This window comes from Glaciimonas sp. PCH181, assembly GCF_003056055.1.
Taxonomy (GTDB): domain Bacteria; phylum Pseudomonadota; class Gammaproteobacteria; order Burkholderiales; family Burkholderiaceae_D; genus Glaciimonas.
Genome location: NZ_PYFP01000002.1, coordinates 230,687 through 288,357, shown reverse-complemented (window position 1 = coordinate 288,357; position 57,671 = coordinate 230,687). Strand labels below are relative to the sequence as shown.

The following is a 57,671-nucleotide window of genomic DNA, read 5'->3' as shown; positions in this document are numbered from 1 at the left end:
GTCCCGACCATCGTCAAAATACTCACCGAAGATCCCTCAGTAGACCGCTACGATCACAGCTCGCTACAACACGTCATCTATGCAGGTGCGCCGATGTATCGCGCCGATCAACGTTACGCGCTGCAAAAGCTCGGCAAAGTATTAGTCCAATATTACGGCCTGGGCGAAGTCACCGGCAACATCACCTTCTTGCCAACCTACATGCACACCGACGACGACAGCGACCCACATGCCCGCGTCGGTTCCTGCGGCATCCCGCGCACCGGCATGGAAATCGCCATCCTGGACGAGTCCGGCAAAAAATTAGCCGCCTTTGAAACCGGCGAAATATGCGTGCGCGGCCTCGCCGTATTCATGGGCTATCACAACAATCCCGAAGCCAATGCCAAAGCATTCAAAGATGACTGGTTCCACACCGGCGACATCGGTCACGTCGATCGCGAAGGATTTTTGTACATCACCGGACGTTCTTCCGACATGTATATTTCCGGCGGTTCTAACGTCTATCCGCGTGAAATTGAAGAAGCATTGCTGACCCATCCGGCAGTGTCCGAAGTCGCAGTATTAGGCCTGCCAGACCCCAAATGGGGCGAAAGCGGCATCGCCGTCATCGTCACCAAGGGCGGTGCAACAGTCGATTGCGAACAACTGCACGCGCATCTGGAAGAACGCCTCGCCAAATACAAATGGCCGCGACGTTTTGTATTCTGGGAAACAATGCCCAAATCCGGCTACGGCAAGATCGTCAAAAAACAGATCAAATCGTTGCTTGAAGCAGAGGGGGAATGTCATCTATGACCACCGCAAGCAACATTGCAACCACCTCATCCAGCGCCCATCGTTCGCGCATGATGCTGCATCCCGGACCGTTTAATCCGGTCAGGATTCAGAGTCGGCATGCGGCAAGTTGTCGGCACGTGCGCCTGACGCTGGTTGCCGGCCTCAGTCTGTTTGATGCGATTGTTAAACCGCTGATTGAGATCGGTATCAAGAGCGCCTCATTCACCATACTCGGCGGTTATTTCGATCAAATTGAATATTGCGTGGCCGCGCCCGATCCATCGCATCAAGCCATGATCGCGTATTCCAAACCGATTCAAGCCGGTCCTGCGTACATGATTTTTGGCAATGCGACGATGGGCAAAAATCAGCATGGCAAACCAATCGTGCATTGCCACGCCGCGATTCGCACCCAAGACGGCATCGTCAAAGGCGGTCACATTATTACCGACACCTGCATCGTCGGCAGTACCCCGATTTCAGTCCTGGTCACCTCGCTCGATGGCTTCGAGTTGCGCGTGACTTACGATCCGGAAACCAACATCCCCCTACTACAACCGCAAGCGGAGAGCCCAAATGAGTGAAGCAACCATCGTCGAAACCGGCAGCATGGGCCGCGTCGCCTATGCTCGTATTGCACCGAATGAAGATTTGGTGCTGGGCGTCGAAAAATTATGCATGGCAGAAGGCTTCAAGAACGCTTTCGTGCGCGGCGCTTTAGGCAGTCTGGTCGATGCCTGTCTGGGTACGCGGGATGGCAAATACGTGCAAATCAAAGGACCAGCCGTAGAAATCGTCAGCCTTGCCGGTGAAGTGCGCTCACAGGAAGACGGATCGTTGAGCGCATCGCTGACCGGCGTAGTCGCGGATACTGAGGGAAATGTCTACGGCGGTCCATTCGTGGCCGGGGCTAACCCAATCTGTATGACGTTTGAAGTGACGTTGGAAGAATGGTTACCTTTGGCTGTCGCGTTATAAGTTGCGATGTTTTGTAAATTGCATGCACATTGTTGTAGGCTCTTGCCTTATTCACGGAATGTCTGCTAGCCTCATCCGCATTCACTCACGGTTGTCGGCCTACAACGATTGCGTAAAACATGCGAAGATTTATCCCCTCTACCTCCTGCCTGATCGCCTTTGATACTGCAGCGCGTCATTTGTCATTTACCAAGGCTGCGCATGAATTGCACATGACGCAGGGGGCGGTCAGCCGTCAACTGGCAGTGCTGGAAACGTATCTTGGCGTCAAGCTGTTCGAGCGGGTGAATCATCGTTTGATCCTGACCGAAGCCGGGCGCGAATATGCGATGCAGATATCGGCAACTTTGACGCAGGTCGAAATAGCCACCTTTCAAGTCATGACTTACAAGAATTCGGCTGGCATGTTCAATTTGGCAACGCTGCCGACGTTCGGCATCAAATGGCTGATTCCTCGGTTACCAAAATTTACTAAAGCGTATCCAGAAGTTATCCCCAATCTCAGCACGGAAGTGTTGCCGTTTGATTTCAACAGCCGCCAGGTCGATGCCGCGATTCACTTCGGTGAGCCGGATTGGCCCGGCGCGGTGATGGTGCGCCTGATCGGTGAAGAAGTAGTGCCGGTATGCAGTCCGTCGCTGAGCACTGAGGTGCGCAGCGTTGATGATCTGACGCGAATGACGCTGTTGCAGCACACGACCCGACCACTCGCCTGGCAGGATTGGTTCCGTCAAGCGGGGGTGGATTGTCCGAATGCGTTGTCTGGTCCGCGCTTTGAGCAATTGTTAATGGTCATCCAGGCCGCCGTCGCCGGATTGGGCATCGCCCTGATGCCGAAATTTCTGGTCGAAGTGGAAATTGCTTCCGGGCAGCTATATATACCGTTTCCGCTTGCCTTCAAAAGTCCGCAATCCTACTACCTTACTTACCCCGAAAAAAACGCCAGCAAGCCTGCTGTGATCAAATTCCGTGACTGGATTTTAAGCGAGTTGCAGGACAGCTAAGACATGCGATGCACCGTTGAGCGTCGGCCGTGGTTTACATTTCTGTCTGGAAATAAAACGCGATGGTGTTCGCCATTCGGTTGCATCACTGCGGCAATTTATCTATCGCTGCAAGGCTTTTCTTCGGCCTAATTGTCTCAACGAATACTAAATTGACGATGACTGGCAGAAACAATCATCGTCATGATGGCAAAAATAACGACTATTTTTTAAAAAATTTCCCCTATTGCGTTACTTTGCGCAATCGCTTTATTGGGACTGATCCTCACTTTGGTGCGGCTTATTGGTCGTATCGAAAAGAGCCTAAATCATTGAGATTTTGGAATGCATCCTGCCGAATGAGAGGGAGTTTCGACTGGGGTGTTCCCTGCTAGCCTTCAGCTTGGCGATGAATGCACCTTTCCGATGCGCTTATGCTGCACTGCACCCTTTTTTGCCATGACCAAAAGTAATGATGTCCTGAAATTTTTTACCTTTCAAAGTCACCAGTTTATTACTTATACTCAGCCTCGAATTCTCTGAAACACACGCCGCAACCGGACTGGCCGACATGTTGATTGCCAGTCGGACGCGTGATCGCCAAGGACACCACCATGCAAGCATCAACCTTATTTAACGAACTGGGCTTTGACTGTTCTTCCCAGGCCGGTACTGATCTCATCGCACGTTCACCACGCGATGGCGCCACCATCGCATCGCTGCGCACCCACACTGTGGAAGAGGCCGAGCAGGCCATCTTGAACGCACAGCAAGCCTTTGAAAAATGGCGCGTAGTACCAGCGCCGGTACGCGGCGAACTAGTGCGTCTGCTGGGCGAAGTCCTGCGTGAAAATCGCACGCAACTAGGCCAGCTGGTCACGCTGGAATCCGGCAAAATCCTCTCCGAAGGTATCGGCGAAGTGCAAGAGATGATCGATATCTGTGACTTTGCAGTCGGTCTGTCGCGCCAATTGTATGGCCTGACTATCGCCTCCGAGCGTCCAGGTCATCGGATGATGGAAACCTGGCATCCGCTTGGCGTTTGCGGCGTTATTACTGCATTCAATTTCCCGGTAGCAGTCTGGGCCTGGAATACCGCGTTGGCGTTGGTTTGCGGCAATGCAATCATCTGGAAACCATCAGAAAAAACACCCGTTACCGCGCTTGCGGTGCAATCGCTTTTCGCCAAAACCGTGGCACGTTTTGCACAGGAGCGTTCTGATCTCGTACCGGCGAATTTATGCCAGGTGCTGATCGGGCGTGGTGACATCGGTCAAGTCATTTCTCGTTCGCCGCTGGTGCCGCTGGTCAGTGCGACCGGCAGTGTAGCGATGGGACGCAAGGTTGCAACTGCTGTGGCAGAGCGTCTTGGTCGCAGTTTGCTGGAACTGGGGGGCAATAACGGCATGATCGTTGCGCCAAGTGCTGACTTGAATCTCGCATTGTTGGGCCTGACCTTTTCTGCAGTCGGTACAGCCGGGCAGCGTTGTACCAGTTTGCGCCGCTTGTTTGTGCATAGCAGCATTCACGATGAGCTGGTGAGCCGTATCGAGCGTATTTATGCCAGCGTAAAAGTCGGTGATCCGCTGGATGCAGAAACGCTGGTCGGTCCGTTAGTCGATCAGCAAGCGTTCGATGCGATGCAAAAAGCGCTGGCGCAAGCTCGTGCCGAAGGTGGCGTGGTCACTGGCGGTGAAAGAGTCGATTTGAACGGCGACGCAGATGCGTTTTATGTGCGTCCGGCGCTGGTACGCATGCCGCAACAGAGCGCGATCATGCACCACGAAACCTTTGCACCGATTTTGTATGTGACGCGCTATGAAAGCTTTGATGAGGCGATTCGTCTCAACAATGCGGTGCCGCAGGGCTTGTCGTCGGCGGTGTTCACCAACGACATGCGCGAAGCGGAAGCCTTCATGTCAGCCACCGGCAGCGATTGCGGACTGGCAAATGTCAACATCGGGACCAGCGGCGCTGAAATCGGCGGCGCTTTCGGTGGCGAAAAAGAAACAGGCGGCGGCCGTGAATCAGGCTCCGATGCCTGGAAAACCTATATGCGTCGCGCCACCAACACGATCAATTACAGTCGCACGCTGCCACTGGCGCAGGGTGTGAAGTTTGATATCGCGTAGTCAAAAGTAGTCATTTCGACCGGGCGCATGCGCCCGCGGATGCATTCAGTCATGCATAGTCCGGTCAATAATGATTGCTCGAAAGACGCAGGGACGTTTCCATCAAAAAAATAACAAGCGATGCCAATGATTAGCATTTTGGCGGCGCGGATTTTATATCAACAGGTTGCAAATACTGGCTCATCGCAATTATAAAAAAGGCCGGTACAGGAGATCCGCATGACTTTTTTGAAATTAGAAAATCTGTCGAAACATTATGGCGATTTCACTGCAGTTGAGAATCTGAATCTGACGGTCGAGAAAGGCGAGTTTGTATCGCTGCTAGGCCCGTCCGGTTGCGGCAAGACCACCACGTTGCAGATGATCGCGGGATTTGTCGATGCGACGCAAGGGAGCGTCGTTCTGGATGGACGCGATATTACGCACGAGAAACCGAATCGGCGCGGCCTCGGCATCGTGTTTCAAAGTTATGCGTTGTTTCCGCACATGACAGTTAGCGATAACGTGCGGTTTGGCCTGGAGATGCGGAAGGTTCCTAACAGCGAAAGTGCCGAGCGCGTAAGTAAGGCGCTGGCGCTGGTGCATCTGGATAAATTCAGCCATCGTTATCCACGCGAGTTGTCGGGCGGTCAGCGGCAGCGTGTTGCGCTGGCGCGGGCCTTGGTGATTGAACCGCCGGTATTGCTGCTGGACGAGCCGATGTCGAATCTGGATGCCAAGCTGCGTGAAGATATGCAGATCGAATTGCGCGAGATTCAGCGCAAGGTCGGCACCACCACCATCATGGTCACGCACGACCAATCGGAAGCGCTCTCAATGAGCGACCGCGTAGTGGTGATGGAAGCCGGGCGGGCAGTGCAGATCGGTAAGCCGTTCGATACCTATGAAAACCCCGCCAATCAATTTGTGTCGCAGTTTGTGGGTAAGGCGAATCTGTTTATCGGCAAGGTTGAATCGCAAAGTTCGCAAGGCGCGACGTTACGCGTCGGCGCGCAGTTGCTGCACGTTACCGATACCAATCTGCAAGTCGGGGATGAGGCGACGTTATGTCTGCGTCCAGAAAAACTGGAGCGTTGTAATCAACACGATGAAATGATCCGTGGCGAGGTGCAGGCCAGTTTTTTCCTTGGCAATCAATGGCTATATCGGATCGGCACTGAATTGGGCGATGTGCTGGCAATCTGGCAGAACTGCGGTCAGGCAGAGTGCGCGGCTGGTCATCAGGTTTCATTGCGCTGGTCGCCGCAAGCGATGCACGTAGTTCGTCGTCAGGCAGGCGGAGTAGTGCATGGATAAACCGCGCGTATCGCCGCTGCCGTATCTGTTGACAGCGCCTGGCATTATTGTATTTTTTACGATGGTGCTGGTGCCGTTGCTGCTGACGTTTATCTTGTCTTTCAATGGCTTCGATGCGATTACCGGCATCAAGGCAACCTATAGTTTCAACAATTATTGGCAAGTCGTCAGCGATGAATATTATCAAGGTATTTTCCTGCGCACCTTCTGGGTGGCAGCACTTACAACGCTGATCTGTATCCTGATCGGCGCGCCGGAAGCGTATGTATTAAGCCGCATGCGCAAGCCGTGGCGATCGATTTTTCTGATCGTAATTCTGGCACCGTTGCTGGTTTCAGTCGTGGTCCGCGCATTTGGCTGGAGCATGTTGCTGAGCGCCGACGGTCTGGTCAATACGATGCTGGGCTGGTTCGGCATACCGCCAGCAAAACTGTTGTACACCACCGGCGCAATGGTCGTCGCACTGGTGCATGTAATGTTGCCGTTCATGGTGATTCCGGTCTGGACTTCGGTGCAGCGACTAGACCCGGCGGTGGAACACGCAGCGCTATCCCTGAATGCGTCACAACCGACTATCTTGCGTCGCATCGTTTTGCCGCAGATTTTGCCCGGTATTCTGTCCGGCAGTCTGATCGTTTTCGGGCTCAGCGCCAGCGCCTTTGCGATTCCGGGATTGCTGGGCGGACGTCGATTGAAAGTCGTGGCAACGTCCGTCTATGATGAATTTCTGGGTTCGTTGAATTGGCCGATGGGGGCATCGATTGCCATCATTCTGCTGGTCGCGAATTTACTGATCATGTTGAGTTACAACCGGATTTTGGAACGCAAGTATTCCAAAGTTTTGGGTTAAGGGAGAGACCAGATGCGTAAAAATGGTCCGATTTCATTACTTTTTCATGCGTTGGTGGTGGCCTTCGTACTGGCACCATTGCTGATTGTTTGCCTGGTAGCGTTCACGCCGGGCGATACATTGTCGTTGCCGACGCACGGTATTTCGTTGCGCTGGTTCAGGGCAATATTCGATCATCCTAATTTTGTCGATTCGTTCTATATCAGTTTGCAGCTGGCGTTCATCTCCGCGACTGTGTCGGTGTGTATAGCATTGCCTGCCGGACTGGCGATTGGACGTTTTCAATTTCCTGGACGCGATTTTCTGAATGCATTATTTCTATCGCCGTTGATCATTCCTACGCTGGTGCTGGGCGTCGCTTTGATGCGACTTTTTGCGGCTTTAGGGGTGGCGGGATCGTTTGGCTGGCTGGTGGTATCGCACGTCGTGGTGATTACGCCGTATGTGTTGCGGCTGGTGCTGGCGGCGGTGGTCGGTATGGATAAAAGCGCAGAGCATGCCGCGCAGTCGTTAGGGGCCGGACCATGGACCGTTTTTCGGCGGATCACGCTGCCGATGATTCTGCCGGGATTGACCGGCGGCTGGCTGCTGGCTTTCATTAACAGTTTCGATGAATTGACGATGTCGATTTTTGTCACCACGCCAGCAACGATGACGCTGCCGGTACGCATGTATATGTACGCCACCGAATCGATTGATCCGATGATGGCATCGGTATCGGCGCTGATGATTTTGATTACTGGTGTCGCAATGCTGATTCTGGATCGCGTCTATGGATTGGATAAGGTATTGATTGGGCAGCAAGCATGACGATTCTTATCAGAGTAGCTGAAACAGAGCGCTCGCCGGTCGCGTTCTGGCTAGACGGTGAGGCTGTGACAGGTCTCAGCGGCGACAGCGTTTTGACCGCCGTGCTGACCAGCGGCGACCGGGTCCGTGTGTCCGAATTCAGCGGTATGCCGCGTGCCGGATTTTGCCTGATTGGCGCTTGTCAGGATTGCTGGATGCGCACTGAAGATGGCGCGCCGTTGCGGGCTTGTACGACCCTGATTCAGCCGGGCATGCGTTTGTTAACCAGCGGTATCCGAGGTGACGCATGAGCAGCAGCAAGCCGCCTTCGATTGTGATTGTCGGTGCAGGTCCAGCCGGTGTGCGGGCCGCTGAAACGCTGGTGGCGGCAGGGCTGCACCCGATAGTGGTGGATGAAAATGTACGTTCTGGCGGGCAAATATACCGCCAGCCGCCGGAAGGATTTCAGCGCTCTAAAAAGACTTTGTATGGTTTCGAGTCGGCCAAGGCGGACGCGATTCATCAATCTTTTAACGCGTTGCGTGCGCAGGTCGACTATCGACCGGAAACGCTGGTGTGGAACTGTGATGCCGGGCAACTCGACTTGCTGCATCAGGGCCGTCATCAGATACTCGACTTCTCCCACATGATCCTGTGTACCGGCGCGATGGACCGCATCATGCCGTTTCCGGGCTGGTTGTTGCCGGGCGTCTACACGCTGGGCGCGGCGCAAGTCGCATTGAAAGCGCAGGGCTGTGTGATCGGTGGTCGGATCGTGCTGGTCGGTTCCGGGCCGTTGCTGTATCTGGTTGCCTATCAGTATGCGAAGGCCGGTGCCGACGTTGTAGCAGTGCTCGATACTGCATCATTTTCTGGCAAGTTGCGCGCAACCGGGGCCTTGCTGCGGCAACCGCTGACGTTCGCCAAGGGTTTGTATTTTATTGGCTGGTTGCGCAGTCGCGGTATTCGCATCGTTGAAGGCGTGGACAACATCGCGGTTAGCGGCGATCTGAAAGTGCGGCAGATTACCTGGCAGCGCAATGGTAAATCGGAACAGCTCGAATGCGCGGCTGTGGCTGCCGGTTTCGGCTTGCGTTCAGAAACCCAACTCGCTGATCTGGCTGGTTGTGCCTTTGAATTCGATAGTCTCAATCAACAATGGTTGCCGGTGCGTGATGCGGCAGGCCGCAGCAGTGTGCCTGGCATTTATCTGGCCGGTGATGGCAGTGGTATCGCCGGTGCGGATGCTGCGGAATTGGCCGGGCAACGTGCTGCGCTGGCGTTGTTACAGGATATGGGCAAGCCGGTGGTGCTGGCGCAGGCCGCCCGTATCGATCACGCATTGCAAGGGATTCAAGCGTTTCGGCGCGGGTTGGAAAGTGCGTTCCCGGTGCCGGTACATTGGGCCAGAGAAGCTGCGGACGATCTGGTGATCTGTCGTTGCGAGGAGATTACTGCTGGCGAGTTGCGCCGCAGCGTACAACATGCCGACACAATCGAAATGAATCGGCTCAAAGCCTTGACACGAGTTGGCATGGGACGTTGTCAGGGGCGGGTTTGCGGGGCGGCAGCAGCGGAGATTCTGGCCTGCGCCTCGGGCAAAACGGTGGCCGAAGTCGGTCGTTTGCGCGGACAACCGCCGGTCAAGCCGTTTCCGGTGGCGTCCGTCATGCTGGCGCAACAGCTTGCAACATCTTCACAGGAGTTGCCATGACCGAGCGTCTGATAGCTGATGTTGCGATTATCGGCGGCGGCATAATGGGCAGTTCTGCGGCGCTGGCGCTGCGCGGTCAGCAGCGTTCAGTCGTCCTGTTAGAGCAGGGTTGGTGCGGCGCGCAGGCTAGCGGTGTCAACTATGGCGGCGTGCGCCGTCAGGGCCGCGCACCGATTCAAATGCCGTTGGCGGATCGGGCCCATGCGCTCTGGCAACGCCTGCCGGAAATCATCGGCAGCGATGGCGAATACATCATGTCCGGCCATCTGAGGTTGGCGCGCAGTGCGGACGACATGGCAATCCTCGAAGCTTACCGCGAGCTGACTCAGCCGCTGGGTCTGTCGCTAGAATTAATGGGGCGAGAAGCGGTGCATAGCCGCTATCCATGGCTGGGCAAAGAAGTAGTGGGCGCATCGCTGTGCGCCACCGACGGCCACGCTAATCCACGCTTGGTCGCCGCGGGGTTTGCGCTCGCAGCAAAACGTCAGGGCGCGCAGATACACGAAGGTAGTCGGGTCGACAGCATGACCTTTGACGGTAAACATTTCACTTTGCGTACCCATAATGGTCTGGAAGTACAGAGCCGTTTTCTGCTCAATTGTGCCGGTGCCTGGGGTGCTAACGTGGCGGCTCAGTTCGGTGAGCCGGTGCCGGAACAACCTATTTATCCGAGCATGTTCGTCACCGAGCCATTGCCGAAACTGGTAGATGTCAATCTTGGCCTGGTCGGTGGTGGTTTTTATGCGCGTCAGGTGGAACGCGGTAACTTCGTCATCGGCGGAGCACGCGGGCGGGCACAGGGTAGCGATCAATTGGCGCTGGAGGCAACGCGACCGACCTCTGCAGCCACGTTTCAGACGATGGGCATGATCTACGACATTATTCCGGCGCTGCGGCATGCGCTGGTAATCCGTAGCTGGACCGGGATTGAGGGCGAGATGCCGGATGATCAGCCGGTGCTCGGCCCTAGTTGTACTACGCCCGGTTTATTGCATGCGTTCGGTTTTTCCGGCGCTGGTTTTCAGCTAGGTCCTGCCGTCGGCGAGGTATTGGCCGAACTGGTGCAGGGCGGTATAAGTACAACGCCGATTGGGCCGTTCGGGATTCAGAGATTTAGTTTGGCAGGGTGACGTCAGTCATTGTCGGGAGTGGGAATGCAAGTGTGCTGCATGGGGTTGTTTAATCTTCGAGGAGTGGGAATCATGAAATTCAAGCATCTGTTTTTGGTGGCAAGCCTTCTGTCAGCGTTGGGGGTCGCGACGACGGCAAGTGCGCAAACGCGCACCCTGTATGTCGGTATGAACGGTGGCAGTTTAGAAAAAAATTACACCAGTTATATTTTCCCGGAATTTGAAAAAGCCAATAACGTGAAAATCGTTGTGGTCGCGGGGACGTCGTCCGACATCATCGCCAAAATGCAGGCGCAAAAGGACAAGCCGCAGATGCATGTCGTGTTTCTCGACGATGGCGTGATGTATCGGGCGATCGGCATGGGCTTATGCCAGAAGTTAAACGAAACGCCGGTGTTCAAAGAAATTTATCCTTATGCGCGCATGGCGAACGATCAGGCGGTAGGGATCGAACTTGGAATTGTCGGCATCGGCTATAACAAGAAATTGTTTGACCAAAAAGGCTGGGCGGCGCCGACATCATGGATGGATTTTGCCGATCCAAAATACAAAGGCAAGGTCGTATTCCAGTCTATTTCGACCAGTACTTTCGGGTTGCATAGTTTCTTGATGCTGAATCGCCAATTCGGCGGCACCGACAAGAACGTGGATCCTGGCTTCCAGAAGTGGGCGACGACGGTCGGTCCAAACGTGCTGGAATATGTCTCCAGTTCGGCCAAGATTTCAGAGATGGTGCAGACCGGCGAAGCGGCAATTTTCCCGCTGACATCGACGGCGATTGCGAATTTGAAAGTTAAAGGTATTCCAGCTGAATTTGCCACGCCTAAAGAAGGTGGGGTATTGCTGATGACCGGTGCTTGTGCATTGAAGAATAATTCGGAGCAGGATCTGTCGCAAAAACTGATTGAATATCTATTGGGCGTGTCGTCGCAAACCAAGGCGATGGAATACGTGAATACGATTCCAATCAACAAAAACGTCAAAGTGCCGGATGCGGTGCAGGCCAAGTTGGGCAAGGTCGATCAGTTGATGAAACATATCAATACGGTAGATTGGGATGTCATCAATGAGAAGCGCAATGACTGGAACAATCGCTGGAATCGCTCGGTCGAGCGCTGATTGTTTGCATGAAATCTGATGCGAATCTCACTGGCTAAAAAAGTACGTTGATGCAGGGTCGTCTTTTTGGGGCGACCTTCATTCGTTAATTTTTAGCTGGTTTAGCTGGCTCAGTCGTGCTTCTTCCAGCAACCAGCTGACGACTTTTCCGGTGATCGATTCGCCGGGGTAGGGCAGTGCGGTGAGGATATAAAATCCGACGTCTGTATCCAACTGATATTGCCCGCCTATCGCTTGCACCAACGCGCCGGTTTTCAAGGCGGTTTCCACCAAAACCTCGGGTACCAGCGCAATTCCCATTCCTTGCTCGGCCGCTTCCAGCGCTAAACTGGTTTGAGAGAACGTCAAGCCTGTTGGTCTGGTGCCGGTGATTCTATACGCGTCAAACCAGCGCTTCCAGTTGTTATGACTGTCTGAGATAAGCGGCATGTCAGCCAGACTTTCCGGGCTGCTGAGTTGTTTCTGCGCGATCAGGATAGGCGCACATACCGGAATGGCCTTTCCCGGTAGCAAAAATTGCGCATTACCTTCCGCAAATGGGGGCACGCCCCATCGGATCGCCATATCCACCCGTCCTTTGCCATACAAAGGTCGTACCACGTCCGAAGCATCGATCATGATGGAAATGTCAGGATAAGCCTCGGCCAATCGGGGTAAGCGTGGAATCAGCCAGCGGCTGGCGAAAGCGGACGTGGTACTCAGCGTTAGTCGTCCTGGGGCACTTTGCTGATTTTGATCTAGAAATTCCTTGGTGGCATCGCCAATGATCCCTAAGGCTAGCCTGACACGATCGACGTAATCCGCTCCTTGAGTGGTGGTGCTCAGCCCGCGTGGCTGACGGACGAAGAGGGGATAGCCAAGTTCACTTTCCAAAGCGCGAATCTGCTGTGCCACAGCGCCTTGGGTCAGATGCATTTCTTCTGCCGCAGCCCTGAAGCTGCCCAGACGCGCGGTCGCTTCAAGCGCCACAAGGTGGTTGAGTGTTGGCAATGTACTGCGGCGCGATCCCCAATATTTCATGCTGTAGATTTCCTACTGTCTTAGATGCTTATTTTTGATTGGTTCGTGAAAAAAATCTATGGCTAAATAAGCCTTTCTAACAAACAGAGGAAGCAATCATGTCAAATGAAAAAGTAGCTATTGTAACGGCTGGCGGAAGCGGGATGGGTGCTGATGCGGCCCGTAAACTGGCGCAGGATGGCTTTCGTGTGGCGATTCTTTCATCGTCTGGAAAAGGCGAGGCTTTGGCGAAGGAATTGGGCGGTATTGGCATTACCGGCTCGAACCAGTCCAACGACGATTTGAAGCGGCTGGTGGATCAGGTTGTTGAGAAATGGGGCCGGATTGATGTTTTGGTCAACAGCGCCGGTCATGGTCCGCGCGCCCCTGTTCTGGAACTGACGGATGAAGATTGGCACAAGGGGATGGATGTTTATTTCCTCAATGCTGTGCGCCCGACGCGGCTGGTCACACCGATCATGCTGCAACAGAAATCTGGCGTAATTATCAATATTTCTACATTTGCCGCTTTCGAGCCTGATCCTGTATTCCCGACATCGGGGATATTCCGCGCTGGCTTAGCTGCTTTCACAAAGTTGTACGCAGATAAATATGCTTCGCAAAATATTCGCATGAATAACGTGCTGCCGGGCTTTATCGACAGCCTGCCAGAAAAGGAAGAATTCCGCAGCCGCATTCCGATGGAACGCTACGGTAAGAGCAGCGAAATTGCGGGTGTGATCGCTTTCCTTGCCTCTGAAGCTGCTGGCTATATTACTGGCCAAAATATCCGCGTAGATGGTGGCATCACGCGCTCAGTGTAAGCAGGCACAACAAGCACAGCAAACACATTAAGGTCATCGGGCATCATCGCGGCATTGCGCTGGATTGATGCCTGGCGACTATTTTTTGGAGAAACATAGTATGGTCAAGACCGCCGTCCACAGTGACCAAGCGCCTGCCGCCATTGGCGCTTATTCGCAGGCTATCAAGATCGATAACACTGTTTATCTGACGGCACAAATTCCGCTAGACCCGCGCACCATGGAATTGGTGGAAGGGGATGAGGCGCAGTTTGTGCAAGTGTTCGAGAATATCAAGGCAGTGGCTGAAGCGGCCGGTGGTTCTCTCGCCGATATCGTCAAGCTGAATATTTACCTCATTGATCTCAGCAAGTCGGCCATTCTCAATGCCGTGACGGCGCGTTATTTTCAGCAGCCGTATCCCGCGCGCGCTTCGCTGGGTGTTGCTTCGCTGCCGAAGAATGCTCAGGTTTCAATCGATGCAATCATGATGCTGGGCTGATACTGACGGCGCAAAAAAAGGTTACGCGCCGAAGCGGGTAACCCTCATTAGTTCGCAAAAAATAGTCGACGTTGAAGTATCAGTGCACGACCATCAGCGTGAACGGAAATACATACGCCTGTAGCGTCACGAAAATTCCCACCAAACAGGCCAATGCAATCGAGTGGAAAAACACATACCGCAGGATGTCGCCCTCATGATTGAACCAGCGCGTTGCGGTGGAGGCTACGACGATCGATTGCGCATCGATCATCTTGCCCATGACACCACCCGCACTATTCGCTGCACCCATTAAGTTTGGGCTGAGTCCCAACTGATCTGCGGCAACCTTTTGCATGCCACCGAATAACACGTTGGAGGCAGTGTCAGAGCCTGTCAGCGCCACGCCCATCCATCCCATCAGCGTGCCAAAGAAGGGATACATAACGCCGGTAGTGGCGAAAGCAAGACCCAGCGTGGTATCCAGGCCAGAGAAGCGGGTTAACGTGCCCAGCGCGAGCATCAGCGTAATGGTCAGCAGCGAATAGCGGATCAGCCAGACTGTCCGGAAGTAGCTTGCTACGAGTTGCATAATCGAATATCGCATGATCAGACCGCCAAGCAACGCTGCCAGCAGAATCCCGGTGCCGGTTGCCGAGAATAGACTAAAGACGTATACGGCCCCTTCCAGATGCGGTATGGCTACTGCGGGCGCGACTTTCTGAACCAGATTGTGCAGGCCGGGAATCTGAAACGCCGGTGCGAACAAGTTATTCCAGAACGTTTTCACCGGCGGCAAGCCCCAGACGAACACGAAGACGGTCAGGATCGCCCACGGCATCCAGGCGCGCATGACAGCGCTGCAGGAATGGGTTTCACGCTTGGCAAGAGTGTGGCCTTCTACGCGGCTGTCGTCGTGCTGGCGTAGCGATGCGGAGGTCCAGATGCGCTTGGGTTGCCACACCCGCAGGAACAACACCAAAGCCACCAGTGAGCTGATCGCGGCGATCACGTCTACCAGTTCCGGACCGATGAAATTAGAAACCAGATATTGCGGAATCGCGAAACTTAACCCGCTGACCAGGATCGCTGGCCAGATTTCGACGACTGCCTTGCGACCGCCAAATGCCCAGATCATCCAGAAAGGTACAAGTAACGAGAATAACGGTAATTGGCGACCGACCATGGACGAAATCGCCATCACGTCATAGCCGTGGACCTTGGCTAAAGTGATAAGAGGCGTTCCGAGCGCGCCGAATGCCACTGGTGCAGTGTTGGCGATCAGGCTCAATCCCGATGCCGCTAGCGGTGAGAATCCGAGGCCGATCAGGATCGACGCCGTTACCGCAACCGGCGTACCGAAACCGGCCGCACCTTCGAAAAAAGCGCCGAAAGAAAAGGCGATCAGCAGCAGTTGCAATCGTCGATCTTCGGTGATGCCTGCGATGGAATCCTGTAAGACTTTGAATGAGCCATTCTGCTCGGTCAGTTGATGCAAAAAGATGATATTGAGCACGATCCAGCCGATCGGCATCAGCCCGGTAAGACCGCCCATTCCGGCTGCCCGAATCGCCAGATCGGCCGGCATGCCAAATGCAAACACAGCGACGAAGAATGCGCTGAGCAGCCCTGCAAATGCCGCGATGTGCGCCTTCAGGTGTAAAAATCCGAGGCCTATCAGCATGACGGCTACTGGCACAATCGCCAGTAGCGTCGAGATGAGCATATTTCCGAAGGGGTTGTAGTTTTGCTGCCAGATCATGGTTGTCTCCATTTTTATGTTTGCAATTGTGGGTTGGCCGGGCGCCTGTAGGCGGCGCTCGTCTCTGGCCATGCGGATCGTGGTCGGTTGGTTTTTGTCGTGGTGCTGACTGCACCACGGTTACTTAGGTGGGACGGTTTAGGATTGGCGATAGCTCAGCAAATAAAGCGGTTAATGGCTTTCTCTTGCCACGTCATTCCGTTGCCTTCGGCATCAGGCGCATAGGCTTTGCCATCGACGATGCGTAATGGATCGACCAGGATTGGATCGGCCATGGCGAAATATTCGAGGAAATGTGCGGTGGGCGTGACGGCCAGCATATGTATGCTGACTTCTTGATAGAAATGGTTCGAAACCGGGACGTTTTGCGCAGCGCAGATCGCGGACGTTTCTATCCACCCGCTGACACCGCCAACCTTCATCAAATCCGGCATCATCAAATCCGAAGCGCCGTCACGTAAACTGGTGGCGATCAGTCTTGGTCCGTATAAGTTTTCGCCTAATTGAAGCGGCGTTTCGATGCTGGCTGCGATCCGGGCGTGCCCTGCGTTATCGTCGAAGTCGGTAGGTTCTTCGATCCATAACAGGCCTTCGCTATCGAGCGCTTTGCAGCGCGTGATCGCTTCGGGCACGTTCAGACTTTGGTTGTAATCGACCATGATGCCAACCGCTCCTGCACTTGCGCTATGGGCAGTACGGACTGCGGCGATATCTTCCTTTAAGGTCGGATAGCCGATCTTAATCTTGACTGCCTTAAAACCGGCTTCCGCAGCCGCCATCACGTTGCGACCGGCCTGCTCGACGCCATCCATGCCGTAACTTGCATACGCGTTGATAGGGCGTGCCGTGGTGCCTCCTAGTACGCGTACGAGTGGCTGACGCAGGTGGCGCGCCCAGGCATCCCACAGCGCCATGTCGATTCCCGCCAGCACCATGTCGATCAGCCCGTAAGAGCCTATCAACTTGACCCGTTTGCGTAGCGCGGTGAGCAAGGTTAACGGGGCTAGTGCTTGTCCTACGACGAGTGCGGAAAGATCGATAGCAAGTTGTTTGGTTGCCGCCAGCACGGTGGGGGTGTAAGTAAAAATATACGAGACGCCGCGCACATTGGCATTGGTCTCGATGTCAAATAGCAGCAATGGAGCCACCGTCATGACCCCGCTTGCAGTCCGTAACGGTGTCGATAAGGGGACGGAAAGTGCGCGCACCCGCACCGCGGTGATGACAGGGTGGTCGTGTTGAAATTGGGAATTGGTCGCCATCGAAGTAAGCCTCGCTTAAAAGGATAAATGCCAGGCCGAGTGAGAACTGCGGCCTGGCGATTCAATAAATGCTTAGACTTCCGCGCTCGACGAAGTAGCTTGCGGCGCGCCCGACCAGCCGGGTTCGCCATAGGGCTCGGTGCTGTCCTGATCGCTGAAACGTGCTGGCGATTGGGCGCGACGATTGACGTTTACGTCGAAGATATCGAAACGGTTGTAGTAACCCACTACATCCTGGAATTGCTTCGGTATAACGCAACGTTCCAGATCGATATCGGCGTAGACGATGCCTTCTTCATCACGCAGGATTGGGCTGATCGGCACGCCATCCGGGCCTAGGATCATCGATACGCTTTTCGATGCTTCCTCCATCAAACGGCGCGGACGCGGATCGCCACGGCTGATCATATCAATGGCTTCCGGCGGCAAGAAACCGGAAGCGACGATGTTGAAGAGTTTGCCTTCAAACGCATGGGCACCGGCACGTAGCTTGATCGATGCTTCGAGGTCGTAGGCGGCTTCGCCCGGCGGATGCGTAGGCCAGCGTGGTGAGAACGATGAGATGTGCACGTTCTCGCCTTGTGCCAGCAAAGAGTAGCGCGCTAGTGCGTTGGTGTTCTCGCCGCAAACCAATGCGCCGATGTGGCCAATGCGGGTATCGACCACGCGCAATCCGCTGCCGTCACCATTCGCCCAGACCAATTTTTCCCAGTAGGTTGGCACCAGTTTGCGATGGCGGTTCAAGATACTGCCGTCGTCGCCGATCAACAAATTCGTATCGTAGATGCAGCCGAAACTGTTGGGTGTGCCTTCGTTGATACCGATGGATACAAAGACGCCGTGTTTTTTTGCTTCAGCGCGCAGGCGGTCAATTTCCGGTCCGTTCACTAGCACTGTGGATGAAGCCAGCTTGACGAAGAATTCATGCGTGTCTACCGGTGCCCATACACCGCACCAGACGGGAAAAGCCGACACGAACGATTCAGGAAATGCGACTAGCGACGCGCCGTTGGCTGCGGCTTCTGCGATCCATGCGCAGGCCTTGTCGATTGTCGCGGGTGTATCGAAATAGACGGGCGCTACGTGACACGCCGCCGCTTTAAATTTTGGATAAGTTTTCATGGGTTATCTCCTTTGGAAAAAATTCAGGGAATGCATAAGCCGCGTATTTCCAGCGGTATTCACTGGCTCAAGGCGGGATGATCTTTTGCACTGAGTATGAATATAACCTTTCTATTGTTATTTTCTGTTATAACTAAACAGCCAAATAATTTCATGTGAGTTAACACAAAATGATGGAATTTAGACATTTTCGTTGCTTCGCTGAGGTCGCTACGCAACTTCATTTCACGCGGGCAGCAGAGGAACTTGGGATCTCGACGCCAGCGATTTCGAAGCAGATTCGGGAGATGGAAACGCTCTTGAACGTGCGCTTGTTTAATCGCACCAAGCGCTCGGTGACGCTGACATCGGCTGGCCAGTTATTTCTTGTAGAAGTGCAATTGGCCATGGCGCAGTTCGATCGTGCTGAGGAGACTGCTCGCCGTGCCGGACGCGGCGAGATCGGACGGATCGAACTCGGTTACGTGGCCTCGGCGGCGTTCTCGGGATTGTTCCAGCAGCAACTGAGCCGCTATCGGGAGGCCTACCCTGCGGTGCAGGTTAATTCACGTGAAATTTCTATGCGCGCCATGCCAGAGATGTTGGAAGCCGGTGCGCTGGACTTGGCCTTTGTGCGGCCGCCAATCAATTTCCCACCGGGTATCGACGCGATGGCAGTCCTGCGCGAGAACTATGTCGTGGCGGTGCCAACCAATTCCCGCTTCGCTGATCTGACCGCCATTCGCGCCGCGGATCTGGCTACCTCAAATTTTATTGTCCCCGAGCAGGTCGAAGGGACCCTCGCGGTGGGCCGCCGTGGTAAATTCACGCCCCGCATTAGCGCCGCACCGGGCGGCTTAGTCGCGGTCATCGCTGCCGTGTCGATCAGCCAGGACGTGGCGATTGTTCCGTATTCGGCAGTTGATCACATTCGGATTCCGGGGGTGACGTATCGGCCACTGGCGGGAAAGCCGATAGAGACCGAGATCGCATTGACTTACCGACGACATGAACGCGCGCCAGCGGTCCGGGCATTTATCGAGCAGGTGAAGCTGCTATCGAAAGACGTTGTCGGACCTGCGGCTAACAGTATTAATTCGAGGAAAACACAGCGCTGATGGTCAATGCGATAGCAACTTCAGAGCGTGGTGTTCTTTAAAGCGTATTAGCTCAAATTTGACCTGACAGGTAGTGTCAGGTCAAATCTAGTTCGGTCCGCCACCGGCCGTACTCTGCGGCATAAACTCCGGCCGCAACACAATGATTTAGTGTCCATGATATAGGTCGCTGAAACTGCTGGTCGATGGCATGTGGCCCATTTTTCCGTGCATTTTTGGATCCATCGAAGGGGCTATTTTTTTATCCATATTGTGATCGCCACCGGTTTGCGCTAATTGCATCTGCTTGGCCATGCTCGCCTGGGGTATCGGTGCCGGTGGCATCGATAGAAAAACGACCACCACCGTTGATGGTGGCAGCCGAATTTATTCCCTTGGTGCGAGCTATCCGATAAATGCGCTGGTGCTGGATGCGCAGGTTTCACGCAACAAAATCAAGAACTCGCCGAATGGTGCGGATATGGTGTTGGCACGGGCTACGTATAACCTTTCGAAGTCTACGGCAGTGTATGCATTTGCGGGCTACATTCGTAACTCAGGCACGTCGACTTTGTCGGTTGACGCTGGCAGTGTCGCCGGGCCGGGATTGAATCAAACTGGTGTGATGGCGGGCGTTCAGAAGGTATTTTGATGTTTTGATTGCGTGTTTTTCTGCGTGTAATTTTTCCCGTAATACATGGTGTATAAAAAAGGGTAGCTTTGCGGCTGCCTTTTTTCAATTTATTTCTCGGCCGTCGTCAGTTCTCGATGCAGTTGCCGCTATTGGACGGATTCACAAGAGCCTGCGTATTGAAGTCCGATACGGGCAAAGATGATTTTCCCGTCATCGCTGCGCTCTTGATGCGGGCCATCGCGTTTTTCCTCTTTGTAATTACCTGGTAAGAGCAGGAAAGGCAGGATCAACACGACGAATGCGTAAAGTTATGGCACCAGCACAATAATGACAACCCTACGATTTTCTGCACGTCCATCCGGGGTCGAATTATCGGCAACCGGATGTGCTTTTCCTAGCCCACTAATAACGATATTGGTGCGCTTAAGGCCAACGTTGACCAATGAATCTGCGACCGCGGTTGCTCTCAGTAGCGACAGCTTACGATTATAAACGTCACTGCCGGATGAATCCGTATGGCCATCTACCTTGAGATTCTCAATGTCAGCGGAATGCAAAGCCTTCCCGATCTTCTCAACTGCGACCGAACTTTTTTCTGTCAGCTTGTAGGCATCGACACCGAATAGCAATTTTTCGGCGAAGCTTAATTCCCATCCCTCTTCTGCGAGCTTGAATCCCTGTTCTTGAAGCACGGCGATCTGTCCGGGTGTTAATTTGGCCTTGGCTGCTGGCGGCGAGGTTTGACACCCGGTCAACTGTAAAGTCGCCAGCAATATACCGATCATCCCCAGATAGAGCCTATTTGATAAAGGAAGCATTTTTTTACCTATGATGATAATGCAGGTTGTTCGGCCAGTTGACGCGTGCCGCGATGGATTTTTTTTGCGGAATACATCGCTTTGTCCGCAGCAGCCAAAATGGATACAGGATCATCACCATGTTCAGGAAACTTTGCAATACCGATCGTTAACGATGTAACGATAGAGCGCCCTGTTGGCAATTCAATCGGCGTATTCATCTCGAAGATAATTCTATCGGCAATATGGAAGGCATCGTTGTTATGATGCAGTGATTTGAGCAAGATGGCGAATTCATCTCCGCCCAGTCGCGCGACAAGATCTTCTCCTCGCAGCTGCCCCTTGATCCGCGACGCGATCTCGATCAGGACACTATCACCAGAAGCATGTCCGTGCTTATCATTGATTTGCTTGAAAAGATCGCAATCAATAAACATGACGGCGATTCTAGTTTTATTCTGCCTTGCGTCGGCGATCGCCATATCCAACTCGCCTACCAGAAATGCACGATTAGGCAGGCCTGTCAGACTGTCATGGTTGGCACGATGTGTGAGGCCTTCATGTTCTCTTTTTAAATGAATTTGCCATGCCTCCAATTCATCAAGCAGGGCATTGAAATCGTGGTTGAGTTCGTTCAGTTCGGCAATCTCGGCCGATGGCACACGCAATTCAAACGAGCGTTCGCGGCGCACACGATGGGCTATTTCTGCGAGATCGCGCATCGGTCCAATAATGCCTGCCTGCATACGATTCGCAAAACGCAGAGCAATCGTTATGCTGAGTGCCAGGCAGATCAATACACATAGTAATCCGCTTAGCAAAAAATGCAGCAAGTTGCGGCCATGCGGCGTCAACCGAATATGTCCGATCACGACATCGTTATGCGTGATCGGAAATAGCAACGGTTCAGGAAGTATCAACTCGCCTAATGTTTGTTCAAGGAGGTATCTTGTGCCGGGTTCGCCTCTCTTCCATCTGGTCAGCAACTTGCCGTGGATATCGGTCAAACGCACTTCATCGATATCTTCATTCTTGGCAATTAAAGCCAGCGCTTCCTGCGCTGTTGTGGCGTCATTAAAAACGACAGCGGCTTCAACGGTATAGCTCATTGACCGTGCGACCAATATCAAATTTTGTTCAGAGTAAATCCGCATGGCAATCAAGCCCGCGATCATGATTGTCAGTCCTGCCATGATCACCGCAATCAATGCCACGCTCAGATGCGCCCTTCGTAAGACGCTTTCCAGCGTTGGCCGCGAATCTCGCTCGGTTATTATTTTCATGGTTTTTGTGCTTCGCGCTTTGCGAATTGCAGTACGTTTGGATGTACGCGCAGGCCGCTTCGGGCGATAGCGTCCAAATTAACTTCAAAAGCAATCTGAGTGTCACGAAACTTTAGAGAGAACATGCTGCGGGTTGTCGACGGCAAGCCGGGTTCGCTGATCGACAGTATCGGTTGCCCATTTAGCTGCGCAAACAATTTTTCGCGCTCGGCCCCGTCGATATTTCCGATGTAGACGATGTTGCATTCGGCAGAGGTCACGTCACTTTTTGGGCTTAGTTGATGGGCCCGAATAGGGGGCACGGAACTTTCCTTTGCGCTGTCCATCAAGACCCCTGCATACTTCGCCTCACCTACCACGCATAGCCGTAATTCAGAGGATGGCGTCGGCCAGCGTACATAACTGCTGATGCCGATAATGACGTGTGAAATATTTTGCGCACGTTGCAACTCGGTGGCGTTATTTTGCGCTTGTACGATGCTGGAAAAAGTAGTTGTCAGGAATATAAACAGCGCGATGCACATGCGAGATGTGATCTGAAATTGTGTGAGAAAATTTTCCCTGGCACAAGGTGTACGGGTTAGCGGCACATTTCTTTTGCGGGTGAGAGGGGCAACATTTTTATGCATAAATAAGAGCTGCTTTAAGGTCACATTTCCCGATTCTGGATATTTCCATGAGGCGGTACTGATATACATCCGTAATAAGGCGGGAAGCTGGCTGCTTGAATATAAAACCGAAGGCTCCTACTTATACATTCTTCAGCACCTAATGTACTTTTCCCCTTCTTTGCTCTCCGCCAGCGTCCCCAGAGTTCAAGGCTAGAGTGTAATATTTTTGACCTATATCTGTCGCTAGTGACATAACAGTTTATGTAATTTGGGGCTTTTCATTTCCCTCGCTGTGGAATGTCACCAAGAGTGTCCTCAAAAATGCCGTATGTCAACCAACGTTAAAATTCCTTAAACAACATAAAATCTGCCTTCTCACGAGGAGAAGCACGAGTATGTTATCGGTCTTAGAACATGTGCCTGGGATTGGTGCCTTAAAAGGTGACCGACATGTTCTGAAAAATCGTATTTCTCTGTGCGCCGAGCACTTTATCCCACCGTGTCCTGACATGGCATGGACGCTACGCAGAATCTCCACTGCCTGTATCGATAGCGACACAAGGTGGTCCGTTTTCATTTTAATTTTCATTTTTTCGCCGGTATGCGCCACTCTGCCGTGCCAAAGTCAATCTCTGCCCATTCTGCCACCCGTAATTCTCCTGGTCGCACAAACAGCAACGGGCACAGCTTCAGCGCCGCTATTGCGTGGGGGCCGTGCAGCTGAATATCGACCGCATCAATTCCCCGGCAAGCTTCGGCTCCGTGATGGCTCATAGTTTGTTTTCGGTACGACGGACAAAGCTCCTTTCAGGTCTGCCGTCACATCGCGCTCTACCAACCCGGTTGCCACACCATATCGCAGTACCTGCCCACATAGCTGCTTTACCCAGTGTAGAAGCACTAGCGCCGCGCGCTTCCATTTTCTCCACGGTCGCCAGAACGTCAAGTGGCTTGATCGTGGAAACAGGCATATTTCCGATCAATGGAAATACATCCTTTTGCAGCCAGTTGGTTAACTGTTCTTGTGTAGTTGCTGCGATGGCCTTAGCCTGCTTTGAGTCACGCCTGAATTTTCCGTGTCGATGCCATCCGTCAAGAGCTTACGCGCTGCCGTACGTTTCGCTCTTGCTTCAAGTGGCGAAACCTCAGGGTACGCTCCGAAGGTTAAGCGGTTTTGTTTCGCTCTTTCTTGTCGGTAGGACATGCGTTATATTTTTGAGCCGGACTCTGCAATCTCCAGATACATACCGGACTCATCAGACAGCGTGTAGGAGTGCCCGCTCATGGACTTGGCGGTTCTTACTTGTGTGTCAGTCAGTGGCTTTGCTAATTTCGGCATTTTGTATCTACGCGATTTTGGGGTTTGCACTCCTGGATGCAAGAGTGTATTCAAAACCGTTTGATTGCAATGGGCGTTAAAAGCCCTCTATAAACAAAAAACCCGCGTTCTCTAGAGGAGAAACACGGGTCATTGGACTTACTTGAACTTCTTAAAACACATTCTTGGTGCCGAGAGCCGGAATCGAACCGGCACGCCTTTCAGCGCGGGATTTTGAGTCCCGTGCGTCTACCTATTCCGCCATCTCGGCAACGCGTCCGCTATTATGGCTTATTTGATTCGCTGGATCAATAGCTTTAACACTGTAAATGCTATTTTTATTTAATAAATTATAAAATCGACTGTTCGTACGTTGCGCACTGGCCGTTTAGCGCTGCTGCTGTTGCGCACGGCGCTGCACGATATGTAAATAAATTAGCAGGCTTGTGGCGACCAATGCAATGCTGGCACTATTTCCCATCCAGAAACCGGCAGCCCCATGCAGCGCTGGCGGGCTGATGCCAAATGGATTTAATCCAAGAATATAGCCGGACACTAAACCCACTCCCCACAGCGATACAGCGTAGATGATCGTTGGAACAATAGCGACTTTGTATGCGCGCAAAACGAAGGCAGTGCTGCACTGGATTGCATCGAATAATTGATAAAAACCGATAAATATAAACAGCGGCATGGCAGCCGCGATGATGGTTTCGTTTGGCGTATAAGCGCGAATGATCGTGGCGCGTGCAAGCCAGATGATCAGGCCGATAGTGGCCGAACAAATTGCCGCCAATCGAATGCCGGAAAAGCCGATGCGCCGCGCCTGATCGAGTTCTTTGGCACCAATCGCTTGGGCTACCAGAATGCCGCTGGCGATCGCAATGGATAACGGCAGCATGTATAGGACGGTCGCAAAATTGGCGGTAATTTGATGCCCTGCCACAGCAGTTTCACCCAGCCGGGCAATAAAAATTGCCATGAAGGTAAACGCAGTAACTTCGATGAAATAACTTAAGCCGGTGGGGATGCCTAATTTTAATAAAGCGCGTTGTGCGTGCCAGTGTGGCTTGACGAACCCGCTGTGAAACAAGGCAAATTGTTTGTAGAAACTATTGTGGCGCAGGATCAGCCAAGCGATCAATAGCATCAGCCATGAAATAACGGTGGTGGCGATGGCGCAGCCGGGGCCGCCTAACGCCGGAATACCGAAGCCGCCAAAAATGAACAGTGCGTTTAGTGGAAACTTAAGCAGAACGGCAATAATTTTGATTGCCATCACCATTTTGGGTTTCGAGACTGCGGTGTTTAACGCCGAGTAGACATTAAATCCAAGCGTGGCCGGTAACGCTAACGCCAGAATTTGCAAATATAAAGTGGCTTTGGCGCTGAGGATGGGCGAGGCATGGGCGACCGATAAAAACGGCTGCGGAAATAGCAGTACGAGGCAGCCGAGCAATGATAAAAATAGCGCTAGCCAAGTGCCTTGTTTGACTTGATAGCCGATATCGGCCATGCGCTGGCCGCCATATAGTTGGCCGATGATCGGGGACAACGCTTGTAAAACGCCGCTGAGACCAACGAACACGCTGACATAAATCGCGCCGCCCAACGCTAGTGCAGCCAGATCTGTGGCGGAGTATCGCGAGGTCATGGCGGTATCGATGACGCCGTTTAAGATCAGCGCCAATTGCCCAATCAGGATGGGCCACGCCAGCTTGGCAATGTGCGTTGTGTTAGAGCGGGCGAGGCGCGTTCTGGTGCGATGAATGAATGACTGTGTAATGTTTAGCTCGATAGTGGCTTTGATAGCCCGGAAAATCAGTGGCAATAATTTACGTTTTTTCCGGGCCGTCTACGTTATGCGTTGTTGCAATAGCGCGTGATGACTTCTCATTCTGATTTTTCCGAAAGAAAATGTCATATTTTTACGCGCTAATTCCATGCTAATTGCCAACCCGTTGATATAAGCGGAAACGCTCATCGCGGTCGGAGGGGCGACGTCCGCTCCATAGTAATTTCCAGCGGCCACTAAATTGGCGCCAGATCGCGGCATCGTCGGATTTGGTATTGTTATTGTCCTGGTACAACAGAAAATCGCAACGTTCCTGACTTAACTCAGAAAATGGAATGTCTCCAAAATAGGCGAACGAAGCACGTTGTGCCGGGCCCACGTTGGTGTCGACGCATTGCTTGAGGTTGGGCAAATGCGCCTCGATTTGGGTAGCCACGCCTGCGTAGCTTTTGCCGTAATTAATCCATGGCAACCACAGCGTCATCAGCAGCAACCAGCACAATACGACGCCGCCTGAGGACAATACGACGGCGCGCCAAAGTACCGCTGGTCGGCGTGACAAGCGCCAGTTGACTAAAAATATCCAGCAAATTGAGCCGAGAATGGCGATCGTTAATGCGGTCGCATTAAATCCGGGTTTGAAGCCGGGCGCCAGCTTATAGGCATTCTTGGCAATTTGCGCTGGCCAGCCGGTTTCTTTGGCGATCCATCCAATCCAGATAAAAGCCGCGCATGTCGTCAGTGTCATCACCGAGAACCAATCGACCGCATTGATCGCGCCGCGTTTCATCGTCGGAAGACCGAATGCTGCCAGAATAATCAGCGCCGGTAAGAGTGGCAGAAGTATGCCTTCGTCCGGTCTTGGCGTCAGGAAAATCATGACGGTCAAACTGATGAAAAATGTCAGGGGCAGGGCAATATGAAGGGCTTTGCGTTGTTGTCGCCATGCGTACACGGCCCAGCCAGCGAACGGCCACGCTGGCCACGCAAACCAAATGCCGTATTTGAAGTAATACGCGAAAGTGGTCAACGTCGGCCAGCCGAGTTGCCGCAGATTTTGATCTTCCCAGAAAGTGAAATTATTGCCATCTGGCAGCAATATATAACTCGCCAGAAACCACGCACCGCTGACGATGATGGCGACGGGTAACGTCACCAGCAACAAATGGACGGCGATTTTTTTCTCTCGCAGCATGGCTAAACTGCTTAAGCCAATGAAGATTGTTATCGGGACAGCCCAGCCGCGTGTCAGGGTCAGTAAACCCAGCGCCAAGCCAAGTAGGGCGGCGCTGCGCAGTGCGAAAGCTGCCGTAAAAGCAGCGGTGCGCGTCGTGCCGGGTGCTGCGTTGGAGGCGTCGAACAGGCGCACCGCGAGGTAGATCGCGTATGCGACTAGCGACATCTGCAAGCTTTTTGCGGTGGTTTCGTGGCTGTGTAATAGCAGGCCGAGGCAGCCGAGATAAATCAGGAAAGCGCCATCGGCAAGCGTGCGTCCAAAATCTCTGGGTTCTGGCTGGCCGCCAAAGGCGAGTCGCAGCGGTTGCGCTTCGCTGCGGCGTCCTAGTAAATAGGTGGCGTACCACACGGACAGCGAACCGATTAAAAAGAAAACGATGGTCGATAGTCGCGCTGCCAGGGGATCGCCCAGCAACCAGCCGAAAAGCTTAATGCAGATTGCTCCGATCCAGAAAGTCAGCGGGCTTTCACCCGGCATAGGCAGGCCGACGATTTGTGGTGCCAGCCAAGTATTGAGGCTGCCATGCGCCATGGTCCACATAATGCCGAAGCTGGAGGCATCGTCATTTTTCCACGGATCGCGACCGAACAGGCCGGGCAAAATATAGAGCAAACCGAGCGCCCATAAGCCCCAGCGTGGCAGTGCGCTGGTGGCGGAAGCGGGAAGGCGAACTGGCTTCATCACAATGTGGCTTTATGAGAATGTTGAGGTGGGTATTGTGCCGCAAAAATTGCGGTGGGCACATATTATCGGGTACAAAGTGTCTGGCATCCCAGCGATCGATCCGTTGCACGATGCATTCTTAATACGTTCTTCATGCATGGCTTTTGCGCTACTAGTATGTCGATAGTTGATCGCGGCGTAGGCAGATCGATGTTGAAAATAAAAAAGGCAGCCAGAGCTGCCTTTTTTTACAACCGCTCAGCAGATATAAATTAACCTGCAGCGACTGATGTTTTTGAACCAACAGTACCAAACTTTTTACGGAATTTATCAACACGACCAGCTGTATCAACGATTTTATGTTGACCAGTGTAGAACGGATGCGATTCCGATGAAACTTCGATCTTTACTAAAGGATAGTCTTTACCTTCGAAAGTACCTGTTTCACGTGTTTGGATAGTAGAACGTGTGATGAATTGGAAACCGCAAGACATGTCTTGGACCAAAACTTCACGATAATTTGGGTGAATGCCGTCTTTCATAATTGCCTCAAAATTGTCGGTAGCCAATCGTCACTTCGTCGGTCGCCATGCTTCTTGACCCGATTGTCGATCACTTGCCAAGGTGGAAAACACGCGATTATACAGTAAAACTGCAATTGAATCAGTGGTTTACGCATGGCGCTTTGTTGTCTGACTGGCAAAAGTATTACCAGTCAGACTATTCTGCATAGGCCGGTTAGCGTCAGGCAGGTGCTTTTATAGCGGTTGTTTGTTGATTACCGCTTTTACGGTAAAGCACCAGCGTGGCAATCAGGCCGCAAACAGCTGCAAAGCTCATCCACAAACCTGGCGCTGCTTTGTTTCCGGTAAATTCGATCAATCCGGTCGCAATGGCTGGGGTAAAGCCACCAAAAATCGCCGTTGCCAGACTGTAGGCTAAGGAAAAGCCGACAGTACGCACATCCACCGGCATCACTTCTGTTAATGCAACGACCATCGCGCCGTTATAACTGGAATATAAGAATGACAACCATAGTTCAACAATCAGCATGCGATTGAAGCTTGGTTCTGACACTAACCAGGATAACGCCGGATAAGCGCTCAGGATCGTGAGGATCGTAAATATCAGTAACAGTGGGCGACGACCGACGCGGTCAGATAACGCTCCCATGACCGGCAGCCAGATAAAGTTGGAGATACCGACGCAAAAGGTCACGATCAATGCGTCAGTCGTCGTGAGTTTCAAGACCGTTTTGCCGAATGTCGGTGTGTATACGGTGATGAGGTAGAAAGAAACGGTTGTCATAGACACCAGCATCATGCCAGCGATTACCAAGCCCCAATTGTCAACCATGGAGCGCATGATCTGACGCATATTTGGTTTATGTTTGCGGGCGAGAAATTCTTCTGTTTCTTGCAACGAACTACGAATAATGAACAATACCGGCACGATCATGCAGCCGATAAAGAAAGGAATGCGCCATCCCCAATCAGCGATTTGCGCTGGTGCCAGATTGACCTGAAGGCCATAGCCAAGCGCAGCTGCCACAATAATGGCGACTTGCTGACTTGCCGATTGCCAGCTCACATAAAATCCTTTGTGGCCCGGCGTTGCCATTTCTGACAGATAAACAGACACGCCGCCCAGCTCAACACCGGCTGAGAAGCCTTGTAGCAAACGACCGGTTAAGACCAGAAACGGTGCCAGATAGCCGATGGTGGCATAGCCCGGTACAAAGGCGATCAGCATCGTGCCGATTGCCATTAATGCCAGTGTCACGATCAAACCTTTGCGGCGACCGATGCGATCGACATACGCGCCTAGAATAATCGCGCCTAAAGGTCGCATTAAAAAACCTGCGCCAAAGGTCATGAAAGTCAGCATCAGGGACGCGAATTCATTGCTTGCAGGGAAGAAGGTTTTGGCGATATGTGTGGCGTAGAATCCAAACAGGAAGAAGTCAAACATCTCCATGAAGTTGCCGCTGGTAACGCGCAAAACGGTACCGAATTTTGATTGACTGGACTTGGTGGTTGTCATGGTTTTATTTCCGCCAGAATTTGAGGTTCGCAAGAATAGCACTTAATTGGGATTTATCTCGGGGCGTTGTCAATACGTCAGAGTTGTTGGATTATTCCTATCTTCATCAGGTATAAATTTTATGCCATATGCAAGTCAGCAAGGATGCCGGAGAGAACTTGCGAGGTTTTTTGTTTATTCTTTCAGCGTTTTTAACGCTCCATAATTTTGTTCTCATGGCGTGCTTATGTCCATAGCCAATCGAAAATTGCGCGTCTGCACTGGTCGTGTGCGACCGATGGACACTGTCCGAAGTTTCAAACTAACGTCTATTTTTCCGTATATTTTTTTGCTGTGCTGCACAAAAAAAGTCTGACGTGCTTGCGCAGGTCAGACTTTTTTGTAGCTCAATTCAGCGACTTCTTACCGCAATCGCCTATTTTCAATCATTCAATCAATTACCGCGCCGCATCATATCGAAAAACTCCAGATTGGTCTTGGTAGATTTGATTTTGTCGAGGATGAACTCCATCGCTTCGATTTCATCCATGCTGTACAGCAGTTTGCGCAGCACCCAGATTTTTTGCAGTTGATCAGGCTTGATCAGTAATTCTTCGCGACGTGTACCGGATTTGTTCAAGTTGATCGCTGGATAGACGCGCTTTTCTGCAAGGCGACGTTCCAGATGGACCTCCATATTACCGGTCCCTTTAAATTCTTCGTAAATCACGTCATCCATACGGCTACCGGTTTCAATCAGCGCTGTAGCGATGATGGTCAACGAGCCGCCTTCTTCGATGTTACGGGCCGCGCCGAAGAAGCGTTTTGGACGTTGTAGCGCATTTGCATCTACACCACCGGTCAGTACCTTGCCGGAAGCAGGGATCACGGTATTGTAAGCACGTGCCAGACGGGTGATGGAATCCAGCAGGATCACGACGTCTTTTTTCATTTCGACCAGACGCTTAGCTTTTTCCAGCACCATTTCGGCGACTTGGACGTGGCGGGTAGCGGGCTCATCGAATGTCGATGCGACTACTTCACCGCGCACTGAGCGCTGCATTTCGGTTACTTCTTCAGGACGTTCGTCGATCAACAGGACGATCATCACAGTATCAGGATGGTTGGTCGTGATCGCATGCGCAATGTGTTGCAGCATGACGGATTTACCAGATTTTGGGGATGCTACCAGCAGACCGCGCTGGCCTTTGCCGATTGGCGCGATCATGTCGATGATGCGGCCGGTGATGTTTTCTTCGCCGCGCATGTCGCGTTCGAGCGGCAGCGGTTTGTTCGGATGCAGGGGCGTCAGGTTCTCAAACAGGATGCGGTGTTTCGATGCTTCCGGTGATTCGCCGTTGACCTTGTCAACTTTGACCAGGGCGAAATAGCGTTCGCCGTCTTTCGGGGTGCGGACTTCACCTTCAATTGAATCGCCAGTATGCAAGTTGAAACGGCGGATTTGTGAAGGTGAGATATAAATGTCGTCGGTGGACGCCATATAACTGGCGTCGGGCGAGCGCAGGAAGCCAAAGCCATCAGGCAAAACTTCAAGAGCGCCATCGCCAAAAATTTGTTCTCCTGATTTCGCGCGTTTCTTGAGAATGGCGAACATCAGTTCTTGTTTGCGCAAGCGCGCGGCGTTATCGATGTCGAGGCCGATTGCCATTTCTAGCAGGGCGGAGACGTGTAGCGCCTTTAGTTCAGATAAATGCATAGTTATGAGTGTCCCGGGGTGGGAATTGTCTGGTGGGGGAGGGGACTACGTGGTGTGAGTAGCTTACTTGTACGGTGTCGTCTAAAAATTATAGGCGACGATGCGGGCGCACCGTCGCGTTTGTTCGCAGTTTACATCAGATACATCAAATATTGCTATCGATGAACGAGGTTAGCTGGCCTTTTGCCAACGCGCCTACTTTTTGAGCGGCTGCAACGCCGTTTTTAAACAAGATCAATGTCGGGATGCCGCGAATACCAAATTTGGCAGGTACTGCCTGATTAGCATCAACGTCCATCTTGGCGATCAGGATTTTGCCGTCGTATTCTTTGGCGACTTCTTCCAGGATCGGGGCAATCATTTTACAAGGACCACACCATTCGGCCCAAAAATCGACCAATACTGGTTTGTCGGATTTAAGTACATCTGCTTCAAAAGATGCGTCGGTAATATGTTTAATGTTTTCGCTCATGGTTTCCTCGGGTAGAGGGAAAAAGAATTAATGTGTGCCAAGACAACTTATCCGAATACCTGGGTGGCTGTCTGCGGCGGGTCCCTATTCTAATAAATAAGTGGGGATGCCGTACGAGACTTCAAGTTTTGCGGGTGTGATAAGAGGTGTTGCGGCGGGATGTTCGTTAAATAATAACCGATTTTAATAAAAAGGGGAGACAGTGTTCTTATTTTTTACCTATTTACGCCGATTGCTCGCATAAAATACTAAGCGCCTGTTGCAAAAAGAGTCGTCCAACAGGCCGATTGTAGTGCTCCTGGCATGATCCATATCCCTATTTCATGAGTAATATGCCGAATAAGTCTCTTTTCAAGTCCCAATTTCAGTCCTTATCGTTATCGCCTTCCAATACTTTTTGGCCCGAGGTAGCCGCTGCTTTGTCGCGTGTCTGTCGCGAAAGCGGTGGTGAGAATACGCGCGATCTTTCCAGTTGGCGCGTGATTGTGCCGGCGTATGTGCACGCCACATTATTGAAAGATGCGCTGGCGACGGCTTTACCCGGCGCCGGCACATTTATTCCGCCGCGTATCAATACCTTATCGGCACTGTTGCAAACCTTGCCGCCAGCGCCAAACGCGCCAACTGCCAGTGCCAGCAGTGAACGGTTGATGCGCTTGTATTCTGAATTGCGCCAACATGCGTGGTTGAAAAAAATATTTAGTGCGCGTCGCAACACTGATTTGCTACCGCTGGCGCAAACGCTGCTGGCATTGTCGGATGAGTTGACGCAGGCATTGTTGCCATCGATACGGGCGACCGGGGACATAGATCAGCGCTGGGAAGCCGCGCTAGAACAATTGACGCCAAGCGCCCGTCAGCTGCTGTCTGACGAGACGCAACTGGTATGGTCGATCTGGAAGAGTCAGCTGGATGGCGATGATGCGATGGCGGTGCGTTTCGATCAAATGCTGCAATTTGCGGAGCAAGCCAATTCACCGCTGGCATGGATCAGCTCAGTCGAACCCGAGCCGATGGAACGTGCTTTTCTAGAAGCCTACGCAAAGACGCAGCCGGTCTTACTGATTATACTGGATTGGCAGCCCGAGAATATCGCCACAGCCTATGCTGCCGCGTGGCCAGAGCTAATTGATGCGCCAGACGCAGCACAGAGCGGCCATCAAGCGCCTGTTGATGATTTATTTGCGGCCCCAGCATTTAATGTCAGGCAGCCATCCAGCCTCGCCTTGTGTGCTACTCACAGCATCGAAGACGAAGCCGTGCAGGGTGCGCAGACCATTCTTGACTGGCTGCAAGCTGGCAAAAACAAGCTAGCGATTGTGGCGCAGGATCGGGTTGTTGCGCGACGGATACGCGCTTTGCTAGAACGTGCGCAAGTCCACGTTGCCGATGAAACCGGCTGGAAATTATCGACCACGCGCGCAGCATCTGCGATTGCGGCATGGTTTGACGTTGTCACGCAACGTGGCGAAACGACGGCGTTGCTGGATTTTCTGAAATCTCCGTTTATGTTGGCCGATTTGCCGGATAAATCCTCGCAAGTTATGGCGATTGAAATAGCGCTGCGGCGGGCGAATGTTTTAGGTGAATGGGGTAGCGTCATTTATGCCCTGAGTGATGTGCCCGTGGCGCAACAAACGGTCTCCATGCTGGCGCAACAAGCGGGCGTCTACGCCGGTCGTAAAACGTTGCGTGGATGGATCAATACCGGAAGTGCGTTAGAGACAATTGGTGTCGCGACTGCGTTAAGCCGCGATCCTGCGGGTCAGCAAGTTTTGCAAATGCTCCAAAATATTGCCGCTGAAAGTGGGGACGACGGAGACGCCGCGCTGTTCTCTTTTCCTGAATGGCGCGCACTAGTCAATCTGCAGCTCGATGACACCAGTTTCATTAGTCCTGCCAGCGACCGGCGCGTCGTAATGCTGCCGCTGAACGGTGCGCGCTTACGACATTTTGACGCCGTGCTGCTAGTCGGTGCCGATGCTAGCCATTTACCTTCGCAGCCGCAAGAGACCTTATTTTTCGCCAATACCGTGCGCCGTGAATTGAATCTGGCGACGCGGGAAAGTCGCCAACGTCAGCAGATGCGCGATCTGGTCGAATTGCTAGCGATGAATCCGACGGTGGTGTTGTCATGGCAGGCGCATCAGGATGGTGAACCGAATCCGGTTAGTCCGTGGATTGAACGTCTGGAATTGACTTTGGCGCGTGCTGGCGTGGCTACGTTGCCACGACATCGCGCCATCATCGCAGAGCAGCGCTTATTGGCGACCCCAGCGTTGATGCCTGCACCGATCGCCGCAGTGCTGCGTCCGGGACGCCTTTCAGCCAGCGGCTACAACAGTTTTATTGCCTGCCCTTATCAATTTTTTGCTAAGCGGATGTTGTCGTTGGCATCGTTGGATGAACTGTCCGATTTGCCAGAAAAACGTGATTATGGCGGCTGGCTGCATCAGATTCTGCAGACCTATCATGAAATGTTGCGAGATCAATCTATCGCGAATGTGCAAGAACAGCGTGTTGCGATATTGGTGGATATTTCGAAGCAATTATTCGATAAAATTATTGCCAAAAATGCCGCTGCGCTTGGCTATTACGCACGCTGGCAGAAAGTGATTTCTGCTTATGTAACCTGGGCGAATGATCGTGAAGCGCAAGGCTGGCGTTTTATTTTTGGCGAACAGGCTTACGAAAAAAATCTATCGTTAGCTGAGGGACAAATTACGTTGCATGGCCGTATCGATCGAATCGATGAAAACGATGCCGGTGAACGCGCCGTGCTGGATTACAAATCCAGCAGCGTCATTGTCTTGAATAAGAAATTGAATGATCACGAAGATCATCAATTGGCTTTTTATGGCTTGCTCTCAGACCTGCCGGTGGAGGCGGCGCATTACGTCGCGCTGGAACTCAGCAAGGACAAAATTGGCGACGTCAGCGCGCCCGAGTATGCACAGGCGCAGACAGTGTTGGACCACCATATTAGACACACTATGCAGGCAATTTCCGACGGCGCACCGATGCCAGCGAATGGTACAGATGCCGTATGCCAATACTGCGATGTGCGTGGTTTATGTCGTAAGGGAGCATGGTAATGATGGAGCCACAAAATATGTCTGAGCATGACGAAGCTGGCGCACCAATGCCGCATCCCTATCAAATGAATGGCACACCAGTAGAAGCCCAGCCTTTCGTTAACGCCGCTTGCGATCCGCATCATTCCGTCGTGGTTGAGGCTTGCGCCGGTAGCGGCAAAACATGGTTGCTGGTGGCGCGTATGTTGCGCTTGCTGTTGGCGGGCGCAGCGCCATCAGAATTGCTGGCGATTACGTTCACCCGCAAAGCCGCGCAAGAAATGCGCGAGCGTTTGCTTGAGTTGCTGCGTGAACTAGCCTTGGCACCGGATGTGCAGGTCCGTATTCTTTTAGCGGAGCGTGGTATTCCGGCGCAAGATTTGACGCAAACAATGCCGCACGCACGGGCTTTGTATGAGCGCGTTTTGTCTAGTCCGCAAAGCCTGTCTATCGATACTTTTCACAGCTGGTTTGCCCGGTTACTACAAATTGCGCCTCTCAATTCGGGCGTGCCGCACGGCTATGCGTTGACCGATAAAACCGGCGAATTGTTAGCCGATGCGTATCGACGCTTCATGCAATCGTTAAACGATAAAGATAATGCCGAACTGAAGCAGACAATGTTGAGTTTGTATCAGTTGGTCGGTGACGCCAACGCACGCAAGCTTCTGAACGCATTCGTGAGTAAGCGGGCGGAATGGTGGGCCAGCAGCACCGCGCCGCTGGATATTGCTACGCCGTTGGAATGGCTGACCGCTATGTGTGGCGCCGATGCTGAGATAGATGCCCGACTATCGTTATGGGATGACGCCAAGGTAATCGACAGGATAAAAAATATTTCATGGTTGCTCGGGCAGGGCACGGCGACCAATCAAAAACGCGCGACGGCGATGGAAAGCGCGCTGACCGCGGGAGCTGCCTTAGAAAACTTCGATGCGCTGTGTCATCAGTTTTTTGACGATAACGGCAAACCACGTGGTAATACTAAAACCAATAATCTGAAAAAGGCGCTGGAGGATAACTTTGGTCCCGATGGCATCAGTGTTTTTGATGATGCATTTTTCGAGGTCGGCGAAGCGCTGAAATTACTGCGCCGCCGTAGTGGTGAACGGAATGTGCTGGCGCTGAATAGGGCCTTATTCGTTGTCGGAAATGCTTATGTAGAAATTTATCAGGCCATTAAGGGAGAGCAGCGCGTCTTCGATTTTGCGGATCTGGAGTGGCAAGCCTATCGCCTGATAACCAATCCCGACAGCGCGGCCTATGTGCAAAGTCGGCTGGATACGCGCTACAAACACATTTTGCTGGATGAATTTCAGGATACCAATCCGCTGCAATGGAGCATCGTGCGCGCCTGGCTAAATGCCTATGGCGAAGATGCCGGGCAACCCAGCGTGTTTATTGTGGGCGATCCAAAACAATCGATTTATCGTTTCCGCCGCGCAGAACCACGCGTATTTGTTGCCGCCCGCGATATGTTACAACGGCAGGGAGCGACAGTCTTGCAAGCTAATCAGACGCGCCGTAATGCGACCGTGATTGTTGATGTATTGAATGCCAGTTTTGATGCAAATCCCTTGTTTTCAGCGCAAACGACGTTGGGAGAAAAAGGCGGCGCGGTCTGGCGTTTGCCGTTGATTAAACAGACTCCTAACGCCGCCGTTTCAGCCGGGCAAGATGATGATGCGTTAATGGGATTGCGCAATCCTCTTACGACGGCGCGGGAAGAATCGGAGGACGCCCGGCGTCGGGATGAAGGCACTGGCGTGGCGCAGGCGTTGATTGCGGCGCGCCATAGAATACGGATTAAGAGCGTTGATGGTAAACGCAATGTGCGTTGGTCGGATGTCATGCTGCTGGTAAAAAAACGCACGCATTTAGGCGCGTATGAGAACGCTTTACGCAACGCCGGGATTCCATTTATATCGGATCGGCGCGGCGGTTTGCTCGAATCGCTTGAAATTTCCGATCTGATTGCGTTGCTGACATTTTTGATCACCCCCGACGATAGTCGCGCTTTGGCGCATGTGTTGAAGTCGCCGATTTTTTCTGCTACCGATGATGATTTGATTGCGTTGGCGCAGCGCACTGAGCGTGGTTGGTGGCCGCGTTTGCTGGCATTCACCGCGATCAGTGAAAATGCAATTTCGACGTCCGACGCATCCGCTGCGTTGCAGCGCGCAGCGCATTTGTTGACACACTGGCTGGCGCTATCACCGCGCTTATCGGTGCATGATTTGTTGGATGTGATGTTGCATCAGGGACAGTTGGTTGAGCGTTACGCGCAGGCTGCAACGCCGATGACGCGCAGTCAGGCAATTGGCAATATCGAAGCGTTCGTTGCGCTGGCGTTGAATATGGATGCCGGGCGTTATCCAAGTTTGCCGAAGTTTATCGATGCATTGCGGGTGCTGCAACATACTGCCGAAAGTGATGCGCCGGATGAGGCGAGTATCGATGCGTCTATCGATGCTGTGCGGATATTGACTGTGCATAGTGCGAAAGGTTTGGAAGCGCCCGTCGTCGTTTTGCTGGACGCAAATCATAGCGATCCGGCGCGCGATGATATCGGGATTTTGTGCGATTGGCCGCAAGATGAAGATGCACCGGTGCATTTTTCAGCGTTCGGTCGCGCCGCTGAGCGCGGCGCGGCGCGGGATCGTTTGTTTGCTGCGGAAGAGGGATTTAAGGCGCAGGAAGACTGGAATTTGTTATATGTCGCCACCACGCGTGCCAAGCAGTTGTTGATTATTAGCGGCGTTGCGGGGGCGCGTAGCAGCGCGGTTGGTGGGGTGACTGAGGGGAGTTGGTATGCGCGTCTGGAATGGGTGGAGGAAATAGATTTGGAGATGGCGGAGGAGGCTGCGGTTAGCCTTGATGCTGAGGGCGATGGCGGTTTTGTTTTGCCTGTGTTCGATCCGGTGCCAATGCCGTTGTCATCGTCATTGTCATTATTGACGCACGCGCTTATTGATGTTTCCGAGGAAGAGGTTTTGTCGGTTTTAGAGGTCAGTAACGATGCCATTGATGAAGGTGTGGCTTTGCATGCGTTGTTGGAGCGGTTGACGCAGCATGGGCATTGGCCGATCGTTGTGCCGGATGTTGCGACTATCGCGCGCTGGTTGCCGTGTACTTTGGAGTTGGCATTGATTGTGCAGCAGCAGGCTAGGACTATCTTGGCTGAGCCTTCGTTGGTACATTTTTTTGATCCGGGGTTACATGTTGCTGCTCGTAATGAGATGGAAGTGACGGCGGATGTTTCGTTACGCTTTGATCGGGTGGTGATGTTTGAGGAGGAAGTTTGGATTTTGGATTATAAGCGGCAGTTGCTGGACAGTGAGCGGGCTGGATATCAGGCGCAACTGAGTGGATATCGGGCGGCTGTTGAGGGAGTTTTTTTAGGGAAGAGGATTCGGACTGCTGTGATTACTTCGGATGGGGTGTTGGTGGAGATGGAGTGAATGGTTTTTAGTTAGTCGGTAATAGAAACGGGTTTTTCTCCGTGGCTACAGGCCGGGGGCACCTAGCCGAAGCAAGAAAAAGTGGCTCGCTGCCGGGCTACCTCCGGCGAACTAACCACGGAGAAACCCCCGTTTCAATTACCGACTAATCAGCCAAAATAATCCCCCTTAATGTCGCCCCGGCGCAGCATACTTCCTCTCCAACCGCGACACCAACGAAGCCAAACATATTGTCATCGTAAAGTACACCACCGAAATCGTAATATAAGGCTCCCAATACCGCGAGTAAGCGCCCGCGACCGTGCGCGCCGCATAAGCTAATTCCGCCAACCCAATCGCTGACACCAGCGACGAATCTTTCAGCAACGTAATCGCCTCGTTGCCCAAAGGCGGCAACATCCGCCGAAACGCCTGCGGCAGCACGATATACCGCATAGTCGCCCGATACCCCATCCCAAGACTAGACGCAGCATAAGTCTGACCACGATCAATCGACTGAATACCCGCCCGGAAAATCTCCGAAATGTAAGCACCCGCATTCAGCGACAGCGCCACCACACCAGAAATAAACGCCCCATAGTTCTGCTTGATAGTACGCGCCAGCTCACCCGAAATCAGCAAACCATTATCCTGATGAATCAACACCGGCATAACCGCAAAGTGAATCAACAGAATCTGTACGAACAACGGCGTACCGCGAAAAAATGCGACGTAAAAGCTAGCTAGCGCACGGACCGCCCGAAAAGGCCATTTCCACGGCCCGTGTTTGACATCGGCAACCCGCAACATCCCCAGAAAAAGACCCAGGATAGTCCCAATGATGATACTGATCACGGCCACCTGTAACGTCATGAAAAAACCTTGGACGAACAGTGGCGCGTAGCCTTGGATGATGCTCCAGCGAAAATCCATATTTTGTTAAGAAAAAGCAGTGCGACGGAATGAATAGAAAATGCGTAACTTTGAAAGCTTGCCGAGCTTGGATGAAACAGAAAAAATTGTCAGACATTGCATTTCGCAATGCCAACGTTTCACCGGTTTATCTGCATCGATAGGCAACTATCAATGCAGATAAATCGGTGCGTTTTATTCTGCCTCATTCATTCAGTGAGGATTTTTCAATCCCGCAATGCCTCGCAAGTCACGCATTTTGGCGCGTAAAAATGACGAAAAATTATACCGTACCCAAAATTAAAGCCCATATTCAGGTACGTCCACCTATTGGTGACTTACTCATTAGCTATTTTTTGCCGGACCAAAATATTTTTCGCTAATTTTATCGAAGCTGCCATCCGCCTTGATTTCCTTCAGTCCCTGATTTATTTTTGCCAGCAACGCGGGGTTGTTTTTATTCACCGCTATCCCGTAATATTCCTTCGGAAAACTGGAATCCGAAATCACGCGAAAATGTGCCGATAGATTATTCGCGATATAGTTTTTTACCACGGCATCATCGGCCACGACCGCATCGACGCCGCCGCTTTCAAGCTCCTTCAATACCAATGGCGTCGAATCGAGCCGCTTAATATTCGGATTATTTTTGCCAACTAACTCTTGCACTACCTGATCACCAGTGGTCGCACTTTGGACCCCGATTTTAAGATTTTTCAAGTCGGTAAATTTTTGTACCGTAGTGTTATTAATAGGCACTGCAATCAATTGGCTAGCCTCAAAATACGGCGTCGAAAAGTCAACAGTCTGCTTCCGTTCATCGGTAATTGTAATCGCCGAAATCAGTAAATCACGGTCGCCCTGCGCAAGGAAATTAAAAATTCCCTTGAATGGTGTCGGGACAAATTTGACCGCAATGCCGATTTTGTCAGCCAACACTTTCATCACTTCAATATCGAAACCGACAACTTCCTTCTTTTCATTTTCTGAAGAGAACGGCGCATAGGCAGATTCGACGCCAACCACATAGGCAGCATGTTCGGTAACGGGCGCTTCGGACGTTTTAGTGTCGGAGTTTGCATCTTGTTTATTACATGCACTCAGCGTTACCAGTGCCATGACAACGGCACAAACCGGAAAGCAATATCGAAAAATTTGTTTCATGATAATTCTCAAAAAATCGTCGGCGAGAGGTAAATATCTCGCCGGATGAAGTTCTCTTTAGGGGATGGTGAACCCGTGCGGGTTGTGCACCTTCTATCGTGCTGCAGGCTTGCGCCAAGGGAAATTACTTAACGTCGTCGGCAAAGTATTTGCTGAAGATTTTCTGGTAGGTGCCATCCGCTTTGATAGCGGCTAAACCATCATTCACTTTGGCTAGCAAGGCGGTATTGCCCTTTTTAACTGCGATGCCGTAATACTCTTTCGGAAAATCCGGGTCAGAGATGAAATGAAAACCGAGCGAAGCGTTATTTTTAACGTAATTTTTGACCGGACCGGTATCCAGAACAACGGCATCCACACCACCGCCTTCGAGTTCTTTTAGCGCCAACGTCGCGGATTCCATGCGTTTGATTTTAGGATTGCTTTTGCCTAGCAGTTTTTGTACCGTTTCATCGCCGGTAGTGGCACTTTGGACGCCGACGGTCAATGATTTCAAATCTGTAAATTTGGTGACTGTCGAACCTTTTGGCACCACGATCAGTTGCGTCGATTCATAGTACGGTTCAGAAAAGTCGACCGTTTGTTTGCGTTCGTCGGTAATCGTGATGGCCGAGGCCAGCAGATCGCGGTCGCCTTGGGCGAGGAAGTTGAAAATGCCTTCAAACGGCGTGTTGACGAATTTGACCTTGAAGCCCGCTTTGTCGGCGATGGCGTTCATCAGATCGACATCGAAGCCAACGATTTCCTTTTGTTCAGTCTGGTATTCAAATGGCGCAAAGGTGGCTTCTGCACCGACAATATATTCAGCAGGTGCGGCGGCCGATGCCGTTTTTTCTTCTTTGCTTTCTTGCTTGCCGCATGCTGCCAATAGAACAACACTTGAGGCGATACATAACAGGGCTTTTGATACTTTCTTCATTACTTTTCCTTTAAGTCCGCTATTTGCGGATAACGCGCTATTTTAAAGGCTGGATCAATAAAGGAGCCGAAAAAACCCTTTATTTAGGCGATTTCCAGAAATGTCGCACATTAATTATCAAAATATCATGCGTCATCACGCCCTTTGCCAAGACGCTTGTTTGCTAGTCCTTGGCTTAATGTTAATTTTTCATATTAAGCGTATATGATTATGGGAAATTTAAAATAGTACCAACCGGAGACGCTGTAATGATGCAAAACGAGGGCGGCGCTTTATGCATAACGCCTAAGGCAGAGTTATTGCTGGTCGATGCTGAGGTCAACAATCATGACGAGGACATCGATGAAAAAAGTACATTACCGCATCCCTCTGAAATAGAGCATGTCGCCGCTAGCGCTGCGGCTAGATTTGCGCAATCAAAGCTGGTGTTAGTGCTGGGTATATTTTTGGTAGGCATCAATTTGCGCCCGGCGTTATCAAGTCTTGCACCCATCCTGGAGATGGTGCGGCAGGGCACTGGTTTATCCTCGGCCGGTGCAGGAGTGCTGACGACTTTACCTGTGCTGTGCTTTGGTATTTTTGCACCGTTGGCACCTTTGTTGGCGCGTTGGTGGTCGGCTGAGCGGGTAATTTTATCGGCTTTATTGGTATTAGCCGCCGGCATGGCGTTGCGGGTTTTTCTAGGTGTGCAGGGTTTGTTTGCGGGGACTTTGCTAGTGGGCGCTAGCATCGGCGTGGTGATGGTCTTGTTGCCGGGGATTATCAAACGTGATTTTCCGCGTCATGCCGGTGTAATGACCGGTTTATATACGATGGCGCTGTCGCTTGGGGCGGCGTTGGCGTCCGGGATTACGGTGCCGATTAAACAACTGGCGGGCGGTGATTGGCGGGTCGCGTTGGCGTTTTGGATGTTGCCCGCGTTACTTGCTGCGGTCATTTGGTGGCCGCAACTTGCGCCGCGATTGTCGCTTTCAGGAGGACATCAAGGGCAGCATCGTTACCGCGTAAGTGGTGTTTTGCGCAGTAAACTGGCATGGCAAGTAACGTTGTACCTAGGCTTGCAGTCAGCGCTGGCCTATATCGTATTCGGTTGGTTGCCGACGATCATGATTTCGCGTGGGATGACGCCTCTGGATGCCGGTTTGTTGATGTCGCTGTCAGTCTCATCCCAATTGATCACGGCGTTTAGTGGGCCGTGGCTGGCAACCCGTGGCAAGGATCAGCGCTTAATGATTATCCTGGCGGTGATCTTTACCACAACCGGGATGATGGGCTGCTTGTTTGGGGGGCTGGGCGGCAGTGTTGCCAGCGTTTTTGCCAGTGGCGATATCAGCGACATCGGTGCGGTCTGGTGGTGGGCTGTGATACTGGGATTGGGGCAGGGCGGCACATTCAGCATTGCCTTAATGCTAATCGTATTGCGCTCATCCGATCCGCATATTGCAGCTTCGTTATCCGGGATGGCGCAAGGCTTTGGCTACAGTATTGCGGCGCTAGGGCCGCTTGCTGTCGGTATCATGCACGACATAAGCGACGGCTGGCACACCAGTGCCATATTGTTTATTGTCGTAGCCTTCGGGATTCTGGTTGCCGGATGGGGTGCTGGTCAGAATGGTCATGTCAAGGTGACGGTGACGCGGGAATAAGGGGCAAACATGACTAGTCCTCATTCTTATATGGCACTACAAGTCAGTCGCGGCCTTACTCGAACAGGCTTCAACTTAAGCTGGAAAATGCATCTGAAAGTGAAAAAATTTCGCCAGTTGCACTGCCGTCATAGCCAGCCAGCTGATTAACGACCTGACGGAAAGCGTCGGTTTGTATTGTCGTGATGACCTGTTGCATCAATGGGTCTTGCATCGCGGCGATTGGCAGCGCGAAGAAATAACGTTCTCTGATTAATGGGATAAATTCCAGACCAAACCGCTCTGCGGCAGTTTGTACGCCGAATCCAACATCAGCCATGCCGCTGGCGATGAAGGCAGCTACTGCCGAATGGGTAAATTCCGTACTTTCAAATCCTTCTATCGCTAATTGCGCTACACCAGCCTTGGATAGCAACATTTCTAGCAGCATGCGCGTGCCCGAACCGGCTTGTCGATTCACGAAAGATACGCCCGTACCGGCCAGATCCGACAGTGTTTGAATATTTTTTGGATTGCCTGGCGCGACCATCAATCCTTGCTTGCGCACCGCCAGATGAATCAAACAGTGCATCTTTTTGTTTAGCCAGCGGGCATACAGGGCAACGGTTGCCTCTTCAAATTCGCCAAAGGGCACGTGAAATCCGGCCAGATCGCATTCGCCGCGAGACAGGGCTGAGACGGCATCGGTGCTGTTGCGATAGCGCAGATCAAGTGGCAAATGAATGGCATTTAACTGGTTCAGCAGTGCTGCCACCGCAAAACCGTGGCTGGCATTCAGGCGTATCTTTTTGGAAGAACCGGCAACGGCTTTGCTGAGTTCGCCTTCCAGCTCTGAGGCCAGACTTTCAAGTGTTGGCGACAAACGCGCTGCAATGCGACGGTCAGCCCAGATTAATTTCTCTGCCAGCGCGGTTAGGATACTGCCGCGACCGCGCTCGGTAATCACTAATGGATGCCCGAATAACTGTTCGGCCTCGCGCAATAATCCCCACACATGCCGATAGGACTGTTTGGTCTCTTTAGCCGCATTCGAAATCGATCCGGTTTCCCTGATTGACGTGAGTAGCGCCAGCAGCGCTGCCGTGTCGAGCGAGTCGTCAGAGTGTTGTCCAATTTCCCAATGCGGCTTGATGGTGACTTTATACATGCAGCTTTTCCATAAAATCCAGCAGCGCATTTAACCGTCTTGCATCCTTATTGCAATTCAGGGTGGTGCGGATTGTTGCTACTAATTTGGTGCTCACTGATTCAGCTGAGTGGGCGCGGGTGAGGATGATAAATGAGAGCCATTAAATTACACTATTTCAAACAAAGCAATATGCAAAATATTACCTATTGAAGATTGCCAATCTTAATGGTATTTTGTTCCCTGCGCCCCACACTATCCGCATAATAGATAAATAATATGAGGAACATGTCCAAACATATGTAATTCGATACATATAATGATCGTCTTACAAAGGTGGGGGACATATGAATTTATTATCGAAAGAGCGGACTATTGCCGGAGCGGGATTCAATCGGTGGCTAGTTCCACCGGCCGCGCTGGCAATTCATCTGTGCATCGGGATGGCGTACGGTTTTTCAGTTTTCTGGTTGCCTTTATCCAAGGCGATCGGCATTCGAGAATCCATCGCTTGCGGTAAAGATATCGGTTTTTTTGCAGAGATATTCGCCAGTAATTGCGATTGGAAGATCTCGATGCTGGGTTGGATATTTACGATGTTCTTCGTCATTCTGGGGACATCGGCAGCAGTCTGGGGTAGCTGGTTGGAGCACGTTGGTCCACGCAAGGCAGGTGTTGTCTCCGCATTGTGCTGGTCTGGTGGCTTACTGATTTCAGCCCTCGGGGTGTATACACACCAAATTTGGCTGATGTGGCTGGGTTCGGGAGTGATCGGCGGGATTGGTCTGGGATTGGGTTATATCTCGCCAGTATCGACGTTGATTAAGTGGTTTCCGGATCGGCGCGGTATGGCTACCGGGATGGCGATTATGGGTTTTGGTGGCGGCGCGTTGATCGGTAGTCCACTGGCATTTAAGTTGATGCAGCATTTTGCGAACGATACCAGCGTCGGCGTTTGGCAGACTTTTGTCGTGATGGCGGTCATTTATTTTGTTTTCATGATGGCAGGGGCGTTCGGTTATCGGATTCCTCCGTCGGGCTGGAAGCCGCATGGCTGGACAGCGCCAGCGGCGACTAGCAACACGATGATCACGCAGAAACATGTCCACGTCAGCAAGATTTGGGGCATCCCGCAATTCTGGTTGGTGTGGCTGGTGTTGTGTCTGAATGTGTCGGCTGGGATTGGCGTGATTGGTATGGCGTCACCCATGTTGCAAGAAGTGTTTGGCGGGCGTTTGCTTGGCGTTGCGACGAAATTCTCTGAATTGTCGTTGGAACAAAAAAGTGCCATCGCCGCGATTGCAGCAGGTTTCACCGGCTTAATCAGTTTGTTCAATATCGGCGGTCGTTTTGTATGGGCATCCTGTTCAGATTATCTGGGCCGCAAGAAAACGTACATGGTGTTTTTTGTGTTGGGCTTTATCTTGTTCGTTAGTTTGCCTTGGTCTGGCGCAGCGGGAAGTATGGCGTTATTCGTCTCAGCGGTATGTCTGATTGTCTCGATGTACGGCGGTGGTTTTTCGACAGCACCAGCGTATTTGGCTGACCTGTTCGGGACCCAGATGGTTGGCGCGATTCATGGCCGTTTGTTGACTGCATGGGCGACGGCCGGGATTTTGGGCCCGGTGGTTGTCAACTACATGCGTGAGTATCAATTGTCGTTGGGAATGCCGAGAGAATCGGTTTACAACACAACGATGTACATTTTGGCTGGTATGTTGGTACTTGGCTTGATCTGCAATTTGTTGATACGTCCGGTCGCCGCAAAGTATTTCATGACGCCGGAAGAACTGGCGCAAGAGAAGCATCTTGCGCACGAGAAAATCGCCAGCAATGGCACTGATGCCCCAGTCGTAGTCGATATGCGTTTGATCGGTACTGGTGGAAACCCTGCGTTGCTGGTGTTTTCATGGGCAGCGGTTGGTATCCCGTTGGTCTGGGGAATTGCCGTGACTTTACAAAAAGCGTTTGTGCTGTTCAAGTAAGAAATTGCAGCAAATAGGTTGAAAATAAGGGTTGATCGACCTGCAAAAACAAGGATAAAAGTAAGAAATTTTTATCCTTGTTTTTTGGTCGATCAAGTCCTGAAGTAAATATATAAAGAAATATAACGTAACGTAAGTTCAAGGCGAGGGCGGGTGTTTGGTACCGCCCGGCGCGCTATTCGACGCATTGGCAGGAGGTTGCTGTGAGCACGCAAAGTATTACAGAGAAGACATTTATTCTGCATCAGGTTAAGCCGGGTATCGGCAATAAAATCAGCCCCAAGGCTGCTACCAAACCTGAAAGCTCGATAGAAACAAAAGCGCAGGTTGCGGCCATCATTGCCGAACTAAAACCGATGCCCGGAGCGATGCTGCCGATATTGCACGCGATTCAGGATGCGGTCGGTTATGTGCCATCGGATATTGTGCCGCTGATTGCTGACGAACTGAATTTGTCACGCGCAGAAGTGCACGGCGTGATCAGCTATTACCATCACTTTCGCCAACATGCGCCCGGCAAACACGTCGTACAAATCTGCCGCGCAGAAGCATGTCAGGCGCGTGGATCAGTCGCACTTGAAGCGCACGCCAAGCAAACATTGGGCTGCGATTATCACGGGACGACTACCGATAAACAATTTTCGCTGGAGGCAGTTTATTGCCTCGGCCAATGTGCTTCAGGCCCAAATATTATGATCGGCGACGATTTATATGCACGCGTTAGTAATGATAAATTCAACCGCTTGTTGCAAACCAAGCGAGGCGTTTGATGGCTACTTTACCTACTGATATGAACGCTATTCCGGTTATTCCTACCGTCGCTGCCGTCACGGCGATCACTATTTATGTGCCACGCGATTCCACCGCGATTGCGCTTGGCGCAAATCAGGTTGCTGATGCGATTGTTGCAGAAGCGCAGGAGCGCGGCATTCCGGTGAAATTGATTCGCAACGGCTCACGCGGCATGTTTTGGCTGGAACCGCTGGTCGAAGTCGCGACTGCTGAAGGGCGCATCGGTTACGGCCCTGTGGAGTTGGAAGATATCGGTGCGTTGTTCGATGCTGATTTTCTGAATGGCGGGGCGCATGCGTTGGCCTTGGGTCTGGTTGATCAGATCCCTTATCTGAAAAATCAAGAGCGTCTAACGTTCGCCCGCGTCGGTATTACTGACCCCGTTTCGCTCGATGATTATCTGGCGCACGAAGGCTATGCAGGTTTGCAGCGCGCGCTGTCGATGTCACCTGAAGCAGTGGTGCAAGAGGTGTTCGATTCCGGTTTGCGCGGACGTGGCGGTGCGGCTTTCCCAACGGGCATCAAATGGAAGACAGTCGCCAATGCGCAGGCTGGTCAAAAGTATATTGTCTGCAATGCAGACGAAGGTGATTCAGGTACTTTCTCGGATCGAATGGTGATGGAGGATGATCCTTTTGTGCTGATTGAGGGCATGACCATTGCAGCGTTGGCGGTGGGCGCTACGCAGGGTTACATCTACGTGCGGTCAGAATATCCGCATGCGATTGTGGCGTTGAATGAGGCGATTGCGGTTGCCAATGCGCGGAGTTATCTCGGCAAAGATATTTGTGGGTCGGGCAAGACCTTTTATCTGGAAGTCCGCAAAGGCGCGGGCGCGTATGTTTGCGGTGAAGAAACCGCGCTGCTGGAAAGCCTTGAAGGCAAACGCGGCATGGTGCGGGCTAAACCGCCGCTGCCTGCGCTGGAAGGTTTGTTCGGCAAGCCAACCGTGATTAACAATGTTATTTCGCTGGCGTCGGTGCCGATTATTCTGGCGCGTGGCGGGGCGTTCTATAAAAATTATGGGATCGGCCGATCCTACGGCACGTTGCCGATGCAATTGGCGGGCAACATCAAATTTGGCGGCTTGGTTGAGAAAGCTTTCGGCGTCACGCTGCGTGAATTGTTATTCGATTTCGGTGGCGGCACAGCCAGCGGGCGCGTGATTCGTGCGGTGCAAGTCGGTGGCCCATTGGGACCGTATTTGCCTGAGTCGCTATTTGATACCAAGATCGATTATGAGAGTTTTAGCGCAGTCGGCGGCACAGTCGGCCACGGCGGCATCGTGGTATTCGATGACACGGTCGACATGGCGAAACAGGCACGTTATGCGATGGAATTCTGCGTCGCTGAATCGTGCGGGAAATGTACGCCTTGCCGCATCGGTTCAACCCGTGGCGTGGAAGTCATCGACAAGATTGTTGCCAGAGCAAACGATGGCGAAGATCAACCGCGCCAAGTTACTTTGCTGCGCGATTTGTGCGACACCATGATCAATGGTTCGTTATGCGCGATGGGAAATATGACCCCGCTGCCAGTCTTGTCGGCGCTGAATAATTTCCCTGAAGATTTTGGTATCGAAGCAGTGCAAGAAGTCGCCGAACATTAGTAACGGAGCGATGGTTGCCTTAATCCGGCAGCCATCCGGTTTGATGTCAGACCGCAATAAATATTGTGTAACCATGCGCGTATCACCTTCCCGGGTGTAAAAGGATGCAGCTATGAACCAGATGAATGAACTTGATTACGGCACGCCAGAAAAGATTTCTCCGCAGTTAGTTTCGGTGGAAATCGATGGTGTTACAGTCGAAGTCGCCGCCGGTACTTCCGTCATGCGGGCTGCTGTCGAAGCCGGTGTAAATGTGCCAAAACTTTGCGCTACCGACAGTTTGGAGCCGTTCGGCTCCTGTCGTTTGTGTCTGGTAGAAATTGATGGCAAGCGTGGTTATCCAGCGTCTTGCACTACGCCTTGCGAACCAGGTATGAAAGTCCGTACGCAAACGCCTAAACTGGCCGATATCCGTCGTGGCGTGATGGAACTGTATATCTCTGACCATCCGCTTGATTGCCTAACTTGCCCTACCAACGGTAATTGCGAGTTGCAGGATATGGCTGGCGTAGTAGGTTTGCGCGATGTGCGTTACGGCTACGAAGGCGACAATCATTTGAAGATGAAGAAGGATGAATCGAATCCTTACTTTACCTATGATCCGTCCAAGTGCATCGTCTGTAATCGTTGCGTGCGCGCCTGTGAAGAAACACAGGGTACTTTTGCGCTGACGATCGATGGTCGTGGTTTTGAATCACGCGTATCCGCCGGTCAGATGGACAGTTTCATGGAGTCGGAATGCGTCTCTTGCGGCGCTTGCGTTCAGGCCTGCCCGACTGCGACGCTGACCGAAAAAACAGTGATCATGATGGGTCAGGCTGAGCACAGCGCCATCACGACTTGCGCGTATTGCGGTGTTGGGTGTTCGTTCAAGGCCGAGATGAAAGGCAATGAAGTCGTGCGCATGGTGCCGCATAAAGACGGCAAAGCCAATCATGGTCATTCCTGCGTCAAAGGACGTTTTGCCTGGGGTTATGCCACGCATAAAGACCGCATTACTAAACCAATGATCCGCAGCAAGATTACTGATCCATGGCGTGAAGTGTCGTGGGATGAAGCGCTTGGTTACGCTGCCAGCGAGTTCCGCAGGATTCAAGCCAAGCACGGTAAAGACTCCATCGGCGGCATCACTTCTTCGCGTTGTACTAACGAAGAAACGTATCTGGTGCAAAAGCTGGTTCGCGCTGCTTTCGGTAACAATAACGTCGATACTTGCGCACGCGTTTGCCATTCGCCAACGGGTTATGGTTTGAAGCAAACATTGGGTGAATCCGCCGGAACGCAAACCTTTGATTCGGTCATGAAATCTGATGTCATCATGATTATCGGTGCCAATCCAGCCGCCGCGCATCCGGTTTTTGCATCGCAAATGAAGCGCCGTCTTCGTCAGGGCGCGAAGTTGATCGTCGTTGATCCGCGCACGACCGAGATGGTGAAATCGCCGCACGTTCAGGCCGATTACCATTTGAAATTACGGCCTGGCACTAACGTTGCGTTGATTACTGCGTTGGCGCACGTGATTTTGTCTGAAGGTCTGGAAGACAAGGCGTTTGTGGCTGAGCGTTGCGAGACTGCATCGTTTACAGAGTGGAAAGAATTTGTCTTGCGTCCGGAAAATTCGCCCGAAGCGATGGCTACCGTGACCGGTGTCCCTGCTGAAGAATTACGCGGCGCAGCGCGTTTGTTTGCCACCAATGGTAATGGCGCGATTTACTACGGACTGGGCGTGACTGAACATGCGCAAGGCTCGACGATGGTGATCGGCATTGCTAATCTGGCGATGGTTACTGGCAACGTTGGCCGTGAAGGCGTCGGCGTCAATCCATTGCGTGGTCAGAATAACGTGCAAGGTTCTTGTGACATGGGTTCGTTCCCGCATGAATTGCCGGGCTATCGCCATGTATCGGATACCACGATTCGGACAGAATTTGAGCAGGCATGGGGCGTGACGCTGAGTGCTGAACCGGGTTTGCGGATTCCAAACATGTTCGATGCTGCGCTGGATGGTAGCTTCTTGGGCCTGTATTGCGAAGGCGAAGACATCGTTCAATCCGATCCTGATACGCAGCACGTGATTGCGGCAATGTCGGCAATGGAATGCATCGTGGTACAGGATTTGTTCCTGAACGAAACAGCTAAATACGCGCATGTATTCTTGCCGGGTTCATCTTTCCTGGAAAAAGACGGTACGTTCACCAACGCCGAGCGCCGCATTTCTCGCGTCCGTAAAGTGATGCCAGCCAAGGCCGGAAAATCCGATTGGGAAGTAACAGTCGCGTTGGCGAATGCATTGGGTTACCCGATGCATTACAAACATCCATCCGAAATCATGGATGAGATCGCCGCGTTGACGCCAACCTTCACCGGCGTCAGTTATGCCAAGCTGGACGAAGCCGGAAGTCTGCAATGGCCTTGTAATGCGGCTGCGCCAGAAGGTACACCGATTATGCATATTGGTGAATTTGTGCGCGGGAAGGGCAAGTTCATCAACACGCAATATTTCGCTACGGATGAAAAAGTAACACTAAAATTTCCGCTGATTCTGACGACTGGCCGGATCCTGTCGCAATACAACGTCGGCGCACAAACGCGTCGTACCGAGAACGTGGAATGGCATAGCGAAGACAGACTGGAAATTCATCCGCATGATGCTGAGGATCGTGGCATCAAGGAAAATGACTGGGTCGGTATTGAATCGCGCGCGGGGCAGACGGTATTGCGTGCAACCGTGACAGAGAAGGTGCAGCCGGGTGTGGTTTATACTACATTCCATCATCCGGAATCGGGTGCTAACGTCATCACCACTGACAATTCAGACTGGGCGACGAATTGCCCTGAGTACAAGGTGACGGCGGTGCAGGTCATGCCAGTCTCGCAACCGTCAGAGTGGCAGAATAACTTTAGTCAGGTCAATGAACAGCAGTTGCGCTTGTTGCAAAGCGCATCCGCAGAAACAGCGGCCGCCAAATAAAGCAGGAGTACGTTGTAAATGCGCAGCATAGAAGGCAGCTTCACCACGGCCGATTATCCGACCACCGCAGACGTTGCCATTGAAAAATGGCGCGATGGTCAGGAGTCGTCGGCGCGTGACGTGGTGGCAGAAGAAGTGCCTATCGCGCTGGAGTACAACGGTATTTCGCATGCGGTAATGATGGCGTCGCCAGCCGATCTGGAGGATTTTGCACTAGGGTTCTCATTAAGCGAAGGCATTCTGGCTGATTCTGGCGAGCTGTTCGAGTGCGAGATTGTGACTGCCACGGACGGTATTCAAGTCCAGATGCAGATCGCCGCGCAACGGTTCATGGCGTTGAAAGAAAAGCGTCGCAATCTGACCGGGCGCACCGGTTGTGGATTGTGTGGCGCGGAAACGCTGGCGCAAGCTATTCGCAAACCGTCACCGGTGAAATCCAGCGCTAGTTTTTCGGTGGTGACTTTGCATGCTGCGGTCGAGAGCATGCAAAAACAGCAACAATTGCAACAGGTGACAGGTGCTACCCACGCTGCGGCCTGGGTCCAGAAAAATGGTGAGATTTTATTGGTGCGCGAAGATGTCGGTCGCCACAATGCGCTGGATAAACTGATTGGTGCGTTGTCGGCCGACAAACAGGATTTTTCTAGCGGTGCGGTACTGATCACTAGCCGAGCCAGTTATGAAATGGTGCAAAAAGCCGCGACGATGGGCATCGGCTTGATCGCAGCGATTTCTGCACCGACGGCGTTGGCAATCAGATTGGCGCAACAGGCGGACGTCACGTTATTGGGCTTTATGCGTCAGCATTCGCATGTTGTGTATGCGAACGGTCATCGTTTGTTGATGAGCAAATAGCGTGCTTGCGTGTTTTTTAGCCCCTTCGCTCTTGTCGTAATGTAGAAATGGAATAAAGCAATGAACGTAGAAAACCTGATCAAAATGGCCAATCAGATTGGCTCCTTTTTTGAAACTATGCCCGATCGCCCGCAGGCAATGACCGATTTCTCGATGCACATCAAGCGCTTTTGGGAGCCTCGGATGCGTAACGCATTGCTAAAATATGCGGAGCAGCAAGAGGGCAACGAATTGAAAGAAATCGTTCGTGAGAGTATTCGGGTGCACGCTGACGCTATCCGGTAAATTTTGTTCGGTAAGTTTGAAATGGTTAAAAACGACCGCCACCTTCGATTTCGGAAGTGGTGGTCGTTTGGCATTTGTCGGCTAAAATGACGAGACAATATGTATTTGCCATCATCGCGTAACTCAGCAAGCGCCCTCCGGCACTACACGCTATGCGCTTAAACCTCGCTTCATAGTCTGGATACAATGGAATTTCAATTCATCAGTCCCAGAAAAAATGCCCTCGTTTATCTCATCAAGATACTTACAGGATCGTTAATTACCTGGTACGGATTGCGCGCGTGTGGGATTGTCGAACCGTATTGGGCGATGATTTCTTTGATCATCGTGACCGAACCGGATATCACGTTAGCCAAAGCGAACTTCAAAGTGCGTGTGATCAACACGATCAATGGCTCGATTGTTGCCTGTCTGACGCTGGTGATATTGGGGCCAGGATTTTTTCCAATGCTGATTGCGCTGGCGATATCGGTATTAGTGGCAATGTTGCTGCACAACTACCCCGCGAACTGGCGGCTTGGCCCGGCAACGGTCGTGATTTTGATGTCCGCAGCGGTTGAGGGAACCGGCTTGCATGAGGAGCTTCATCTGGCCATGTTGCGGGTGGCAGAAGTGCTGGCCGGCAGCAGCGTGGCATTATTGCAGGCATTAGTCTACGGCCATTTGATTAAACATGTGACAAGCGAGAATACTGAATTGCCTTGATCAGAGCAGCTGCGGCTAGGTGCTTGCAAAGGCGCAAGCTAACTCAAATGACAGATTCACGGCTGAATCGGTGAAATTCATTGATCGAATCTATTGACGTAGATTCATGGGCGCTACTATAGTGGCGACATGATTTCAGAATTCCACCAACTATCCGAAAAAATCCGGCAACTCGCCGAATTAACCCAGACACTGCGGCATGAAAATGCTGACTTACGTCTTAATGCCGCTACGCTAGTCAGCGAAAATGCGGACCTGACGCTGCGTGTTACCGAAGCGCATCAGCGTATTAATGAGGCGCATCAGCGGGTTGCCGCGCTACTCGAAAAAATTCCGGTAGTACCGGAAGACGACACGCAAGTTCAGGAGAGCGTATGACCCAGTTGAATGTCCATATCATGGGCCAGCCTTATATTTTGTCTTGCAAAGAGGGCGAGGAGGCAGTATTGCAACAAGCAGTCGCTTATCTGGATGGCAAGATGTGCGCGATCCGCGATGCCGGAAAAATCCGTGGTAACGATCGCATCGCAGTGATCGCAGCCTTGGGTATGGCAGCAGAAATGTTATCTGCAAAAGCGCCTGATGGTCCTTTGTCGGACCTGACGATGGCCGAAGTAAAGCAAAAAATCTCCGCTATGCATACTGTATTGGATCAAGCGCTGGGGCCGCAGGAAGTGTTGTTTTAAGGCGTATGGATGCTGCATTTTGGGACGCGTTTTTAGATGAATTTTCTGATGCATTTTTAAACGACTTAGGACTGTTTTAAATTTATTCCAAAGTGTTTGACATGGACTATGTTTGGAGTAAACTTAGCGCTCCTACCGTGTTCGCCATTGCCATAATTCCTTGAACCATTTTTACGCAGCGGTTACGGGATATCGTTCGATGGGAGTGATCGTCGCTAGTTCGATGAACCCGAAGTTGAACTAACTGTAGCCAACTTGAACCTTCTTGGTTCAGGATGCCGGCAAAGCGGCACTGGTGGGAATCTAATTTAGAAGCGGTTGCATGCAAATGCAGCCGCTTTTTTTATAGGGCTGCTGTTTGTGTGTCAGCACTATGCAATGCCAGGCCCACCGCGGCTGTATGGTGTCTGCGCACATTGATGGCGGCGTCTGATCGTTCGGCATGTGCGCTGCTGCCAGCTTTTATCGCCAGATATTAATGTGGCGCTGCATGTAAATATATGCAGTGCCGAAACAACTTCTTTAGCCTTGTTTTTATTTTCGGCAGACAAAAAATGCACTATTGGCTAATGAAATCCGAACCCGCAGATGCCAGCATCGATGACGTGCTGGCGATGCCGGATCAAACGATCGCCTGGTATGGCGTAAGAAATTATCAGGCGCGTAATTTTATGCGCGACCTGATGCAGGTTGGCGACGGTGTCCTGTTTTATCATTCCAGTTGTGCAGAGCCGGGCATTGCGGGGATTGCTGAAGTGGCGAGTATTGCGTATCCGGACGATACCCAATTCGATCCGGATAGCAAATATTTTGATCCCAAAGCCACCCGTGAGAATCCACGCTGGATGTTGGTCGATGTGCGCGCGCTTAATAAAACTGAGTTGCTAAGTCTGGCCGTATTACGTGCGCAGCCAGCGTTGGCCGAGATGCAGATTTTGCGGCGCGGCAATCGTCTCTCGATTACCCCTGTCACAGCGGCTGAATGGCACTGTCTGATGAAGCAATTGACAGTGACATCCTAGCGCGCCGATCAGGTTATTGACTGGTAGCGTAGCGCGGCGTCCGATACGCCATCACCAGCAGAATAATCCCAAGTATGACCATCGGTATCGACAGCATCTGTCCGGCCGAAATTGTTATTCCACCAAACGTCACGTTGTAGTCCGGAATGCGGAAGTATTCAGTGAAGAATCGGGCGCAGCCATATAACAAGCTAAACATACCTGCCACAGCCATGCGTGGTCGTGGTTTGCGGGAAAATAGCCAGAGTATGATAAATAGCAAAATACCATCTACCAGCATTTGATATATCGGGGATGGATGGCGTGGCAGATTGTCTACATTCGGCCAGATCATCGCCCACGGCAACGACGCATCGGCGATGCGACCCGGTAGCTCGGCATTAATAAAGTTACCCAGTCGACCAGCGGCGTAACCGAGCGGCACCATCGGTGCGATGAAATCCATGATGTCCATCACCTTGCGGCCCTTTTTGCGGCCCCACCACGCCATAGCTAGCAGTACGCCCAGAAAGCCGCCGTGAAACGACATTCCGCCGTTCCAGACCGCAATGATTTGCGATGGGTTGTGGAAGTAAAAACTGGGATCGTAAAAGAATACCTGACCGAGTCGGCCACCGATGACGACGCCAAGCACGCCATAAAACAGCATGTCATCTAAATCTTCTTTTTTCCATCCGGCGGCAGCGATATGCGGCTGTTTAATTCTGATTCTGCCGACCCAAATAAACTGGACGAATGCCAGTAAATACATCAGTCCGTACCAGCGGACATGAAGTGGGCCAAGCGAAAAGGCTATCGGGTCGGGCATTGGATGTATCAGCATTTATGGTTTCTTTCGTAACAATTCTAAAAAGGCTTGTAATACGGGTGAAGTATTGTCTTTGCGCCAAGCCAGACCAGTTTCGATCAGCGCAGTCTCATCTTCCAGCTCGCGGTATTCAACGCCGGGCCGCTTTAAATTTGACACAGATTGTGGCACAAGCGCACAGCCCATGCCAGCCGACACCAAACCGACGATGGTTTGCATTTGTATCGCTTCCTGACCAATATGCGGCGTTTGCCCGGCATTGCGGAAGCAAGCCAGAATGGTGTCATGAAAGCTGGGTGAAATACGGCGTGGGAAGAGAATCAGCGGTAAGGCACTTAAAGCGCTCAGACTAATTTTTCCCTTCACGCGCAACGCGCTGTGCCCGGACGGGACGGCGACGATCAGTGGCTCCGATAGCACCGGCAAGTAATCCAGCAGCCGTTTTGACGGGTCTGGCAGCGGTGGGATCAGTAAGCCTGCATCAATTTGACCTAGCCCCAATTGCTCAAGCTGCAAATCGCTGGTGGCTTCTTTTAAATCGATCTGGACATGCGGATACGCTTCACGAAATTCTCGCAGCAATGGCGGCAAAATACTGTAGTCGGCGGTGGATACGAAAGCCAACGTTAATAGGCCGGACTCGCCAGAAGCCGCGCGCCGTACCAGATCAGGCAGCGTGCCAGCCTGCTGCAATATGCGGCGTGCCTCGGGTAACAATGCCAGACCAGCGGGCGTTAATGCCACGCTGCGCTTGGTGCGGGCAAACAGCATTGCGCCTATGTCCGCTTCCAGCGCCTGAATTGCTTGCGACAAGGGCGGTTGCGTCATATGCAGTCGGATGGCGGCGCGACCAAAATGCTTTTCTTCGGCAACCGCAAGAAAATAACGTAATTGCCGCATTTCTATCGTCATATGATATCCATATTCATCTAGGACAAATCATAGCTGGATTGACTCAATAAAGGCAATGCCGGAGCTATTTGACGTAAAAAACTGCCATTGAGGCAGCTTTTGGGCGGTGCGGGATAGTCGGGCAAAGTTGGGAATTATTTCTTATCAGGACGCTTAGTGGTTTCGAATGTCTTTTTGACACGCTCTGCGCGTACTTTATCCACTTCATCGTGCGCATTTCGTTTGTCGAGGCCCAGCATACGTTCCCCAAACTCAAACCATATAACCGCTAACACCATCAATAGCGCTACCCACCACCAGGAAAAATTGGCGAATGGGCCGATGGCAAAGAATTTCAATCCGACCAGTAAAACAATGACGATAATGAGCGGCATTACACTCCTTTAATTTACTGCGGGCAACTCTTGCCGATACCGCGCAGGATAGGGCGAAAGGTGAGGGTGGTCAACGATCAAAGGCCGATATACGTTAATTTGTCAGTTTCTGGTAAATTACGCTGCGATTATTAGTGATGTCGGATAGTCGAGTACGTTGATTGGGTATGAGACAATCCGGTCGGTGAAAGCAATGAATATTCCTTATTCGGAGAAGAAATGATGAAGCGTAGTCTGTTGATCGTGGCGTTATTGGGTGTATTCGCGTCGGGTAGTGCGTTGGCGGATATTGATCTTGCCAGAGCAAAAAATTGCATGGCTTGTCACGCGATTGGCAACAAAGTTGTTGGTCCTGCGTTCAAGGATGTGGCAAAAAAATACGCCGGTCAAACTGATGTAGAGGACAAACTGGCTCAAAAGGTAATGAAGGGCGGTTCAGGTGTCTGGGGGCCGATCCCGATGCCTGCTAACGCGCAAGTAAGCGATGCCGAAGCGCATACGCTGGTTAAATGGATTCTGTCGTTGAAGTAAGTGATCGGCAGATCGTCGCTGTTGTTGAGA

Annotated in this window: 54 protein-coding genes, 1 tRNA gene and 1 other RNA gene (1 of these 56 cut by a window edge); 31 read left to right on the top strand and 25 right to left on the bottom strand. The window is 52.0% G+C overall.

The features are described 5' to 3' along the window. From C7W93_RS14350 to C7W93_RS14295, 12 genes are all read left to right on the top strand, one after another. Nucleotides 1-798: the 3' portion of an acyl-CoA synthetase gene (locus C7W93_RS14350; protein ID WP_108440878.1), read on the top strand. It extends 783 nt beyond the left edge of the window; only the last 798 of its 1,581 coding nucleotides appear in the window; the start codon falls outside the window, past its left edge; the stop codon is at nt 796-798. Beyond that, a complete protein-coding gene (locus C7W93_RS14345) occupies nt 786-1,364 on the top strand; it encodes a DNA-binding protein (protein ID WP_225869890.1) in 579 nt (192 codons plus the stop codon). The genes C7W93_RS14350 and C7W93_RS14345 overlap by 13 nt, the downstream gene beginning before the upstream one ends. Continuing rightward, nucleotides 1,357-1,758, top strand: coding sequence for a PPC domain-containing DNA-binding protein (locus C7W93_RS14340; protein WP_201747262.1), 402 nt, complete (start codon nt 1,357-1,359; stop codon nt 1,756-1,758). The genes C7W93_RS14345 and C7W93_RS14340 overlap by 8 nt, the downstream gene beginning before the upstream one ends. 119 nt (nt 1,759-1,877) lie before the next feature. Then, nucleotides 1,878-2,762, top strand: a complete 885-nt coding sequence (gene gcvA / locus C7W93_RS14335; protein WP_108440877.1) for a transcriptional regulator GcvA — start codon at nt 1,878-1,880, stop codon at nt 2,760-2,762. A gap of 593 nt (nt 2,763-3,355) precedes the next feature. Next, complete coding sequence (locus C7W93_RS14330; protein WP_108440876.1) at nt 3,356-4,873, top strand: aldehyde dehydrogenase family protein; 1,518 nt, start codon at nt 3,356-3,358, stop codon at nt 4,871-4,873. A gap of 219 nt (nt 4,874-5,092) precedes the next feature. Beyond that, nucleotides 5,093-6,169: an ABC transporter ATP-binding protein gene (locus C7W93_RS14325; RefSeq protein WP_108440875.1), complete on the top strand. Its 1,077-nt coding sequence runs from the start codon at nt 5,093-5,095 to the stop codon at nt 6,167-6,169. Further along, nucleotides 6,162-7,019: an ABC transporter permease gene (locus tag C7W93_RS14320; RefSeq protein ID WP_108440874.1), complete on the top strand. Its 858-nt coding sequence runs from the start codon at nt 6,162-6,164 to the stop codon at nt 7,017-7,019. The genes C7W93_RS14325 and C7W93_RS14320 overlap by 8 nt, the downstream gene beginning before the upstream one ends. Nucleotides 7,020-7,031: 12 nt before the next feature. After that, nucleotides 7,032-7,829, top strand: coding sequence for an ABC transporter permease (locus tag C7W93_RS14315; protein WP_108440873.1), 798 nt, complete (start codon nt 7,032-7,034; stop codon nt 7,827-7,829). Further along, nucleotides 7,826-8,119, top strand: a complete 294-nt coding sequence (locus C7W93_RS14310) for a (2Fe-2S)-binding protein (protein ID WP_108440872.1) — start codon at nt 7,826-7,828, stop codon at nt 8,117-8,119. The genes C7W93_RS14315 and C7W93_RS14310 overlap by 4 nt, the downstream gene beginning before the upstream one ends. Further along, nucleotides 8,116-9,522 (top strand): NAD(P)/FAD-dependent oxidoreductase, encoded by a 1,407-nt coding sequence (locus C7W93_RS14305; protein ID WP_108440871.1) that lies wholly within the window; start codon nt 8,116-8,118, stop codon nt 9,520-9,522. Before C7W93_RS14310 ends, C7W93_RS14305 begins: the two co-directional genes overlap by 4 nt. Further along, nucleotides 9,519-10,652: an FAD-binding oxidoreductase gene (locus tag C7W93_RS14300; RefSeq protein ID WP_108440870.1), complete on the top strand. Its 1,134-nt coding sequence runs from the start codon at nt 9,519-9,521 to the stop codon at nt 10,650-10,652. Before C7W93_RS14305 ends, C7W93_RS14300 begins: the two co-directional genes overlap by 4 nt. Nucleotides 10,653-10,724: 72 nt before the next feature. Next, on the top strand, nt 10,725-11,771 hold the full coding sequence (locus tag C7W93_RS14295) for an ABC transporter substrate-binding protein (RefSeq protein WP_108440869.1): 1,047 nt from the start codon (nt 10,725-10,727) through the stop codon (nt 11,769-11,771). 78 nt (nt 11,772-11,849) lie between these two features. On the opposite strand, the gene C7W93_RS14290 is transcribed toward C7W93_RS14295, so the two are convergent. Next, the gene (locus C7W93_RS14290) at nt 11,850-12,791 is read right to left on the bottom strand and encodes a LysR substrate-binding domain-containing protein (RefSeq protein WP_108440868.1); all 942 of its coding nucleotides are present in this window, start codon (nt 12,789-12,791) and stop codon (nt 11,850-11,852) included. Between the two features lie 98 nt (nt 12,792-12,889). Between C7W93_RS14290 and C7W93_RS14285 the strand changes: the two genes are divergently transcribed. Beyond that, on the top strand, nt 12,890-13,594 hold the full coding sequence (locus tag C7W93_RS14285) for an SDR family oxidoreductase (protein ID WP_108440867.1): 705 nt from the start codon (nt 12,890-12,892) through the stop codon (nt 13,592-13,594). 100 nt (nt 13,595-13,694) lie between these two features. Then, nucleotides 13,695-14,075 (top strand): Rid family detoxifying hydrolase, encoded by a 381-nt coding sequence (locus tag C7W93_RS14280; RefSeq protein WP_108440866.1) that lies wholly within the window; start codon nt 13,695-13,697, stop codon nt 14,073-14,075. 79 nt (nt 14,076-14,154) lie between these two features. On the opposite strand, the gene C7W93_RS14275 is transcribed toward C7W93_RS14280, so the two are convergent. The 3 genes from C7W93_RS14275 to C7W93_RS14265 all read right to left on the bottom strand — a co-directional run bounded on the left by C7W93_RS14275 (nt 14,155) and on the right by C7W93_RS14265 (nt 18,200). Beyond that, entirely contained in the window at nt 14,155-15,816 is a 1,662-nt protein-coding gene (locus C7W93_RS14275) for an L-lactate permease (RefSeq protein ID WP_108440865.1), read from the bottom strand. A gap of 155 nt (nt 15,817-15,971) precedes the next feature. After that, entirely contained in the window at nt 15,972-17,078 is a 1,107-nt protein-coding gene (locus C7W93_RS14270) for an enolase C-terminal domain-like protein (RefSeq protein ID WP_108440864.1), read from the bottom strand. Nucleotides 17,079-17,150: 72 nt separating this feature from the next. Then, nucleotides 17,151-18,200, bottom strand: a complete 1,050-nt coding sequence (locus tag C7W93_RS14265) for a carbon-nitrogen hydrolase family protein (RefSeq protein WP_108440863.1) — start codon at nt 18,198-18,200, stop codon at nt 17,151-17,153. Nucleotides 18,201-18,370: 170 nt separating this feature from the next. Between C7W93_RS14265 and C7W93_RS14260 the strand changes: the two genes are divergently transcribed. Next, nucleotides 18,371-19,297, top strand: coding sequence for a LysR family transcriptional regulator (locus tag C7W93_RS14260; protein WP_370446459.1), 927 nt, complete (start codon nt 18,371-18,373; stop codon nt 19,295-19,297). Nucleotides 19,298-19,444: 147 nt separating this feature from the next. Here the strand turns inward: C7W93_RS14260 and C7W93_RS24630 are convergent, their stop codons facing one another. Next, complete coding sequence (locus C7W93_RS24630; RefSeq protein ID WP_161539935.1) at nt 19,445-19,591, bottom strand: hypothetical protein; 147 nt, start codon at nt 19,589-19,591, stop codon at nt 19,445-19,447. Between C7W93_RS24630 and C7W93_RS14255 the strand changes: the two genes are divergently transcribed. Beyond that, entirely contained in the window at nt 19,590-19,928 is a 339-nt protein-coding gene (locus C7W93_RS14255) for a porin (protein ID WP_108440862.1), read from the top strand. The two genes, C7W93_RS24630 and C7W93_RS14255, sit on opposite strands and share 2 nt — an antisense overlap. Before the next feature lie 290 nt (nt 19,929-20,218). Here the strand turns inward: C7W93_RS14255 and C7W93_RS14245 are convergent, their stop codons facing one another. The 13 genes from C7W93_RS14245 to trxA all read right to left on the bottom strand — a co-directional run bounded on the left by C7W93_RS14245 (nt 20,219) and on the right by trxA (nt 31,825). Further along, nucleotides 20,219-20,728, bottom strand: a complete 510-nt coding sequence (locus tag C7W93_RS14245) for an OmpA family protein (RefSeq protein ID WP_108440860.1) — start codon at nt 20,726-20,728, stop codon at nt 20,219-20,221. Nucleotides 20,729-20,736: 8 nt separating this feature from the next. Further along, nucleotides 20,737-21,990: a diguanylate cyclase domain-containing protein gene (locus C7W93_RS14240; protein ID WP_108440859.1), complete on the bottom strand. Its 1,254-nt coding sequence runs from the start codon at nt 21,988-21,990 to the stop codon at nt 20,737-20,739. After that, nucleotides 21,987-22,619, bottom strand: coding sequence for a YfiR family protein (locus tag C7W93_RS14235; protein WP_161539934.1), 633 nt, complete (start codon nt 22,617-22,619; stop codon nt 21,987-21,989). Before C7W93_RS14235 ends, C7W93_RS14240 begins: the two co-directional genes overlap by 4 nt. A 567-nt stretch (nt 22,620-23,186) precedes the next feature. Continuing rightward, the gene (locus C7W93_RS14230) at nt 23,187-23,375 is read right to left on the bottom strand and encodes a hypothetical protein (RefSeq protein ID WP_108440857.1); all 189 of its coding nucleotides are present in this window, start codon (nt 23,373-23,375) and stop codon (nt 23,187-23,189) included. A 238-nt stretch (nt 23,376-23,613) separates the two neighbouring features. Further along, nucleotides 23,614-23,805 carry an Arm DNA-binding domain-containing protein gene (locus C7W93_RS25490; protein WP_225869889.1) on the bottom strand — a complete coding sequence of 64 codons (192 nt, stop codon included), beginning with the start codon at nt 23,803-23,805 and terminating at the stop codon, nt 23,614-23,616. Between the two features lie 3 nt (nt 23,806-23,808). Next, entirely contained in the window at nt 23,809-23,940 is a 132-nt protein-coding gene (locus C7W93_RS24460; protein ID WP_146177557.1) for a DUF4102 domain-containing protein, read from the bottom strand. A gap of 165 nt (nt 23,941-24,105) precedes the next feature. Beyond that, a tRNA-Leu gene (locus C7W93_RS14225) sits at nt 24,106-24,190 on the bottom strand. Between the two features lie 117 nt (nt 24,191-24,307). Beyond that, entirely contained in the window at nt 24,308-25,690 is a 1,383-nt protein-coding gene (locus C7W93_RS14220) for an MATE family efflux transporter (RefSeq protein WP_108442125.1), read from the bottom strand. 175 nt (nt 25,691-25,865) lie between these two features. Then, nucleotides 25,866-27,632, bottom strand: coding sequence for a glycosyltransferase family 39 protein (locus tag C7W93_RS14215; protein WP_108440856.1), 1,767 nt, complete (start codon nt 27,630-27,632; stop codon nt 25,866-25,868). 254 nt (nt 27,633-27,886) lie between these two features. Continuing rightward, a complete protein-coding gene (locus C7W93_RS14210; RefSeq protein WP_108440855.1) occupies nt 27,887-28,156 on the bottom strand; it encodes a type B 50S ribosomal protein L31 in 270 nt (89 codons plus the stop codon). Nucleotides 28,157-28,358: 202 nt separating this feature from the next. Continuing rightward, entirely contained in the window at nt 28,359-29,657 is a 1,299-nt protein-coding gene (locus C7W93_RS14205) for an MFS transporter (protein ID WP_108440854.1), read from the bottom strand. Between the two features lie 433 nt (nt 29,658-30,090). Then, entirely contained in the window at nt 30,091-31,353 is a 1,263-nt protein-coding gene (gene rho, locus C7W93_RS14200; RefSeq protein WP_108440853.1) for a transcription termination factor Rho, read from the bottom strand. 145 nt (nt 31,354-31,498) lie between these two features. After that, nucleotides 31,499-31,825, bottom strand: a complete 327-nt coding sequence (trxA, locus tag C7W93_RS14195) for a thioredoxin TrxA (protein WP_108440852.1) — start codon at nt 31,823-31,825, stop codon at nt 31,499-31,501. 332 nt (nt 31,826-32,157) lie between these two features. On the opposite strand from trxA, the gene C7W93_RS14190 reads away from it, so the two are divergent. Both C7W93_RS14190 and C7W93_RS14185 read left to right on the top strand, forming a co-directional pair. Next, complete coding sequence (locus C7W93_RS14190; protein ID WP_201747261.1) at nt 32,158-34,920, top strand: PD-(D/E)XK nuclease family protein; 2,763 nt, start codon at nt 32,158-32,160, stop codon at nt 34,918-34,920. A gap of 2 nt (nt 34,921-34,922) precedes the next feature. Next, nucleotides 34,923-38,360: a UvrD-helicase domain-containing protein gene (locus C7W93_RS14185; RefSeq protein ID WP_370446498.1), complete on the top strand. Its 3,438-nt coding sequence runs from the start codon at nt 34,923-34,925 to the stop codon at nt 38,358-38,360. A 168-nt stretch (nt 38,361-38,528) separates the two neighbouring features. On the opposite strand, the gene C7W93_RS14180 is transcribed toward C7W93_RS14185, so the two are convergent. The 3 genes from C7W93_RS14180 to C7W93_RS14170 all read right to left on the bottom strand — a co-directional run bounded on the left by C7W93_RS14180 (nt 38,529) and on the right by C7W93_RS14170 (nt 41,334). Then, on the bottom strand, nt 38,529-39,272 hold the full coding sequence (locus tag C7W93_RS14180; RefSeq protein ID WP_108440850.1) for an amino acid ABC transporter permease: 744 nt from the start codon (nt 39,270-39,272) through the stop codon (nt 38,529-38,531). A 324-nt stretch (nt 39,273-39,596) separates the two neighbouring features. Continuing rightward, nucleotides 39,597-40,415, bottom strand: coding sequence for a basic amino acid ABC transporter substrate-binding protein (locus C7W93_RS14175; RefSeq protein WP_108440849.1), 819 nt, complete (start codon nt 40,413-40,415; stop codon nt 39,597-39,599). 124 nt (nt 40,416-40,539) lie between these two features. Further along, nucleotides 40,540-41,334 carry a basic amino acid ABC transporter substrate-binding protein gene (locus C7W93_RS14170; protein ID WP_108440848.1) on the bottom strand — a complete coding sequence of 265 codons (795 nt, stop codon included), beginning with the start codon at nt 41,332-41,334 and terminating at the stop codon, nt 40,540-40,542. 248 nt (nt 41,335-41,582) lie between these two features. Between C7W93_RS14170 and C7W93_RS14165 the strand changes: the two genes are divergently transcribed. Beyond that, nucleotides 41,583-42,980, top strand: a complete 1,398-nt coding sequence (locus C7W93_RS14165; protein WP_225869887.1) for an MFS transporter — start codon at nt 41,583-41,585, stop codon at nt 42,978-42,980. A gap of 70 nt (nt 42,981-43,050) precedes the next feature. Here the strand turns inward: C7W93_RS14165 and C7W93_RS14160 are convergent, their stop codons facing one another. Further along, nucleotides 43,051-44,127, bottom strand: coding sequence for a substrate-binding domain-containing protein (locus C7W93_RS14160; protein ID WP_108440847.1), 1,077 nt, complete (start codon nt 44,125-44,127; stop codon nt 43,051-43,053). A 326-nt stretch (nt 44,128-44,453) separates the two neighbouring features. Here C7W93_RS14160 and C7W93_RS14155 point away from each other — a divergent pair, with 326 nt between their 5' ends. The 11 genes from C7W93_RS14155 to C7W93_RS14105 all read left to right on the top strand — a co-directional run bounded on the left by C7W93_RS14155 (nt 44,454) and on the right by C7W93_RS14105 (nt 55,016). Beyond that, entirely contained in the window at nt 44,454-46,091 is a 1,638-nt protein-coding gene (locus C7W93_RS14155) for an OFA family MFS transporter (RefSeq protein WP_108440846.1), read from the top strand. Nucleotides 46,092-46,399: 308 nt separating this feature from the next. Next, a complete protein-coding gene (locus C7W93_RS14150; RefSeq protein ID WP_225869960.1) occupies nt 46,400-46,861 on the top strand; it encodes a formate dehydrogenase subunit gamma in 462 nt (153 codons plus the stop codon). Between the two features lie 20 nt (nt 46,862-46,881). Next, nucleotides 46,882-48,492 (top strand): NADH-quinone oxidoreductase subunit NuoF, encoded by a 1,611-nt coding sequence (locus C7W93_RS14145; protein WP_108442121.1) that lies wholly within the window; start codon nt 46,882-46,884, stop codon nt 48,490-48,492. Nucleotides 48,493-48,604: 112 nt separating this feature from the next. Next, nucleotides 48,605-51,463, top strand: a complete 2,859-nt coding sequence (fdhF, locus tag C7W93_RS14140) for a formate dehydrogenase subunit alpha (RefSeq protein ID WP_108440845.1) — start codon at nt 48,605-48,607, stop codon at nt 51,461-51,463. 18 nt (nt 51,464-51,481) lie between these two features. Continuing rightward, complete coding sequence (gene fdhD, locus C7W93_RS14135; protein ID WP_108440844.1) at nt 51,482-52,318, top strand: formate dehydrogenase accessory sulfurtransferase FdhD; 837 nt, start codon at nt 51,482-51,484, stop codon at nt 52,316-52,318. A 60-nt stretch (nt 52,319-52,378) separates the two neighbouring features. Next, nucleotides 52,379-52,603, top strand: coding sequence for a formate dehydrogenase subunit delta (locus C7W93_RS14130; RefSeq protein WP_108440843.1), 225 nt, complete (start codon nt 52,379-52,381; stop codon nt 52,601-52,603). 186 nt (nt 52,604-52,789) lie between these two features. Beyond that, nucleotides 52,790-53,308, top strand: a complete 519-nt coding sequence (locus C7W93_RS14125) for an FUSC family protein (RefSeq protein ID WP_108440842.1) — start codon at nt 52,790-52,792, stop codon at nt 53,306-53,308. Nucleotides 53,309-53,437: 129 nt separating this feature from the next. Further along, nucleotides 53,438-53,686, top strand: a complete 249-nt coding sequence (locus tag C7W93_RS14120) for a DUF904 domain-containing protein (RefSeq protein ID WP_108440841.1) — start codon at nt 53,438-53,440, stop codon at nt 53,684-53,686. Further along, complete coding sequence (locus C7W93_RS14115; RefSeq protein ID WP_108440840.1) at nt 53,683-53,994, top strand: cell division protein ZapA; 312 nt, start codon at nt 53,683-53,685, stop codon at nt 53,992-53,994. The genes C7W93_RS14120 and C7W93_RS14115 overlap by 4 nt, the downstream gene beginning before the upstream one ends. Nucleotides 53,995-54,120: 126 nt before the next feature. Then, nucleotides 54,121-54,300: non-coding RNA, 6S RNA (gene ssrS / locus C7W93_RS14110), on the top strand. Between the two features lie 248 nt (nt 54,301-54,548). Further along, nucleotides 54,549-55,016, top strand: coding sequence for an EVE domain-containing protein (locus tag C7W93_RS14105; protein WP_108440839.1), 468 nt, complete (start codon nt 54,549-54,551; stop codon nt 55,014-55,016). A 13-nt stretch (nt 55,017-55,029) separates the two neighbouring features. On the opposite strand, the gene lgt is transcribed toward C7W93_RS14105, so the two are convergent. From lgt to C7W93_RS14090, 3 genes are all read right to left on the bottom strand, one after another. After that, complete coding sequence (lgt, locus tag C7W93_RS14100; protein WP_108440838.1) at nt 55,030-55,839, bottom strand: prolipoprotein diacylglyceryl transferase; 810 nt, start codon at nt 55,837-55,839, stop codon at nt 55,030-55,032. Further along, a complete protein-coding gene (locus C7W93_RS14095) occupies nt 55,840-56,736 on the bottom strand; it encodes a LysR substrate-binding domain-containing protein (RefSeq protein ID WP_108440837.1) in 897 nt (298 codons plus the stop codon). A 134-nt stretch (nt 56,737-56,870) separates the two neighbouring features. Next, nucleotides 56,871-57,110: a TIGR04438 family Trp-rich protein gene (locus tag C7W93_RS14090; protein WP_108440836.1), complete on the bottom strand. Its 240-nt coding sequence runs from the start codon at nt 57,108-57,110 to the stop codon at nt 56,871-56,873. 222 nt (nt 57,111-57,332) lie between these two features. On the opposite strand from C7W93_RS14090, the gene C7W93_RS14085 reads away from it, so the two are divergent. Beyond that, nucleotides 57,333-57,641 (top strand): c-type cytochrome, encoded by a 309-nt coding sequence (locus tag C7W93_RS14085; RefSeq protein WP_108442120.1) that lies wholly within the window; start codon nt 57,333-57,335, stop codon nt 57,639-57,641. Nucleotides 57,642-57,671 lie beyond the last annotated feature (30 nt).

Excerpts from the sequence above, each read along its gene's own strand:
- C7W93_RS14345 (WP_225869890.1), top strand. The coding sequence starts at position 786 with ATGTCATCTATGACCACCGCAAGCAACATTGCAACCACCTCATCCAGC.
- C7W93_RS14340 (WP_201747262.1), top strand. The coding sequence starts at position 1,357 with ATGAGTGAAGCAACCATCGTCGAAACCGGCAGCATGGGCCGCGTCGCC.
- gcvA (WP_108440877.1), top strand. The coding sequence starts at position 1,878 with ATGCGAAGATTTATCCCCTCTACCTCCTGCCTGATCGCCTTTGATACT.
- C7W93_RS14330 (WP_108440876.1), top strand. The coding sequence starts at position 3,356 with ATGCAAGCATCAACCTTATTTAACGAACTGGGCTTTGACTGTTCTTCC.
- C7W93_RS14325 (WP_108440875.1), top strand. The coding sequence starts at position 5,093 with ATGACTTTTTTGAAATTAGAAAATCTGTCGAAACATTATGGCGATTTC.
- C7W93_RS14320 (WP_108440874.1), top strand. The coding sequence starts at position 6,162 with ATGGATAAACCGCGCGTATCGCCGCTGCCGTATCTGTTGACAGCGCCT.
- C7W93_RS14315 (WP_108440873.1), top strand. The coding sequence starts at position 7,032 with ATGCGTAAAAATGGTCCGATTTCATTACTTTTTCATGCGTTGGTGGTG.
- C7W93_RS14310 (WP_108440872.1), top strand. The coding sequence starts at position 7,826 with ATGACGATTCTTATCAGAGTAGCTGAAACAGAGCGCTCGCCGGTCGCG.
- C7W93_RS14305 (WP_108440871.1), top strand. The coding sequence starts at position 8,116 with ATGAGCAGCAGCAAGCCGCCTTCGATTGTGATTGTCGGTGCAGGTCCA.
- C7W93_RS14300 (WP_108440870.1), top strand. The coding sequence starts at position 9,519 with ATGACCGAGCGTCTGATAGCTGATGTTGCGATTATCGGCGGCGGCATA.
- C7W93_RS14295 (WP_108440869.1), top strand. The coding sequence starts at position 10,725 with ATGAAATTCAAGCATCTGTTTTTGGTGGCAAGCCTTCTGTCAGCGTTG.
- C7W93_RS14290 (WP_108440868.1), bottom strand. The coding sequence starts at position 12,791 with ATGAAATATTGGGGATCGCGCCGCAGTACATTGCCAACACTCAACCAC.
- C7W93_RS14285 (WP_108440867.1), top strand. The coding sequence starts at position 12,890 with ATGTCAAATGAAAAAGTAGCTATTGTAACGGCTGGCGGAAGCGGGATG.
- C7W93_RS14280 (WP_108440866.1), top strand. The coding sequence starts at position 13,695 with ATGGTCAAGACCGCCGTCCACAGTGACCAAGCGCCTGCCGCCATTGGC.
- C7W93_RS14275 (WP_108440865.1), bottom strand. The coding sequence starts at position 15,816 with ATGATCTGGCAGCAAAACTACAACCCCTTCGGAAATATGCTCATCTCG.
- C7W93_RS14270 (WP_108440864.1), bottom strand. The coding sequence starts at position 17,078 with ATGGCGACCAATTCCCAATTTCAACACGACCACCCTGTCATCACCGCG.
- C7W93_RS14265 (WP_108440863.1), bottom strand. The coding sequence starts at position 18,200 with ATGAAAACTTATCCAAAATTTAAAGCGGCGGCGTGTCACGTAGCGCCC.
- C7W93_RS14260 (WP_370446459.1), top strand. The coding sequence starts at position 18,371 with ATGATGGAATTTAGACATTTTCGTTGCTTCGCTGAGGTCGCTACGCAA.
- C7W93_RS14255 (WP_108440862.1), top strand. The coding sequence starts at position 19,590 with ATGCTCGCCTGGGGTATCGGTGCCGGTGGCATCGATAGAAAAACGACC.
- C7W93_RS24630 (WP_161539935.1), bottom strand. The coding sequence starts at position 19,591 with ATGGCCAAGCAGATGCAATTAGCGCAAACCGGTGGCGATCACAATATG.
- C7W93_RS14245 (WP_108440860.1), bottom strand. The coding sequence starts at position 20,728 with ATGCTTCCTTTATCAAATAGGCTCTATCTGGGGATGATCGGTATATTG.
- C7W93_RS14240 (WP_108440859.1), bottom strand. The coding sequence starts at position 21,990 with ATGAAAATAATAACCGAGCGAGATTCGCGGCCAACGCTGGAAAGCGTC.
- C7W93_RS14235 (WP_161539934.1), bottom strand. The coding sequence starts at position 22,619 with ATGCATAAAAATGTTGCCCCTCTCACCCGCAAAAGAAATGTGCCGCTA.
- C7W93_RS14230 (WP_108440857.1), bottom strand. The coding sequence starts at position 23,375 with ATGAGCCATCACGGAGCCGAAGCTTGCCGGGGAATTGATGCGGTCGAT.
- C7W93_RS25490 (WP_225869889.1), bottom strand. The coding sequence starts at position 23,805 with ATGTCCTACCGACAAGAAAGAGCGAAACAAAACCGCTTAACCTTCGGA.
- C7W93_RS24460 (WP_146177557.1), bottom strand. The coding sequence starts at position 23,940 with ATGCCGAAATTAGCAAAGCCACTGACTGACACACAAGTAAGAACCGCC.
- C7W93_RS14215 (WP_108440856.1), bottom strand. The coding sequence starts at position 27,632 with ATGAAGCCAGTTCGCCTTCCCGCTTCCGCCACCAGCGCACTGCCACGC.
- C7W93_RS14210 (WP_108440855.1), bottom strand. The coding sequence starts at position 28,156 with ATGAAAGACGGCATTCACCCAAATTATCGTGAAGTTTTGGTCCAAGAC.
- C7W93_RS14205 (WP_108440854.1), bottom strand. The coding sequence starts at position 29,657 with ATGACAACCACCAAGTCCAGTCAATCAAAATTCGGTACCGTTTTGCGC.
- rho (WP_108440853.1), bottom strand. The coding sequence starts at position 31,353 with ATGCATTTATCTGAACTAAAGGCGCTACACGTCTCCGCCCTGCTAGAA.
- trxA (WP_108440852.1), bottom strand. The coding sequence starts at position 31,825 with ATGAGCGAAAACATTAAACATATTACCGACGCATCTTTTGAAGCAGAT.
- C7W93_RS14190 (WP_201747261.1), top strand. The coding sequence starts at position 32,158 with ATGCCGAATAAGTCTCTTTTCAAGTCCCAATTTCAGTCCTTATCGTTA.
- C7W93_RS14185 (WP_370446498.1), top strand. The coding sequence starts at position 34,923 with ATGGAGCCACAAAATATGTCTGAGCATGACGAAGCTGGCGCACCAATG.
- C7W93_RS14180 (WP_108440850.1), bottom strand. The coding sequence starts at position 39,272 with ATGGATTTTCGCTGGAGCATCATCCAAGGCTACGCGCCACTGTTCGTC.
- C7W93_RS14175 (WP_108440849.1), bottom strand. The coding sequence starts at position 40,415 with ATGAAACAAATTTTTCGATATTGCTTTCCGGTTTGTGCCGTTGTCATG.
- C7W93_RS14170 (WP_108440848.1), bottom strand. The coding sequence starts at position 41,334 with ATGAAGAAAGTATCAAAAGCCCTGTTATGTATCGCCTCAAGTGTTGTT.
- C7W93_RS14165 (WP_225869887.1), top strand. The coding sequence starts at position 41,583 with ATGATGCAAAACGAGGGCGGCGCTTTATGCATAACGCCTAAGGCAGAG.
- C7W93_RS14160 (WP_108440847.1), bottom strand. The coding sequence starts at position 44,127 with ATGTATAAAGTCACCATCAAGCCGCATTGGGAAATTGGACAACACTCT.
- C7W93_RS14155 (WP_108440846.1), top strand. The coding sequence starts at position 44,454 with ATGAATTTATTATCGAAAGAGCGGACTATTGCCGGAGCGGGATTCAAT.
- C7W93_RS14145 (WP_108442121.1), top strand. The coding sequence starts at position 46,882 with ATGAACGCTATTCCGGTTATTCCTACCGTCGCTGCCGTCACGGCGATC.
- fdhF (WP_108440845.1), top strand. The coding sequence starts at position 48,605 with ATGAACCAGATGAATGAACTTGATTACGGCACGCCAGAAAAGATTTCT.
- fdhD (WP_108440844.1), top strand. The coding sequence starts at position 51,482 with ATGCGCAGCATAGAAGGCAGCTTCACCACGGCCGATTATCCGACCACC.
- C7W93_RS14130 (WP_108440843.1), top strand. The coding sequence starts at position 52,379 with ATGAACGTAGAAAACCTGATCAAAATGGCCAATCAGATTGGCTCCTTT.
- C7W93_RS14125 (WP_108440842.1), top strand. The coding sequence starts at position 52,790 with ATGGAATTTCAATTCATCAGTCCCAGAAAAAATGCCCTCGTTTATCTC.
- C7W93_RS14120 (WP_108440841.1), top strand. The coding sequence starts at position 53,438 with ATGATTTCAGAATTCCACCAACTATCCGAAAAAATCCGGCAACTCGCC.
- C7W93_RS14115 (WP_108440840.1), top strand. The coding sequence starts at position 53,683 with ATGACCCAGTTGAATGTCCATATCATGGGCCAGCCTTATATTTTGTCT.
- C7W93_RS14105 (WP_108440839.1), top strand. The coding sequence starts at position 54,549 with ATGCACTATTGGCTAATGAAATCCGAACCCGCAGATGCCAGCATCGAT.
- lgt (WP_108440838.1), bottom strand. The coding sequence starts at position 55,839 with ATGCTGATACATCCAATGCCCGACCCGATAGCCTTTTCGCTTGGCCCA.
- C7W93_RS14095 (WP_108440837.1), bottom strand. The coding sequence starts at position 56,736 with ATGACGATAGAAATGCGGCAATTACGTTATTTTCTTGCGGTTGCCGAA.
- C7W93_RS14090 (WP_108440836.1), bottom strand. The coding sequence starts at position 57,110 with ATGCCGCTCATTATCGTCATTGTTTTACTGGTCGGATTGAAATTCTTT.
- C7W93_RS14085 (WP_108442120.1), top strand. The coding sequence starts at position 57,333 with ATGAAGCGTAGTCTGTTGATCGTGGCGTTATTGGGTGTATTCGCGTCG.